54 protein-coding genes and 1 riboswitch (2 of these 55 running past the window's edge) are annotated in these 55,675 nt (G+C 70.0%); of the genes, 31 read left to right on the plus strand and 23 right to left on the minus strand.

Features of this window, described 5'->3' with window-relative positions; genetic code table 11:
- Window positions 1–2,330: the 5' portion of an endopeptidase La gene (gene lon, locus ACIRA5_RS40130; protein WP_403699513.1), read on the minus strand. The gene continues 88 nt to the left of window position 1, outside the view; the window shows 2,330 of its 2,418 coding nt (coding positions 1–2,330); its start codon is at window positions 2,328–2,330; the stop codon falls past the left edge of the window.
- Between the two features lie 373 nt (window positions 2,331–2,703).
- Here lon and ACIRA5_RS40135 point away from each other — a divergent pair, with 373 nt between their 5' ends.
- Window positions 2,704–3,111 (plus strand): hypothetical protein, encoded by a 408-nt coding sequence (locus ACIRA5_RS40135; protein WP_403699516.1) that lies wholly within the window; start codon window positions 2,704–2,706, stop codon window positions 3,109–3,111.
- Between the two features lie 67 nt (window positions 3,112–3,178).
- Here the strand turns inward: ACIRA5_RS40135 and ACIRA5_RS40140 are convergent, their stop codons facing one another.
- Entirely contained in the window at window positions 3,179–4,096 is a 918-nt protein-coding gene (locus ACIRA5_RS40140; protein ID WP_403699519.1) for a rhomboid-like protein, read from the minus strand.
- A gap of 54 nt (window positions 4,097–4,150) precedes the next feature.
- Window positions 4,151–4,405 (minus strand): hypothetical protein, encoded by a 255-nt coding sequence (locus tag ACIRA5_RS40145; RefSeq protein ID WP_403699522.1) that lies wholly within the window; start codon window positions 4,403–4,405, stop codon window positions 4,151–4,153.
- Between the two features lie 207 nt (window positions 4,406–4,612).
- Between ACIRA5_RS40145 and ACIRA5_RS40150 the strand changes: the two genes are divergently transcribed.
- The 5 genes from ACIRA5_RS40150 (at window position 4,613) to ACIRA5_RS40170 (ending at window position 11,816) form a co-directional block, all read left to right on the plus strand.
- Window positions 4,613–5,290, plus strand: coding sequence for a spermidine synthase (locus ACIRA5_RS40150; protein WP_403699654.1), 678 nt, complete (start codon window positions 4,613–4,615; stop codon window positions 5,288–5,290).
- Window positions 5,291–5,403: 113 nt separating this feature from the next.
- The gene (locus tag ACIRA5_RS40155) at window positions 5,404–6,141 is read left to right on the plus strand and encodes a response regulator transcription factor (protein ID WP_054236710.1); all 738 of its coding nucleotides are present in this window, start codon (window positions 5,404–5,406) and stop codon (window positions 6,139–6,141) included.
- Window positions 6,142–6,227: 86 nt separating this feature from the next.
- Window positions 6,228–7,331, plus strand: a complete 1,104-nt coding sequence (locus tag ACIRA5_RS40160) for an ATP-binding protein (RefSeq protein WP_403699657.1) — start codon at window positions 6,228–6,230, stop codon at window positions 7,329–7,331.
- Between the two features lie 282 nt (window positions 7,332–7,613).
- Window positions 7,614–11,456, plus strand: coding sequence for a multifunctional oxoglutarate decarboxylase/oxoglutarate dehydrogenase thiamine pyrophosphate-binding subunit/dihydrolipoyllysine-residue succinyltransferase subunit (locus ACIRA5_RS40165; protein WP_403699525.1), 3,843 nt, complete (start codon window positions 7,614–7,616; stop codon window positions 11,454–11,456).
- Between the two features lie 177 nt (window positions 11,457–11,633).
- Window positions 11,634–11,816: a DUF6104 family protein gene (locus tag ACIRA5_RS40170; protein WP_005312030.1), complete on the plus strand. Its 183-nt coding sequence runs from the start codon at window positions 11,634–11,636 to the stop codon at window positions 11,814–11,816.
- 27 nt (window positions 11,817–11,843) lie between these two features.
- Here ACIRA5_RS40170 and ACIRA5_RS40175 read toward each other — a convergent pair whose 3' ends face one another.
- On the minus strand, window positions 11,844–12,671 hold the full coding sequence (locus ACIRA5_RS40175) for a hypothetical protein (RefSeq protein WP_403699528.1): 828 nt from the start codon (window positions 12,669–12,671) through the stop codon (window positions 11,844–11,846).
- 233 nt (window positions 12,672–12,904) lie between these two features.
- On the opposite strand from ACIRA5_RS40175, the gene ACIRA5_RS40180 reads away from it, so the two are divergent.
- Both ACIRA5_RS40180 and ACIRA5_RS40185 read left to right on the plus strand, forming a co-directional pair.
- A complete protein-coding gene (locus ACIRA5_RS40180) occupies window positions 12,905–13,780 on the plus strand; it encodes a DUF4097 family beta strand repeat-containing protein (protein ID WP_403699530.1) in 876 nt (291 codons plus the stop codon).
- Between the two features lies 1 nt (window position 13,781).
- A complete protein-coding gene (locus tag ACIRA5_RS40185) occupies window positions 13,782–14,852 on the plus strand; it encodes a helix-turn-helix transcriptional regulator (protein WP_403699533.1) in 1,071 nt (356 codons plus the stop codon).
- Between the two features lie 105 nt (window positions 14,853–14,957).
- Here ACIRA5_RS40185 and ACIRA5_RS40190 read toward each other — a convergent pair whose 3' ends face one another.
- The 4 genes from ACIRA5_RS40190 to ACIRA5_RS40205 form a co-directional block, all read right to left on the minus strand.
- The gene (locus tag ACIRA5_RS40190) at window positions 14,958–15,524 is read right to left on the minus strand and encodes a Clp protease N-terminal domain-containing protein (RefSeq protein ID WP_403699535.1); all 567 of its coding nucleotides are present in this window, start codon (window positions 15,522–15,524) and stop codon (window positions 14,958–14,960) included.
- Window positions 15,524–15,733, minus strand: a complete 210-nt coding sequence (locus tag ACIRA5_RS40195; RefSeq protein ID WP_010984411.1) for a helix-turn-helix domain-containing protein — start codon at window positions 15,731–15,733, stop codon at window positions 15,524–15,526. The genes ACIRA5_RS40190 and ACIRA5_RS40195 overlap by 1 nt, the downstream gene beginning before the upstream one ends.
- A gap of 143 nt (window positions 15,734–15,876) precedes the next feature.
- Window positions 15,877–16,842 carry a zinc-binding dehydrogenase gene (locus ACIRA5_RS40200; RefSeq protein ID WP_403699540.1) on the minus strand — a complete coding sequence of 322 codons (966 nt, stop codon included), beginning with the start codon at window positions 16,840–16,842 and terminating at the stop codon, window positions 15,877–15,879.
- A 633-nt stretch (window positions 16,843–17,475) separates the two neighbouring features.
- Window positions 17,476–18,750 carry an NADP-dependent malic enzyme gene (locus tag ACIRA5_RS40205; protein WP_388305536.1) on the minus strand — a complete coding sequence of 425 codons (1,275 nt, stop codon included), beginning with the start codon at window positions 18,748–18,750 and terminating at the stop codon, window positions 17,476–17,478.
- Between the two features lie 543 nt (window positions 18,751–19,293).
- On the opposite strand from ACIRA5_RS40205, the gene ACIRA5_RS40210 reads away from it, so the two are divergent.
- Genes ACIRA5_RS40210 through ACIRA5_RS40220 form a run of 3 tightly spaced genes read left to right on the plus strand, consistent with a single transcriptional unit; the run spans window position 19,294 to window position 22,018 of the window.
- Entirely contained in the window at window positions 19,294–20,250 is a 957-nt protein-coding gene (locus tag ACIRA5_RS40210) for an ABC transporter substrate-binding protein (protein WP_403699544.1), read from the plus strand.
- 38 nt (window positions 20,251–20,288) lie between these two features.
- Complete coding sequence (locus ACIRA5_RS40215; protein WP_352046010.1) at window positions 20,289–21,227, plus strand: amino acid ABC transporter permease; 939 nt, start codon at window positions 20,289–20,291, stop codon at window positions 21,225–21,227.
- Window positions 21,224–22,018, plus strand: a complete 795-nt coding sequence (locus ACIRA5_RS40220; protein ID WP_403699547.1) for an amino acid ABC transporter ATP-binding protein — start codon at window positions 21,224–21,226, stop codon at window positions 22,016–22,018. The genes ACIRA5_RS40215 and ACIRA5_RS40220 overlap by 4 nt, the downstream gene beginning before the upstream one ends.
- Before the next feature lie 77 nt (window positions 22,019–22,095).
- Here ACIRA5_RS40220 and ACIRA5_RS40225 read toward each other — a convergent pair whose 3' ends face one another.
- Window positions 22,096–22,884: a class I SAM-dependent methyltransferase gene (locus ACIRA5_RS40225; RefSeq protein ID WP_403699549.1), complete on the minus strand. Its 789-nt coding sequence runs from the start codon at window positions 22,882–22,884 to the stop codon at window positions 22,096–22,098.
- Between the two features lie 110 nt (window positions 22,885–22,994).
- Between ACIRA5_RS40225 and ACIRA5_RS40230 the strand changes: the two genes are divergently transcribed.
- Window positions 22,995–23,624, plus strand: a complete 630-nt coding sequence (locus tag ACIRA5_RS40230; RefSeq protein WP_403699551.1) for a CGNR zinc finger domain-containing protein — start codon at window positions 22,995–22,997, stop codon at window positions 23,622–23,624.
- Here ACIRA5_RS40230 and sodX read toward each other — a convergent pair.
- On the minus strand, window positions 23,528–23,962 hold the full coding sequence (gene sodX / locus ACIRA5_RS40235; protein WP_099946637.1) for a nickel-type superoxide dismutase maturation protease: 435 nt from the start codon (window positions 23,960–23,962) through the stop codon (window positions 23,528–23,530). The two genes, ACIRA5_RS40230 and sodX, sit on opposite strands and share 97 nt — an antisense overlap.
- A gap of 145 nt (window positions 23,963–24,107) precedes the next feature.
- On the opposite strand from sodX, the gene sodN reads away from it, so the two are divergent.
- The 5 genes from sodN (at window position 24,108) to ACIRA5_RS40260 (ending at window position 27,457) form a co-directional block, all read left to right on the plus strand.
- Window positions 24,108–24,503, plus strand: coding sequence for a superoxide dismutase, Ni (sodN, locus tag ACIRA5_RS40240; protein ID WP_020136639.1), 396 nt, complete (start codon window positions 24,108–24,110; stop codon window positions 24,501–24,503).
- A gap of 355 nt (window positions 24,504–24,858) precedes the next feature.
- Window positions 24,859–25,284 (plus strand): helix-turn-helix transcriptional regulator, encoded by a 426-nt coding sequence (locus tag ACIRA5_RS40245; RefSeq protein WP_054228117.1) that lies wholly within the window; start codon window positions 24,859–24,861, stop codon window positions 25,282–25,284.
- 9 nt (window positions 25,285–25,293) lie between these two features.
- Window positions 25,294–25,710, plus strand: coding sequence for a VOC family protein (locus ACIRA5_RS40250; RefSeq protein ID WP_403699554.1), 417 nt, complete (start codon window positions 25,294–25,296; stop codon window positions 25,708–25,710).
- A 113-nt stretch (window positions 25,711–25,823) separates the two neighbouring features.
- Complete coding sequence (locus ACIRA5_RS40255) at window positions 25,824–26,678, plus strand: hypothetical protein (RefSeq protein WP_403699557.1); 855 nt, start codon at window positions 25,824–25,826, stop codon at window positions 26,676–26,678.
- 20 nt (window positions 26,679–26,698) lie between these two features.
- Window positions 26,699–27,457, plus strand: coding sequence for a VOC family protein (locus ACIRA5_RS40260; RefSeq protein WP_403699560.1), 759 nt, complete (start codon window positions 26,699–26,701; stop codon window positions 27,455–27,457).
- 28 nt (window positions 27,458–27,485) lie between these two features.
- On the opposite strand, the gene ACIRA5_RS40265 is transcribed toward ACIRA5_RS40260, so the two are convergent.
- From ACIRA5_RS40265 to ACIRA5_RS40285, 5 genes are all read right to left on the minus strand, one after another.
- Window positions 27,486–27,818, minus strand: a complete 333-nt coding sequence (locus tag ACIRA5_RS40265) for a DUF952 domain-containing protein (RefSeq protein WP_403699563.1) — start codon at window positions 27,816–27,818, stop codon at window positions 27,486–27,488.
- A gap of 86 nt (window positions 27,819–27,904) precedes the next feature.
- Entirely contained in the window at window positions 27,905–28,318 is a 414-nt protein-coding gene (locus ACIRA5_RS40270; protein ID WP_403699565.1) for a YciI family protein, read from the minus strand.
- Between the two features lie 402 nt (window positions 28,319–28,720).
- Window positions 28,721–29,332 (minus strand): GNAT family N-acetyltransferase, encoded by a 612-nt coding sequence (locus ACIRA5_RS40275; RefSeq protein ID WP_403699568.1) that lies wholly within the window; start codon window positions 29,330–29,332, stop codon window positions 28,721–28,723.
- A gap of 234 nt (window positions 29,333–29,566) precedes the next feature.
- Window positions 29,567–30,658 carry a family 2 encapsulin nanocompartment cargo protein polyprenyl transferase gene (locus ACIRA5_RS40280; RefSeq protein WP_403699660.1) on the minus strand — a complete coding sequence of 364 codons (1,092 nt, stop codon included), beginning with the start codon at window positions 30,656–30,658 and terminating at the stop codon, window positions 29,567–29,569.
- A 107-nt stretch (window positions 30,659–30,765) separates the two neighbouring features.
- Window positions 30,766–32,172, minus strand: coding sequence for a family 2B encapsulin nanocompartment shell protein (locus ACIRA5_RS40285; protein WP_403699571.1), 1,407 nt, complete (start codon window positions 32,170–32,172; stop codon window positions 30,766–30,768).
- 242 nt (window positions 32,173–32,414) lie between these two features.
- Here ACIRA5_RS40285 and ACIRA5_RS40290 point away from each other — a divergent pair, with 242 nt between their 5' ends.
- From ACIRA5_RS40290 to ACIRA5_RS40300, 3 genes are all read left to right on the plus strand, one after another.
- A complete protein-coding gene (locus tag ACIRA5_RS40290) occupies window positions 32,415–32,648 on the plus strand; it encodes a hypothetical protein (protein ID WP_054228125.1) in 234 nt (77 codons plus the stop codon).
- Between the two features lie 180 nt (window positions 32,649–32,828).
- The gene (locus ACIRA5_RS40295) at window positions 32,829–33,419 is read left to right on the plus strand and encodes an N-acetylmuramoyl-L-alanine amidase (RefSeq protein ID WP_403699574.1); all 591 of its coding nucleotides are present in this window, start codon (window positions 32,829–32,831) and stop codon (window positions 33,417–33,419) included.
- A gap of 133 nt (window positions 33,420–33,552) precedes the next feature.
- Window positions 33,553–34,431 carry a 1-aminocyclopropane-1-carboxylate deaminase/D-cysteine desulfhydrase gene (locus ACIRA5_RS40300; protein WP_403699663.1) on the plus strand — a complete coding sequence of 293 codons (879 nt, stop codon included), beginning with the start codon at window positions 33,553–33,555 and terminating at the stop codon, window positions 34,429–34,431.
- Between the two features lie 16 nt (window positions 34,432–34,447).
- On the opposite strand, the gene ACIRA5_RS40305 is transcribed toward ACIRA5_RS40300, so the two are convergent.
- The gene (locus ACIRA5_RS40305) at window positions 34,448–36,043 is read right to left on the minus strand and encodes a Na+/H+ antiporter (RefSeq protein WP_403699577.1); all 1,596 of its coding nucleotides are present in this window, start codon (window positions 36,041–36,043) and stop codon (window positions 34,448–34,450) included.
- Window positions 36,044–36,104: 61 nt separating this feature from the next.
- Here ACIRA5_RS40305 and ACIRA5_RS40310 point away from each other — a divergent pair, with 61 nt between their 5' ends.
- The 3 genes from ACIRA5_RS40310 to ACIRA5_RS40320 all read left to right on the plus strand — a co-directional run bounded on the left by ACIRA5_RS40310 (window position 36,105) and on the right by ACIRA5_RS40320 (window position 38,131).
- Window positions 36,105–36,365 (plus strand): UBP-type zinc finger domain-containing protein, encoded by a 261-nt coding sequence (locus ACIRA5_RS40310; RefSeq protein WP_403699580.1) that lies wholly within the window; start codon window positions 36,105–36,107, stop codon window positions 36,363–36,365.
- A gap of 261 nt (window positions 36,366–36,626) precedes the next feature.
- Entirely contained in the window at window positions 36,627–37,040 is a 414-nt protein-coding gene (locus ACIRA5_RS40315; RefSeq protein ID WP_351429616.1) for an anti-sigma regulatory factor, read from the plus strand.
- Window positions 37,037–38,131 (plus strand): RNA polymerase sigma factor SigF, encoded by a 1,095-nt coding sequence (locus tag ACIRA5_RS40320; protein ID WP_403699583.1) that lies wholly within the window; start codon window positions 37,037–37,039, stop codon window positions 38,129–38,131. The genes ACIRA5_RS40315 and ACIRA5_RS40320 overlap by 4 nt, the downstream gene beginning before the upstream one ends.
- 126 nt (window positions 38,132–38,257) lie before the next feature.
- On the opposite strand, the gene ACIRA5_RS40325 is transcribed toward ACIRA5_RS40320, so the two are convergent.
- Window positions 38,258–38,707 (minus strand): hypothetical protein, encoded by a 450-nt coding sequence (locus tag ACIRA5_RS40325; protein WP_403699586.1) that lies wholly within the window; start codon window positions 38,705–38,707, stop codon window positions 38,258–38,260.
- Window positions 38,708–38,865: 158 nt separating this feature from the next.
- On the opposite strand from ACIRA5_RS40325, the gene ACIRA5_RS40330 reads away from it, so the two are divergent.
- Together ACIRA5_RS40330 and ACIRA5_RS40335 are read left to right on the plus strand one after the other, a co-directional pair.
- A complete protein-coding gene (locus ACIRA5_RS40330; RefSeq protein ID WP_403699589.1) occupies window positions 38,866–39,834 on the plus strand; it encodes a diacylglycerol/lipid kinase family protein in 969 nt (322 codons plus the stop codon).
- Between the two features lie 319 nt (window positions 39,835–40,153).
- Complete coding sequence (locus ACIRA5_RS40335; protein ID WP_006380970.1) at window positions 40,154–40,411, plus strand: WhiB family transcriptional regulator; 258 nt, start codon at window positions 40,154–40,156, stop codon at window positions 40,409–40,411.
- A 221-nt stretch (window positions 40,412–40,632) separates the two neighbouring features.
- On the opposite strand, the gene ACIRA5_RS40340 is transcribed toward ACIRA5_RS40335, so the two are convergent.
- Both ACIRA5_RS40340 and ACIRA5_RS40345 read right to left on the minus strand, forming a co-directional pair.
- Complete coding sequence (locus ACIRA5_RS40340; protein ID WP_403699666.1) at window positions 40,633–42,099, minus strand: sensor histidine kinase; 1,467 nt, start codon at window positions 42,097–42,099, stop codon at window positions 40,633–40,635.
- 466 nt (window positions 42,100–42,565) lie between these two features.
- On the minus strand, window positions 42,566–43,642 hold the full coding sequence (locus ACIRA5_RS40345; RefSeq protein WP_403699592.1) for an SIS domain-containing protein: 1,077 nt from the start codon (window positions 43,640–43,642) through the stop codon (window positions 42,566–42,568).
- 287 nt (window positions 43,643–43,929) lie between these two features.
- Here ACIRA5_RS40345 and nagB point away from each other — a divergent pair, with 287 nt between their 5' ends.
- A complete protein-coding gene (nagB, locus tag ACIRA5_RS40350) occupies window positions 43,930–44,715 on the plus strand; it encodes a glucosamine-6-phosphate deaminase (protein WP_352045986.1) in 786 nt (261 codons plus the stop codon).
- Window positions 44,716–44,842: 127 nt separating this feature from the next.
- Here nagB and ACIRA5_RS40355 read toward each other — a convergent pair whose 3' ends face one another.
- From ACIRA5_RS40355 to ACIRA5_RS40370, 4 genes are all read right to left on the minus strand, one after another.
- A complete protein-coding gene (locus tag ACIRA5_RS40355) occupies window positions 44,843–46,354 on the minus strand; it encodes a glycoside hydrolase family 3 protein (protein WP_403699595.1) in 1,512 nt (503 codons plus the stop codon).
- 9 nt (window positions 46,355–46,363) lie between these two features.
- Window positions 46,364–47,212 (minus strand): carbohydrate ABC transporter permease, encoded by an 849-nt coding sequence (locus ACIRA5_RS40360; RefSeq protein ID WP_352045984.1) that lies wholly within the window; start codon window positions 47,210–47,212, stop codon window positions 46,364–46,366.
- Window positions 47,209–48,195: a carbohydrate ABC transporter permease gene (locus ACIRA5_RS40365; RefSeq protein ID WP_403699597.1), complete on the minus strand. Its 987-nt coding sequence runs from the start codon at window positions 48,193–48,195 to the stop codon at window positions 47,209–47,211. Before ACIRA5_RS40365 ends, ACIRA5_RS40360 begins: the two co-directional genes overlap by 4 nt.
- 1,000 nt (window positions 48,196–49,195) lie before the next feature.
- The gene (locus tag ACIRA5_RS40370) at window positions 49,196–50,482 is read right to left on the minus strand and encodes an extracellular solute-binding protein (protein WP_403699600.1); all 1,287 of its coding nucleotides are present in this window, start codon (window positions 50,480–50,482) and stop codon (window positions 49,196–49,198) included.
- Window positions 50,483–50,907: 425 nt separating this feature from the next.
- Here ACIRA5_RS40370 and ACIRA5_RS40375 point away from each other — a divergent pair, with 425 nt between their 5' ends.
- The 5 genes from ACIRA5_RS40375 to ACIRA5_RS40395 all read left to right on the plus strand — a co-directional run.
- Complete coding sequence (locus ACIRA5_RS40375; RefSeq protein WP_054228140.1) at window positions 50,908–51,672, plus strand: GntR family transcriptional regulator; 765 nt, start codon at window positions 50,908–50,910, stop codon at window positions 51,670–51,672.
- Window positions 51,673–51,788: 116 nt separating this feature from the next.
- A complete protein-coding gene (locus tag ACIRA5_RS40380) occupies window positions 51,789–52,070 on the plus strand; it encodes a DUF3311 domain-containing protein (protein ID WP_095852672.1) in 282 nt (93 codons plus the stop codon).
- On the plus strand, window positions 52,067–53,677 hold the full coding sequence (mctP, locus tag ACIRA5_RS40385; protein WP_403699604.1) for a monocarboxylate uptake permease MctP: 1,611 nt from the start codon (window positions 52,067–52,069) through the stop codon (window positions 53,675–53,677). Before ACIRA5_RS40380 ends, mctP begins: the two co-directional genes overlap by 4 nt.
- A 249-nt stretch (window positions 53,678–53,926) precedes the next feature.
- Window positions 53,927–54,445, plus strand: coding sequence for a GNAT family N-acetyltransferase (locus ACIRA5_RS40390; protein ID WP_403699607.1), 519 nt, complete (start codon window positions 53,927–53,929; stop codon window positions 54,443–54,445).
- A 77-nt stretch (window positions 54,446–54,522) separates the two neighbouring features.
- A riboswitch (cobalamin riboswitch) is annotated at window positions 54,523–54,615 on the plus strand.
- 141 nt (window positions 54,616–54,756) lie between these two features.
- Window positions 54,757–55,675, plus strand: the 5' portion of a protein-coding gene (locus ACIRA5_RS40395; RefSeq protein ID WP_403699610.1) for a ribonucleoside-diphosphate reductase subunit alpha. 1,481 nt of this gene lie beyond the right edge of the window; 919 of the gene's 2,400 nt are visible here — the first part of the coding sequence; the start codon lies at window positions 54,757–54,759; its stop codon lies off the right edge, out of view.

Consider the following 55,675-nt stretch of genomic DNA (forward strand, 5'->3'; position numbering starts at 1 on the left):
TGGACGTCCAGCTTCTCCAGCACCTCGGCCGGGACGTCGTCCAGGTCGGCCTCGTTGCGCTTCGGGATGATGACCGTGGTGACACCCGCCCGGTGCGCGGCGAGCAGCTTCTGCTTCACCCCGCCGATGGGCAGGACACGGCCGGTCAGTGAGACCTCACCCGTCATCGCCACGTCCGTGCGGACCAGCCGGCCGGACAGGAGCGAGGCCAGCGCCGTCGTCATGGTGACGCCCGCGCTCGGACCGTCCTTGGGGACCGCGCCCGCCGGGAAGTGGATGTGCACGCCCCGGTCCTTCAGGTCGCCGACCGGCAGTTCCAGCTCGGCGCCGTGCGAGCGGAGGAAGGAGAGCGCGATCTGCGCCGACTCCTTCATCACGTCACCCAGCTGACCGGTCAGGGTCAGACCGGCCGCGCCCGTCTCCGGGTCGGCCAGCGACGCCTCCACGAAGAGGACGTCACCGCCCGCGCCCGTCACGGCCAGACCGGTGGCGACACCGGGCACCGCGGTACGGCGCTCGGCCGGGTCCTGGGCGGACTCGGGCACGTGGTGCGGCCGTCCGATGAGCCCGCGCAGATCGGCGTCGGTCACCGTGAAGGGCAGCTCCCGCTCTCCGAGTTCGTGCTGCGCCGCGACCTTGCGGAGCAGGCGTGCGACGGCCCGCTCCAGGTTGCGTACGCCCGCTTCCCGGGTGTACTCCCCGGCGAGCTTGCGCAGCGCGCTCTCGTCGAGCGCGACCTCCTCCTTCTCCAGACCGGCCCGCTCCAGCTGACGCGGCAGCAGGTGGTCACGGGCGATGACGACCTTCTCGTCCTCGGTGTACCCGTCGAGCCGGACCAGTTCCATACGGTCGAGCAGCGCCTCCGGGATGGCTTCGAGCACGTTGGCCGTCGCCAGGAACACCACGTCGCTGAGGTCGAGCTCGACCTCCAGGTAGTGGTCCCGGAAGGTGTGGTTCTGGGCGGGGTCGAGGACTTCGAGCAGCGCCGCGGCGGGGTCGCCGCGGAAGTCGGAGCCGACCTTGTCGATCTCGTCCAGCAGGACCACCGGGTTCATGGACCCGGCCTCCTTGATGGCGCGGACGATGCGGCCGGGCAGCGCGCCGACGTACGTACGCCGGTGGCCGCGGATCTCGGCCTCGTCCCGTACGCCGCCGAGCGCGACCCGGACGAACTTGCGGCCCATGGCGTGCGCGACGGACTCGCCGAGCGAGGTCTTGCCGACACCGGGCGGACCGACGAGCGCGAGCACGGCACCGCCGCGCCGCCCGCCGACGACGCCGAGACCACGCTCGGAACGCCGCTTGCGCACGGCCAGGTACTCGGTGATGCGCTCCTTCACGTCCTCCAGACCGGCGTGCTCGGCGTCCAGGATGCTCTTGGCGCCCTGGATGTCGTACTCGTCCTCGGTGCGCTCGTTCCACGGCAGTTCCAGGACGGTGTCGAGCCAGGTCCGGATCCAGCCGCCCTCGGGCGACTGGTCGCTGGACCGCTCCAGCTTGTCGACTTCCTTGAGCGCGGCCTCGCGGACGTTCTCGGGGAGGTCGGCGGCCTCGACGCGGGTCCGGTAGTCGTCGGACTCCTCGCCCTCCTTGGCGTCGCCGTTCAGCTCGCGCAGCTCCTTGCGGACGGCTTCGAGCTGGCGCCGCAGCAGGAACTCGCGCTGCTGCTTGTCGACGCCTTCCTGGACGTCCTTCGCGATGGACTCGGCGACATCCTGCTCCGCCAGGTGCTCACGCAGCTGCTCGGTGGCGAGCTTCAGCCGGGCGACCGGGTCGGCGGTCTCCAGCAGCGTGACCTTCTGCTCGGTGCTCAGGAACGGGGAGTAACCGGAATTGTCGGCAAGGGCGGACACGTCGTCGATGGCCTGTACGCGGTCCACGACCTGCCAGGCGCCGCGCTTGCGCAGCCAACTGGTGGCGAGGGCCTTGTACTCCTTGACCAGTTCGGTGACGTGGCCGGGCAGCGGGTCGGGCACGGTCTCATCGACCCGGGTGCCCTCGACCCACAGGGCGGCACCAGGACCGGTCGTCCCGGCGCCGATCTTCACGCGCCCACGGCCGCGGATCAGCGCGCCCGGGTCGCCGTCGGCCAGTCGGCCGACCTGCTCGACGGTGCCGAGCACGCCCGTGCTCGGGTACGCCCCGTCGATGCGTGGCACCAGCAGCACCTTCGGCTTGCCGGGCTCCGACCGCGCGGCGGCCTGGGCGGCCTCCACCGCGGCGCGTACATCGGCGTCGTTCAGGTCCAGCGGAACCACCATCCCGGGCAGCACGACCTCATCATCGAGCGGCAACACGGGCAGGGTGAGCGGTGTGGACGTCGAAGCCATTATCTCTCCCTAGGCAGTCAAGTTGAGCTATGCCGACTCAATGCACGTGAGCCCCGGATTGTTCCCCAGGGTCTGTTCGCTGTGAGCGATCGCTCTCCACGGAGACATCCACGCAGGTCAGTGGGGTATCCGCCACGCTTCCCTCTTGGCCGGCGCCACTCCGCCGTAGATCCGCGGCGAACGCCTGTGGTGCGGTCAACGCCGTCGGCCAGCCGTCCCTTCCCGTGCGACCGCGCCCGGTCGACGCAGCCGACCCAGCCGCGAGAGTGCACGAGCCCCGCCGCACCACCGCAATCGCATTCGCAGCCGGCTCCTTCGCACTGCAGGCTCATCCACAGGCTGTGGAACCACGCACGGGGAGACGGGGCGCGACGTGGGCGAGGGGCAGGAACAGGGACGGGAACGGGGGTCGACCCGGCGCCGGGTGGTCGTGGGTGCCGGGGCCGCGGCCGTAGCAGCGCTCGGGGCGGCGGCGGTGCGGGCAGTGACGGAGGCGAACGGGTCCGAGCAGACGGCGCCGATCCACAGCTGGGCGACGTACATCGGCAAGACCGAGCGGTACACGGAGTACTATGGTCTCCGCCTGGACCGGCAGGGCCGGCTGCCCGGCGGGGTGAACGGCGGGGTGAACGGCGGCGAGGTCCTCTTCCGCGAGTACTACGACCTGCGCGCCGACCGTTACCAGCTCACCGACCAGCTCCACGGGGCGAGTGCGGAACGGGAGCGTCGCCTCGGCATCCCGGAGCCGGCTCGACGGCTGACGGCGGCCCGGGCCACCTGACCCGACCCGACTGGACTGGACTGGACTGGACTGATCCGGTCCGGACCCGGCCCGACCGCCCGGGATGTCAGACGGCGGCGGTGCCGGGCGACTGAGCGGTGTGTGCGGCGGCGGGGGCGGCGGGACTGGAGGCCGCCTCCGTACGGGCGCGGCGCCAGCCGCGGACCAGCGGCCAGGTCGACACCCCGATCGCCAGGGACATCACATGCCCCCAGTCCGTCATCGGGTCGGCGAATTCGAGCAGGTCCCCGACGACCATCGAGCCGAAGACGACCAGCATGGGCCAGCGCAGCCAGGGCCTCAGCAATCCGGCGAGCGCGCCGACGCTCGTGGCGACGCCGAAGCTGATGCCGTAGTCGAGACGGTGCAGGGAGCTGTCGGGGAGGTCTCCCACCAGCACGGAAAGGCCGACGGGCACCTCGGTGGCCAGGGTGGCCACGACGTGCCCGAGCAGAAAGACTCCGGCGGCCCGCAGGCCGCCTATCCGCCGCTCCAGCGCGGTCAGCACCAGCACGAACCCGATGGCGTACGGCGAGGTGATCCCGCCGGCCATCCACAGCGCACTGGCCAGCAGCACCAGCACCGGTTCGCGTACGAGGTGCGCGACATCGGTGCTGGACCCCTGCTGCAAGGCGTGCACGAGGGAGGGGTCCGCGTAGTCGGTGACCATCGCGGTGACGGTGAGCACGGCCGCGTAACCGAAGGTGAACGGCGTTCCGGTGGGGGTGGGCAGCAGCCGCCAGGGACGGAGCGACCGGAGCCGGGCGAGGACACGGGAGACGGGTGGAGCGGGAGGGGCGAGTACAGGGGGTGTCGTCGCCGGGCGGGGGGCGGGCGACACGGTCGTGGCACCGCGTTGTCGCGGCACCCCGTCCAGGAGAAGCGTGCCCGTCTGTGGGTCCTTGAGCGCGGCATCGGCCGAGGAGGCCGTCGGGGCCGTGGTCGTCGCCACTGCCCTCGCCGTCGCGGTCGTGCTCCGGTCCAAGGTGAGGGGCTCCTTCCGTCCCGCTCCACCCTTGGGGGCTCGCGGCGCCGCTGTCTATGACCGACGCCACGTGGGAGGCGATTCATAGCAACCTGATAAGCGCGTACGGCGTCCGGGGTCGCCGTGTCCGCACATGCGTCCGAGCCAGTCCGTGCGCGCGTCCGACGGCAGCCCCGTGCCCGAGACGGTGATCGAGCACAGCAGCCGGTCGAGGTGGGCCCGCATCCGGGCGGCCTTGTAGCGCTGCACGAAGAGCGCGTCGGCGAGGTGGCCGGGACCGCCCGCCTCGGCGAGCAGGACGTCGAACAAGAGAAGGAGGACCCGCCCCCACCCGCCCGGACCGCGTACCAGACACGTGCCGCCCGGCAGTGGAGCGAAGACGCGCGACCAGAACACCCCACACCGTTGGGGTTGTTCGGCTGAGCAGCGGTCCTGGCAACAGGACTCACTCCCGCTCAGCCCCTAGGAACGGTTAATTCGGCTACCCATCCCGGTGAAAATGCCAGGATGGGAGTCATGACTGCCTCGTACGACATCCCTGTAGTCATCGATCGCCGGGAAGGCCCGTACGGCGAGGTCGTGTTGCGGCGCCACGGCGCGCTGCTGCAGATCATCGCCAACGGGTGCTTCCTGATGGACACCTCCGACGGCCGCTCGGAACGGCTGCTCGTCGACGCCGCGCTGGACGCCCTGGACGGGCGGACGGAGCCCAAGGTGCTGATCGGGGGGCTCGGCGTCGGGTTCTCTCTGGCACACGCCGCCGCCGACCCGCGCTGGGGACACATCACCGTCGTCGAACGCGAAGGGGCCATCATCGACTGGCACCGTGACGGACCGCTGGCGGAACTCTCCGCGGCGGCGCTCACCGACCCCCGGACCGAGATCGTGAGATCGGATCTGCTCGCTCACGTCAATGAGACTTCCGACACGTACGACGCGCTGTGCCTCGACATCGACAACGGGCCCGACTGGACCGTCACCGAGGACAACACCGGGCTGTACGGACCCGCCGGACTGGCAAGCTGCGCAAGGGCGTTGAAGCCGGGCGGGGTACTCGCCGTATGGTCGGCGCAGCCCTCTCCGGAATTTGAAGGAACGCTGCGGAATGCCGGATTCCACCAGGTGCGTACCGAAGAGATCCCCGTTGCCCGGGGCGTTCCGGACGTCGTCCATCTCGCGGTCGGGCCTGGATAGCCGAGCGAAGGTGACTGCCCGTACCCTGCTTCCCTGGCGCAGATCATTCAAGCGTCAAGCGCAGTCATGGGATCACCCCACGGATTCCGGAAAGCACACCTCAGGGGCGGGCGATGGAGCAGACACACACCTCGCACAACGGCACGGCGGCCACGCCAGGCGCTCAGCGCCGGGTGCTGGTGGTCGAGGACGACCCGACGATCGTCGACGCCATCGCGGCCCGCCTGCGAGCCGAGGGATTCCTCGTGCAAACCGCGGGCGACGGACCGGCCGCCGTCGACACAGCGGAGGCCTGGCAGCCCGACCTGCTGATCCTCGACATCATGCTGCCCGGCTTCGACGGCCTGGAGGTCTGCCGGCGCGTGCAGGCCCAGCGCCCGGTGCCGGTGCTGATGCTCACCGCGCGCGACGACGAGACCGACATGCTGGTCGGGCTCGGCGTCGGCGCCGACGACTACATGACCAAGCCGTTCTCGATGCGCGAGCTGGCCGCGCGCGTCCACGTCCTGCTGCGCCGGGTCGAGCGGGCCGTGGTGGCCGCCTCGACGCCGCGCAGCGGGATCCTGCGCCTCGGCGAGCTGGAGATCGACCACGCGCAGCGCCGGGTGCGGGTGCGCTCGGAGGACGTGCACCTCACGCCCACCGAATTCGACCTCCTGGTATGCCTCGCCAACACTCCGCGCGCGGTACTCTCCCGCGAGCAGTTGCTGGCCGAGGTCTGGGACTGGGCGGACGCCTCGGGCACCCGGACCGTGGACAGCCACATCAAGGCGCTGCGCCGGAAGATCGGTGCCGAGCGGATCCGTACCGTCCACGGTGTGGGCTACGCCTTGGAGACCCCGACTCCGTGAGCCGGGTCTCCGCAGGGACCAGGAACCTCATGTAGGGGGCTGATGTCATGAGCGGGCTCGGTGAATCGGGCAGCACCACGGGCGTCATGAGCGGTCCCGGTGAGCCGGGCCGCGGCGAGGGGTTCTGGGGCTCCGTACGCCCCTTCTCGATCAAGACCAAGCTGGGCGCTCTGGTCGTCATCTCCGTGCTCATCACCACGGGTCTGTCGATGATCGCGGTGCACACCAAGACGGAGCTCCGCTTCATCACGGTCTTCTCGATGATCGCCACACTGCTGATAACGCAGTTCGTGGCCCATTCGCTCACCGCGCCGCTGGACGAGATGAACACGGTCGCCCGCTCCATCTCGCACGGCGACTACACCCGCCGGGTGCGTGACGACCGGCGGGACGAGCTGGGCGACCTGGCCCAGACGATCAACCTCATGGCCGACGAACTGGAGGCCCAGGACCGCCAGCGCAAGGAACTCGTGGCGAATGTCTCGCACGAGCTGCGCACCCCCATCGCGGGCCTGCGCGCGGTCCTGGAGAACGTCGTGGACGGTGTCTCGGCCGCCGACCCCGAGACGATGCGTACGGCCCTGAAGCAGACGGAGCGGCTGGGCCGGCTGGTCGAGACGCTGCTGGATCTCTCCAGGCTGGACAACGGCGTCGTACCGCTGCGCAGGCGCCGTTTCGAGGTGTGGCCGTACCTGTCCGGCGTGCTCAAGGAGGCCAACATGGTCGCCTCCGCGCGCGCGGGCATCGCCTCGGGCTCCGGCAGTCACACCCGCACCGACGTCCATCTGCACCTCGACGTGTCCCCGCCTGAGCTGTCCGCGCACGCGGACCCGGAGCGGATCCACCAGGTCGTGGCGAACCTCATCGACAACGCGGTCAAGCACAGCCCGCCGCACGGCCGGGTGACGGTCAAGGCGCGGCGCGGCGACTACCCGGAGTCACTTGCCCTGGAGGTCCTGGACGAGGGCCCCGGCATTCCGCAGTCGGAGTGGCACCGGGTCTTCGAGCGCTTCAACCGCGGCGGGGTGCCCTCACCGCACGGCCCGGGCAGCGACGGCGGTACGGGCCTCGGCCTCGCCATCGCCCGTTGGGCGGTCGATCTGCACGGCGGCCGGATCGGCGTGGCCGAATCCCAGCGGGGTTGCCGGATTCAGGTCATCCTTCCAGGGCTTCCTTCTCTGCCAAGTTGACGTAAAGTTCGAACCGGAGCCACAAGATCCACCGTCGTCCCGTGCTCGTGGACACGTGTGATCAGGCACAGGGCCGTGTGAGTCGTACCGCGACCCTGGATCGACGTACCCGTTCCGGACCGAAACCCCGCTTGTTTCCCGCCATTTCCTTCCCCGAAACACGCTTTCCGATGTGACTTACGCGACGTTGGACCGGCCCGGCCTGACCTTCTCGGCCATGGGGGCGTAGCCTTAATTCCCGCTGTCCATCACCTTGTGAAGCGGAAGAGGGCGGTTGCCGCCGTGTCGCCACAGTCCCCCAGTAACTCGAGCATCTCGACCGATGACCAAGCCGCCGGGAAGAACCCCGCGGCCGCGTTCGGTGCGAACGAATGGCTCGTCGACGAGATCTATCAGCAGTACCTCCAGGACCCGAATTCGGTAGACCGAGCCTGGTGGGACTTCTTCGCCGACTACAAGCCGGGGGCGCCTGCCGCCTCGGCTTCGGCGGGTACTGCGGCCGCGGGGGCCGCAGGGACCACCACCCCGTCAGCGACGCCTCAGGCCGCGCCTGCCGCGCCCGTGACGCCCGCAGCCCCGGCTCAGGCCGCTCCTGCGCCCGTCCAGGCCGCCGCTCCCGTGGCCGCTCCGGCGGCGCCGAAGCCCGCTGCCGCCGCCCCGGCCCCCGTGAAGGCCGCTCCGGCCCCCGCGAAGGCCGCTCCGGCCCCCGCGAAGGCCGCCGCGAAGCCGAAGGCCGAGCCCGCGACCGAGGGCCCCGAGGGTCCCGAGTACGTGACGCTGCGTGGTCCCGCCGGTGCCGTCGCGAAGAACATGAACGCCTCCCTGGAGCTGCCCACGGCCACGTCCGTGCGCGCGGTCCCGGTGAAGCTGCTCTTCGACAACCGCATCGTCATCAACAACCACCTGAAGCGCGCCCGGGGCGGGAAGATCTCCTTCACCCACCTCATCGGCTACGCGATGGTGCAGGCCATCAAGGCCATGCCGTCGATGAACTGGCACTACGCGGAGAAGGACGGGAAGCCCACCCTCGTCAAGCCCGCGCACGTCAACTTCGGCCTCGCCATCGACCTGGTGAAGCCGAACGGCGACCGCCAGCTCGTCGTCGCCGGCATCAAGAAGGCCGAGACGCTGAACTTCTTCGAGTTCTGGCAGGCCTACGAGGACATCGTCCGCCGCGCCCGCGACGGCAAGCTGACGATGGACGACTTCACCGGTGTCACGGTCTCCCTGACCAACCCCGGCGGCCTCGGCACCGTCCACTCCGTCCCGCGTCTGATGCCCGGCCAGTCGGTCATCATGGGCGTCGGCTCCATGGACTACCCGGCGGAGTTCCAGGGCACCTCCCAGGACACCCTGAACAAGCTCGGCATCTCGAAGGTCATGACGCTCACGTCGACCTACGACCACCGGGTGATCCAGGGCGCCGCCTCCGGCGAGTTCCTCCGGATCGTCGCGAACCTCCTCCTCGGCGAGAGCGGCTTCTTCGACGAGATCTTCGAGGCCCTGCGCATCCCCTACGAGCCGGTCCGCTGGCTCAAGGACATCGACGCCAGCCACGACGACGACGTCACGAAGGCCGCCCGCGTCTTCGAGCTGATCCACTCCTACCGGGTCCGCGGCCACGTCATGGCCGACACCGACCCGCTGGAGTACCGCCAGCGCAAGCACCCCGACCTCGACATCACCGAGCACGGCCTCACCCTGTGGGACCTGGAGCGTGAGTTCGCGGTCGGCGGCTTCTCCGGCAAGTCGATGATGAAGCTGCGCGACATCCTCGGCGTGCTGCGCGACTCGTACTGCCGCACCACCGGCATCGAGTTCATGCACATCCAGGACCCGAAGCAGCGCAAGTGGATCCAGGACCGCGTCGAGCGCCCGCACTCCAAGCCGGAGCGCGAGGAGCAGCTGCGCATCCTGCGCCGTCTGAACGCGGCGGAGGCCTTCGAGACCTTCCTGCAGACGAAGTACGTCGGCCAGAAGCGCTTCTCCCTGGAGGGCGGCGAGTCCGTCATCCCGCTCCTCGACGCCGTCATCGACAGCGCCGCGGAGTCCCGCCTGGACGAGGTCGTCATCGGCATGGCCCACCGCGGCCGCCTGAACGTCCTCGCCAACATCGTCGGCAAGTCGTACGCGCAGATCTTCCGCGAGTTCGAGGGCAACCTCGACCCGAAGTCGATGCACGGCTCCGGCGACGTGAAGTACCACCTGGGCGCCCAGGGCACCTTCACCGGCCTGGACGGCGAGCAGATCAAGGTCTCGCTGGCCGCGAACCCCTCCCACCTGGAGACGGTCGACCCGGTCATCGAGGGCATCGCCCGCGCCAAGCAGGACATCATCAACAAGGGCGGCACGGACTTCACCGTCCTGCCGGTCGCCCTGCACGGTGACGCGGCCTTCGCGGGCCAGGGTGTGGTCGCCGAGACGCTGAACATGTCGCAGCTGCGTGGCTACCGCACCGGCGGCACGGTCCACATCGTCATCAACAACCAGGTCGGCTTCACCGCCGCCCCGGAGTCCTCGCGCTCCTCCATGTACGCCACCGACGTGGCCCGCATGATCGAGGCGCCGATCTTCCACGTGAACGGCGACGACCCCGAGGCCGTCGTCCGCGTCGCTCGCCTGGCCTTCGAGTTCCGCCAGGCGTTCAACAAGGACGTCGTCATCGACCTCATCTGCTACCGCCGTCGCGGGCACAACGAGTCGGACAACCCGGCGTTCACGCAGCCGCTGATGTACGACCTGATCGACAAGAAGCGCTCGGTGCGCAAGCTCTACACCGAGTCCCTGATCGGCCGCGGCGACATCACCCTCGAAGAGGCCGAGCAGGCGCTGCAGGACTTCCAGGGCCAGCTGGAGAAGGTCTTCACCGAGGTCCGCGAGGCCGTCTCGCAGGGGGCCGAGGTGCAGATCTCGGACCCGCAGGCGCAGTTCCCGGTGGCCGTGCAGACCGCGGTCTCCCAGGAGGTCGTCAAGCGGATCGCCGAGTCCCAGGTCAACATCCCCGACAACGTCACCGTCCACCCGCGTCTGCTGCCGCAGCTGCAGCGCCGGGCGGCGATGATCGAGGACGGCACGATCGACTGGGGCATGGGCGAGACCCTCGCCATCGGCTCCCTCCTCCTGGAGGGCACCCCGGTCCGGCTGTCGGGCCAGGACTCCCGCCGCGGCACCTTCGGCCAGCGCCACGCGGTCCTGATCGACCGGGTCACGGGCGAGGACTTCACCCCGCTCCAGTACCTCTCCGACGACCAGGCCCGCTACAACGTCTACGACTCCCTGCTCTCCGAGTACGCGGTCATGGGCTTCGAGTACGGCTACTCGCTGGCCCGCCCGGACGCCCTCGTGATGTGGGAGGCGCAGTTCGGCGACTTCGTCAACGGCGCGCAGACGGTCGTCGACGAGTACATCTCGGCCGCGGAGCAGAAGTGGGGCCAGACGTCCGGCGTCACCCTCCTCCTCCCCCACGGCTACGAGGGCCAGGGCCCCGACCACTCCTCGGCCCGCATCGAGCGCTTCCTCCAGCTGTGCGCGCAGAACAACATGACGGTCGCCCAGCCGACGCTCCCGTCGAACTACTTCCACCTCCTGCGGTGGCAGGTGCACAACCCGCACCACAAGCCGCTGGTCGTCTTCACCCCGAAGTCGATGCTGCGCCTCAAGGCCGCCGCGTCGAAGACGGAGGAGTTCACCACGGGCGCCTTCCGCCCCGTCATCGGCGACGACTCGGTCGACGCCCAGGCGGTCCGCAAGGTCGTCTTCTGCGCCGGCAAGCTGTACTACGACCTCGAGGCCGAGCGGCAGAAGCGCGGCGTCACGGACACGGCGATCATCCGCATCGAGCGCCTGTACCCGCTCGCGGGTGCCGAGCTCCAGGCGGAGATCGCCAAGTACCCGAACGCCGAGAAGTACCTGTGGGCCCAGGAGGAGCCGGCGAACCAGGGCGCGTGGCCGTTCATCGCGCTCAACCTGATCGACCACCTGGACCTGGCCGTCGGCGCCGACATCCCGGGCGCCGAGCGGCTGCGCCGCATCTCCCGCCCGGCCGGCTCGTCCCCGGCCGTGGGCTCGGCGAAGCGGCACCAGGCCGAGCAGGAGCAGCTGGTGCGTGAGGTGTTCGAGGCGTAGCCCTCGACCCGCTCACGTCCGGTGAAGGGCCCGGCCTCCGAGAACACCGGAGGCCGGGCCCTTCCCCGTGCCACCGTTCCGGCGGTGATACGGGGTCCGAGTCCCTCCGGGCGCCCCGTGCGCCCACTTATCCTTTTCTCAGCGTTTCCCTTCACTTTCAGCGACGGAGCACCATCCATGTACTTCACCGACCGTGGCATCGAGGAACTGGAGAAGCGGCGCGGCGAGGAGGAGGTCACCTTCGAGTGGCTCGCCGAGCAGCTGCGTACGTTCGTCGACCTCAATCCGGACTTCGAGGTGCCGGTGGAGCGGCTGGCGACGTGGCTGGCGCGGCTGGACGACGAGGACGACGAGGAGTAGGCCCCCGACGTCGGGAGCGGGTGGGCGTCAGTCGAAGGCGCGCAGCCGGTCGTACGCGAGACCGAGCGCCCCGTGGAGCATCAGGAGTGTCCCCGCGACGATCCAGCCTGCGCTGTGGCGCCGTACGCCCCACACGGTGAGCGGCAGCCCGGCGGCCAGCTGCCCGGTCGCGACGACACGGGCCCGGCGCCCGCGCAGCCAGGAACCCCCGCCGGCGCCTTCCACCGCCTCCAGCTCCGCCCGGACCGCCGCACGCCACCCGTTCCACTCGATCTGCTCGGCACCGGGCTGGATCCGGGCCACCTCGAGGAGCCGGTCGGCCGGCTCCCCGGGGCCGAGCCCGGCCGGCAGCAGCACCCCCGCGCGCGTGAGGACGGCGAGCAGTCCCCGCAGGCGTGCGCGGGCGTCCGCCCCGGACACCGGCCTGGTCAGCGGGTCGAGCGCCTGCATGTCGAGGACCGGGTCGAGGCCGAGCCGCGCGGCGAAGGTGCGCATCGCCTCGTCCTCACCGACCGGGGTGCCGTTCGCCAGCCATTCGTAGCCCACGCTGCGCCGGAAGCCCGCCGCGAGGGTGAGCCCGCTGCGGTCCGCGTCCCACCACAGGGCCAGTACGGGCCAGGGGGCGCTGACGGCCAGGGCGGTGGCCCACCCCGTGACCACGCGGTCGACGGGCTCGGCGCCGTGCAGCCAGGGCTCCCCCTCGGGAACGAGCACGCTCCACTCGGGGCCCGCCCCGGTGAGCAGCATCCGCTCCCGCAACAGCTGGGCGGCCAGACCGACGGACTCGTGCCCTGCCCGGCAGAGCAGCAGGGCGCCGGCGGCCTTGGCCTGGAACGAGTCGGGCGTCGTGGACATGGGCACACCGTAGATCGATGACGACCAGAAATACCCGTTTTGCCCGTCAAGTCCCCAGCGCTCACCCGCAAGCCCCGATCGCGAGGGCGTCACTTCCCCCAAACGAGTGCCTTGACTTTCCGCATCCGCGATATATCGTGAATGACGGAAGACGCGATATGGCGCGTCGGGTCAAGATTACGTCGAGTCCAGACGCGTGCTCGGTCTGGTCGGGTCGTTGGGAGGTCTGCACCATGTCCGAGTGGTCCGTCGCAGAGCCGAGGAAGCTCACCTTCGACGACCCCGTGACGGCACTTCATGTGCGCGTCGTCAACGGAACAGTGAACGTCGTGGGGACCGACGAGGGTTCCGCCCGCCTGGAAGTCTCCGAGCTGGAGGGCCCGCCGCTGTTCGTGACCCAGCAGGACGGCACACTCACCGTGGCGTACGAGGACCTGCCCTGGAAGGGCTTCCTCAAGTGGCTCGACCGCAAGGGCTGGCGCCGCAGCGTCGTCGTCACGCTGGCCGTCCCGGTCGGCACCCCCGTCGAGGTGGGCGTCGTCGGCGCCGCCGCCGTGGTCTCCGGCATGGAGAACCGGGTGGCGGTCAAGGGCGTCACGGGCGACACGACCCTCGTACGGATCGCCGGCCCCGTCCGCGTGGAGACCGTCTCCGGGAGCCTGGAGGCCCAGGCCGTCACCGGTGACCTCCGCTTCAACTCCGTCTCCGGCGACCTGACCGTGGTCGAGGCCTCGGGCTGCTCCGTGCGTGCCGAATCGGTGAGCGGCTCGATGATCGTGGACCTCGACCCCAGGGGCACCCCCACCGACGTCCAGCTGTCGAACGTCTCGGGGGAGATCGCCATCCGCCTCCCGCACCCCGCCGACGCCGAGGTGGAGGCCAACACCGCCAGCGGCACGGTCTCCAGTGCCTTCGAGGACCTCCGGGTCAGCGGCCAGTGGGGCGCCAAGAAGATCACCGGCCGACTGGGCGCGGGCAACGGCAAGTTGAAGGCGATGACCGTCTCCGGCTCCATCGCCATGCTCCGCAGGCCGACGACGGAGGACGAGCCCCACGAGGACGGGTCGTCCGCTTCTCCGGAGACCCCGACCGACAAGAAGGTGCTCTGACATGCCTCCCGTCTTCGCCCACGGCCGCCTGCGCCTCTACCTGCTGAAGCTGCTGGACGAGGCTCCCCGCCACGGGTACGAGGTGATCCGGCTCCTGGAGGAGCGCTTCCAGGGGCTGTACGCACCCTCGGCAGGCACCGTCTACCCCCGGCTGGCGAAGCTGGAGGCGGAAGGGCTGGTCACCCACACCACCGAGGGCGGCCGCAAGGTGTACGCGATCACGGACGCGGGCCGCGCCGAACTGGCCGACCGCAGTGGCGAACTGGCCGACCTGGAGCTGGAGATCCGCGAGTCGGTCGCGGAGCTCGCCGCGGAGATCCGCGCCGATGTGCGGGGCGCGGCGGGCGATCTGCGCCGAGAGATGCGGGCCGCGGCCACCGAGGCGAGGCGCGGCGGCAAGAGCGGCACCGGCACCGGCGCCGGCACCGGAGAACACGAAGGTCCCGCGGGCGAGTTCGGGGACTTCGCAGACTCCCGTGACAAGGAGTCGTGGCGGGTCGCCAAGGAGGAGATGCGGCGGGTCAAGCAGGAGTGGAAGGAACAGAACCGGCGCGCGAAGGACGAGAGCCGCCGGGCCCGCGACGAGGCGCAGCGCGCGCGGCGCCAGGCCAAGGAGGCGCAGGAGGAGATGCAGCGCATGGCCAAGCGGGTCCAGGAGCAGGTGCAGGACCGCTTCGCGCGCGGCGACTGGCCGAACGGGGTCCGCGAGGGCCTGAGCGAACTGGCCAAGGAATTCGGCGACTTCGGGAAGACCTTCGGCAAGGACTTCGGTAAGGACTTCGGCTTCGGCCGCGCGGGTGCGGCGGCCGGCGGGTCGGCGAAGCCCGAGTACGCCGAGTACACGGACACTCCGGAGGACTTCCCCGCCGACTACGCACCCTCCTGGGCCCACGAGGACTCCACCGGCGACCCGGCCCGTGACCTCGAACGCCTCCTGGACCGCTTCCGCGACGACATCCGCGACGCCGCCCGCGACCACGGGGTGACGGAGGACCAACTCCGCTCGGCCCGGCGTCACTTGTCGACGGCTGCGGCGCGCATAGGGGCCGCATTGCGCACGCCGAAGAGCTGACGCCCATCGCCGCCCGGGGCTTTCCGAGGCCCGAGGGGATCCCCCGGGCTCCGGCCGGGGACCTCGGAGAAGCCCCCGGCGAAACCCCCGGTTCCGGCCGCTCACTCACCCCGCCTTGGCCTCCCCGCCGCCGTACAGCACGCGTGTGACCGCCTCATAGGTGACTCCGTGGTCGGCGAGCACCTCCGCCGGCACACCGGGCCGAGCGGTCAGGGCCAACAGCAGATGTTCGTCGCCGATGTGCCGGTCATGACGGGCGAGCGCGGCACGAAGGGACCGCGTCAGCACGTCCTTGGCGCCCGGGGCGAACGGCCGACGCCTGGAACGGCGCCCGCCGCCACCCCCGTTCCCCGATCCCAGCACCCCGACCCCGTGGGCCTCCTCCACCCGGGAGACGATCTCCGAGAGGTCGATCCCGAGCCCGGAGAGCGCCTCCGTGTCGGCGCGGGAGAGCCCACCCCGCCGCCGCGCCTCGGCAAGCGACCGTTCCATGGAGTCGCGACGACCGGCCGCCCCGAGCGAGGCCAGCGCGAACGAGCCACGGCTGCCCTCCCGATCGAGCAGGGCGAGAAGCATGTGCTCCTCGTCCACCGCCTCGGCACCCGTGCGTTCGGCGTGCCCGACCGCTCCCGCGACCACGGCCCGGGCGTCCTTCGTGAACCGCTCGAACATCACTGCCTCCCGTATTTCTTGTGCACGGCCTGCCTGCTCACTCCGAGTTCCGCGGCGATCTCCTGCCACGACCATCCCTGATTGCGCGCGCTGCGCACCTGTACCGCTTCCAACTGCTCCAGCAGCCTCCGCAGCGCGGAGACCGCCCGCAGTCCGATCCGCGGATCGCGATCACCCGCACGCTCGGCGAGATCCGTTGCTTCGGTCATGATGTCAATCTAAGTTGACAGAAGAGGGGTGTCAACCCCAGTTGACAAGCGGTACGCAAAACGGCGGGCCCGAATCCTCCCGAGCCCGCCGCGACCACCCCGCACTGCACCTCGGCCCGAACGGCCGAGGATCTCTCAATCCCTCACCCCACCGTAAGAACGATCTTCCCGAACTGGTCGCCCGCCGCCAGCCGCTCGAACCCTTCCCGGGCCCGGTCCAGTGGAAGCACCTCGTCGATGACGGGGCGCACCCCCGTGGTGGCACAGAAGGAGAGCAGATCCTCCAGCTCGTCCTTGGTGCCCATCGTGGAACCGACGACCTTGAGTTCCAGGAAGAAGATGCGGGTGAGTTCGGCGTGCGAGGGGCGGTCACCGCTCGTCGCGCCCGAGATGACCAGCGTGCCGCCGGGCCGCAGCGACTTGATGCTGTGCGACCAGGTGGCCGCGCCGACCGTCTCGATGACCGCGTCCACGCGCTGCGGCAGCCGTGCGCCGGACTCCAGCGCCTCCACGGCACCCAACTCGACCGCCCGCTTGCGCTTGGCCTCGTCGCGACTGGTGGCGAAGACCCGAAGTCCTGCGGCCTTGCCGAGCACGATCGCGGCGGTCGCCACGCCGCCGCCGGCGCCCTGGACGAGGACGGAGTCGCCGGGCCGCACTCCGGCGTTGGTGAAGAGCATGCGGTACGCCGTCAGCCATGCGGTCGGCAGACAGGCGGCCTCCTCGAAGGAGAGTTCCTTGGGCTTGGGGATGACGTTCCACGTCGGGACGGAGACCTGTTCGGCGAACGTGCCCTGGTAACGCTCGGTGAGGATGGAGCGGGGCTCCTTCGGGCCGACCCCGTGCCCCGTCTGTCCGATGACCGAGTGCAGTACGACTTCGTTGCCGTCCTCGTCGACGCCGGCCGCGTCGCATCCGAGGATCATCGGCAGCTTGTCCTCGGAGAGACCGACGCCGCGCAGGGACCAGAGGTCATGGTGGTTCAGGGACGCGGCCCTGACGTTCACGGTGGTCCAGCCCAACCTCTGCTCGGGGGCCGGGCGCTCCCCCAACTCCAGGCCGGTGAGCGGCTGGTCACGGTCAATGCGGGCGGCGTAGGCAGCGAACATGACCTTGACGATAGGCTCCGCCCCCGCCCGGCGGAACCACGTCCCCCTGTGACACACGTCCCGCCACCCTCACGCTCCACGTCACACCGGTCCGCACCGACCACGAGCGAACCCAACCGCCGCCCCCACCCGGGACTCCACCCCGATTCCCCACCCGCCCGCACGCATTCGACCGCGGGCAGGTGGGGGTTGGTCGCACTGTTCCCCTCAGACGGGGCTCCGCCGGATCCCTCATCCGCCCGCACGCCTTGGACTGCGGGCGGGCGGGGGCCAGCCGCACAGTTCCCCGCACCCCGCAGACGGGGCTCCGCCCGATCCCTCGCCCGTCCGCACGCCTTGGACTGCGGGCGGGCGGGAGCCAGCCGCACAGTTCCCCGCACCCCCTCAGACGGGGCTCCGCCCCGATCCCCACCCGCCCGCGGGCATCCGGCCGCGGGCAAGCGGGGGCCGACCGCACGGCTCCCCGCGCCCCTGAAGCCCCGCCCCGGCGGGGTCGAAGGGGCGGAGCCCCTGGGGATGGGATGGGTAGGGGCGGCGGGGGCGGACAAAGGTACCCGTACAAACCAAGACGGGACAGAAAGCAGGGCCCCGCCGGGAGCAACCCCGGCGAGGCCCTGAATTCACGCAGCCGCGTCAGCGGCGGGCAACGCCCTCGGCCCGAGCAGCCGCAGCCACCGCCGCGGTCACCGCAGGAGCCACCCGCTCATCGAACGGCGACGGAATCACATAGTCCGCGGCAAGGTCGTCCCCGACGACCGCAGCCAACGCCTCCGCCGCCGCGATCTTCATCCCCTCGGTGATCCGAGACGCCCGCACCTGCAACGCCCCCGCGAAGATCCCGGGAAACGCCAGCACGTTGTTGATCTGGTTCGGGAAGTCCGACCGCCCGGTCGCGACCACGGCCGCGTACTTGTGGGCGATCTCGGGGTGCACCTCGGGATTCGGGTTGGCCATGGCGAAGACGAAGGCCCCCTCGGCCATCGACGCCACCGCCGGCTCCGGCACCGTACCCCCGGACACGCCGATGAAGACGTCCGCGCCCGCGAGCGCCGACTCCAGCGACCCCGTGAGCCCCGCCTTGTTGGTGATCCCGGCGAGCTCCCGCTTGACGTCGGTCAGGTCGTCCCGGTCCGCGGAGACGATGCCCTTGCGGTCCGCGACGGCGACGTCACCGATCCCCGCCTCCAGCAGGAACTTGGCGATGGCAACCCCGGCCGCCCCCGCCCCCGAGATCACCGCACGCAGATCACCCAGCGTCCGCCCGGTCAGCTTCGCCGCGTTCCGCAGCGCCGCCAGCGTCACGATCGCGGTCCCGTGCTGGTCGTCGTGGAAGACGGGAATGTCCAGCCGCTCCTGGAGCTTGCGCTCGATCTCGAAGCACCGCGGCGCCGAGATGTCCTCCAGGTTGACACCCCCGAACGAGGGAGCGAGCCGGACCACGGTCTCCACGATCTCGTCGACGCCCGTGCAGTCCAGCGCGATCGGCACGGCATCCACCCCGCCGAACTGCTTGAACAGGATGGCCTTGCCCTCCATCACGGGAAGGGAGGCCTCCGGGCCGATGTCACCGAGTCCCAGCACGGCCGTACCGTCCGTCACCACAGCGACGACGGACGACTTCCACGTGTAGTCGTGGACGAGCTCGGGCTGCTCGGCGATGGCGCTGCACACCTTCGCCACGCCGGGCGTGTACGCCAGGGACAGGTCGTCCTTGTCACGGACGGGCACGGTGGCCTGCACGGCCATCTTGCCGCCACGGTGCAGCGCGAAGGCAGGGTCGAAGTCGAGGGAGTCGACGGAACCGTCGGAACCGTCGGTGTCGACGGAGCCGGCGGAATTGACCGGCTCCACGTCGCCTTCAAGACCCGTACTGCTGTCGCTGCGAGGATTGACGATCTCCGCTGCCACTTTGTTTTACCCCTTAAGTCTTCATTGATTTGAGGGTGACCACTCCTGGTTGAGGGGTGGGCGGGCACCGCGTAACCCTGCCGCCGTGGTGGTGCGTACGGGCGGATACGCGACGGACGCGCCGCACACGCGCCCTGAGCCCCGGATGAGGGGTGTAGAGAACCTTCTTACCGGACGGACCAGGTCGGCGACGAGTCCATACCGCGAAGCTCACACGCCGGTGACATGACTCATACCTGGATATGTGGACAAGTCCAAGACATGACCTCAAGACACTACAAGTGCGGAGTAATGGCGGCCCGCATCGTGAGATGCGCCGAAGATCTTCCGGCCGGAAGGAGGGATTCCCGCACAAGGTCCGGCTCTGATGGAGCCGTCCGTGGCGGTTCGGGGGTCACCCGTTATCCGATTTTGACATAGCGAGTCCCCTGAAGCGCGCAGTCCGAATGGCAAGATGCCGTCATCACACGAGGTCGCGACACCCAAAGGTGTGTGTTCTCGTCGACCCATCGGCAACTCCCTCATCCGCCGGAGGAACCCACCATGACCGCAAGCTCCACCCGTCGTACGACCGCCGCGCAGTCCCGTATAGCAGCGGTCGGTGCGATCGCGGTCGCCGGGGCCCTGGTTCTCACCGGCTGCGGTGACCAGACCAAGAAGGACTCCAACAGCTCTTCCTCGAGCGCCGCCTCAGCTCCGCTGGCCTCCAAGCTGCCCGCGTCGATCCGTGACGCGGGTGTCATCAAGGTCGGCTCGGACATCGCGTACGCCCCCGTCGAGTTCAAGGACAGCTCCGGCAAGACCGTGGGTATCGACCCCGATCTGGCGGACGCGATGGGCAAGCAGCTCGGAGTGAAGTTCGAGTTCCAGAACGGCACCTTCGACACCCTGATCACGGGTCTGCGCTCCAAGCGGTACGACATGGCGATGTCCGCGATGACGGACACCGCGGACCGCCAGAACGGTGTCGACGCCGACACCGGCAAGAAGGTCGGCGAGGGCGTCGACTTCGTCGACTACTTCACCGCGGGTGTCTCGATCTACACCCCCAAGGGCAAGACCCAGAACATCAAGACCTGGGCCGACCTCTGCGGCAAGAAGATCGCGGTGCAGCGCGGCACTGTCTCGGAGGACCTCGCCAAGTCCGAGTCGAAGAAGTGCACGGGTGGCAAGAAGATCGCCATCGAGTCCTACGACAACGACCAGCAGGCCCAGACCCGGGTGCGCGCCGGTGGCGCCGACGCCGGTTCCTCGGACTTCCCGGTCGCCGCGTACGCGGTGAAGACCTCGGGCGGCGGCAAGGACTTCGAGCTCGTCGGCGAGCAGGTCGAGGCGGCGCCGTACGGCATCGCGGTCGCCAAGTCCAACACGCAGCTTCGCGACGCACTGCAGGCCGCGCTCGACGCGATCATCAAGAACGGCGAGTACGACAAGGTGATAGCGAAGTGGGGCGTCGAGGCCGGCGCCGTCAAGACGGCCGCGGTCAACGGAGGAAAGTGACCGCGGGCGCGAGCGGGCACTGAAAGGCAACAACACCCGTGACTGTTGACATCGACAAGACGGCAGGGCCGGAGGACACTCCTCCGGCCGGGCCGGAGGCCATCAAGGCCATCCCCGTCCGGCACTACGGACGGTACCTCTCGGCCGTCATCGCGATCGCCGTGCTCGTCGCGATCATCTACGCGTTCGGCCAGGGCAAGATCAACTGGAATGCCGTACCGGACTACTTCTTCGACCAGCGCATCATCAAGGGCGTCGGCCAGACTCTGCTGCTGACGGTGCTCTCCATGGTGATCGGCATCGTGGGCGGCATCCTGCTCGCGGTGATGCGCCTGTCGAAGAACCCTGTGACCTCGTCCATCGCGTGGTTCTACATCTGGTTCTTCCGCGGCACCCCGGTCCTCGTCCAGCTGTTCGTCTGGTTCAACCTGGGTCTGGTCTTCGAGTACATCAACCTCGGGCCGATCTACAAGGACTACTGGTCCAGCTTCATGACGCCGTTCCTGACGGCGCTGCTCGGCCTGGGTCTGAACGAGGCCGCGTACATGGCCGAGATCTGCCGTGCCGGTCTGCTGTCGGTCGACGAGGGCCAGACCGAGGCGTCGCACGCGCTGGGCATGAGCCACGGCAAGACGCTGCGGCGGATCATCATCCCGCAGGCGATGCGCGTGATCGTGCCGCCCACGGGCAACGAGGTCATCAACATGCTGAAGACGACCTCCCTCGTGTCGGCAGTGCAGTACTACGAGCTCCTGCGGTACGCCCAGGACATCGGACAGACCTCCGGCGCCCCGGTGGAGATGCTGTTCCTGGCCGCCGCCTGGTACCTGATCATGACCTCGGTCCTGAGCGTGGGCCAGTACTACGTCGAGCGGTACTACGCCCGCGGTTCGAGCCGTCAGCTGCCGCCCACCCCGTGGCAGAAGATCAAGGCCAATCTGACGTCCCTGTCGAGCCGGAAGGGGGCGACGGCATGACCGAGAAGGAAACCGGCAAAGACATTTCCGGCGCGCCGATGGTGAAGTCCGAAGGCGTCCACAAGTCCTTCGGCGCGGTCGAGGTCCTCAAGGGCATCGACCTGGAGGTCAGGTCCGGCGAGGTCTTCTGCCTCATCGGCCCCTCCGGCTCCGGCAAGTCGACCTTCCTGAGGTGCATCAACCACCTTGAGAAGATCAACGCCGGCCGGCTGTCCGTCGACGGTGAGCTGGTCGGCTACCGCCAGAAGGGCGACAAGCTGTACGAGCTCAAGGACAGCGAGGTCGCGCTGAAGCGCCGGGACATCGGCATGGTCTTCCAGCGCTTCAACCTGTTCCCGCACATGACCGCGCTCGAGAACGTCATGGAAGCCCCGGTCCAGGTCAAGGGCATCAGCAAGACTCAGGCCCGGGTGCGTGCGGAGCAGCTCCTGGAACGCGTCGGCCTGGCCGACAAGGCGGCCAACTACCCCTCGCAGCTCTCCGGCGGTCAGCAGCAGCGTGTCGCCATCGCCCGAGCGCTGGCGATGGACCCGAAGCTGATGCTCTTCGACGAGCCGACCTCGGCGCTCGACCCGGAGCTGGTCGGTGACGTCCTCGACGTCATGCGCGACCTCGCCGAGTCCGGCATGACGATGATCGTCGTCACCCACGAGATGGGCTTCGCCCGCGAGGTGGGCGACTCGCTGGTCTTCATGGACGGCGGTGTGGTGGTCGAATCCGGCCACCCGCGTGACGTACTGACGAACCCGCAGCACGAGCGGACGCAGTCGTTCCTGTCCAAGGTGCTCTGAACCACGGACAAGAGCGAAGGAGGGGCGGTACGGGAATCCCGTACCGCCCCTCCTTCGTCCGGCCCCCCGTGGCCTGTCTACTTCACTGCCAGCACCAGCGCGTCGGACGGCGACCGCCACACCGCCCGCGCCTCCCCGAAGCCCCTTTCGCGCAGCACACGCGTGTGCCAGTCGGCGGACGGCATGTCACCGTCGGCGTGCTCCCCGTAGATCTCGAAGCGGCGGGCGGTCGGCGCGGCGAGGACGGGGTCCTGAGCCGCCAGCTCCCACCAGGCGGCCCAGTCGAGCACCCCGCGCGCCCTGGCCTCGTCCATCCGGGCGTGCCGCTGGGCGCGCTCGGCCTCGTTGATCCGGGGCGTGGACTCGTCGATCATGTGGTCGGCGTTCATGAAGACGCCGCCGTCGCGGACGAGCTCCGCGACCTGGCCGTAAAGAACCGCGAGGGGTTCGCTGTGCAGCCAGTGGAGGGCGGTGGCGGTCAGGACGGCGTCGTACGCGTCGTACGGCAGCCGGGTCGCCCAGTGCGGGTCCTTGAGGTCGGCCGTGACGAAGGAGACCCTCTCGTCGCCCGCGAAGGTGCCCTCGGCGATGGTGAGCAGCGCCGGGTCGAGGTCGACGCCGGTACTGGTGGCCTTCGGGAAGCGGTCGAGGAGCCGGGCCGTGATGGTGCCGGTGCCGCAGGCCAGGTCGAGGACGCGCGGCTCCGGGCCGCACAGGGCCTCGACCATGTCGAGCATCACCCGGAAGCGTTCCTCCCGGTCCGGCATGTACCACTCCTGTTGCCGGTCCCAGCTCTCCTGCCAGGCATGCCAGTCGGTGCCGTTGCCATGGATCTCGTCGCTGTCGATTCCGGTGCCGACGGTCATGGAAGCCCCTTCTCCGTTCGCCTTCACTCGCCCGCGTAATACCCTGGAAGCGCGATCAGCCGTTACCCGACCGCACGCATGACGATAGAGCGCCTCCGTAAGGACTACAAGTGGAACTGGCCTATTACTCGGATTACGCGGTACGCCTCGTCAACACCGAGGAGCCGACCCGGGGCAAGGACTCGCTCACCTCGGTCGAAGCGGTCCGGGACCTCTTCGAGGGGAACTCCTCCGCGGCCCGCCGCGCCACGGACGCGGACGTCACCCGCTTCCGGTCGGTCCGCGCCCGGCTGCGCGCCGTCTTCGAGGCAGCCGACGGCGGCGACGAGACCCTGTCCGTGGACCTGCTGAACTCACTCCTCCTGGAGTTCCCCGTCAGTCCGCAGATCTCCGGGCACGACCACCGGGACGACGACGGGCGCCCGCTGTGGCACATGCACCTCGCGGACCACCCGTCGAACGCGACCGCGGGCTACGCGGCGATCGCCGCCATGGGACTCGCCTTCCACCTCACCGAGTACGGCGTGGACCGCCTCGGCCTGTGCGAGGCGACCCCCTGCCGCAACGCGTACCTGGACACGTCGACGAACCGCTCCCGGCGCTATTGCTCGGACCGCTGCGCGACGCGCGCCAACGTGGCGGCCTACCGAGCGCGCAAACGCCTGGAGGCCGACCGGTCGGAGAGCACCGGCCTGGCGGCGCCGAGTGCCCAGCGGACGACGGCGAACGGCGAGCGCTGACCCGGTAGATGGGGCCGGTAGCGGAAGCGCACCTTCCCGAGGACGAGGTCCTCGGGCACGGTTCCGTAGTCGGTGCTGTCCCCACCCGCGTAGGCGTTGTCCCCGAGCACCCACCAACCCCCCTCGCGCCGCTCCGCGATCCGCTTCACGACCAGCAGGTCCTGCTGGAACGGATGGCGCAGAACGACCACGTCACCGGGCCCGACCCGGGCCCCGTACTGCACGACGAGCCGATCTCCGTGCTGGAGCGTTGGCACCATGGAGGGCCCCGTCACCTCGGCCGCCCCGAACGGCAGCACGGCCCTCCCACGCTCGGTCTCCTGCGACAGCTCCGGCATCACCGGCACCTCCCCGGTCCCATCCTCCACCAGTCCCAGTCTCACCCTGGACTTTTGTCCTAAGCCCATGGGGGCACTCGAGAAAAGACGTCTCCTACGGAGTAATGTCCCACCTGAGAAGACGATCACGAGGAAGGACAGCTCAATGCTCTCCCGCCTGTTTGCCCCCAAGGTCAAGGTCAGCGCGCACTGCGACCTGCCCTGCGGCGTGTACGACCCGGCCCAGGCCCGCATCGAGGCGGAGTCGGTGAAGGCCGTCCAGGAAAAGATGGCCGCCAACGACGACCCGCACTTCCAGGCTCGCGCCACCGTCATCAAGGAGCAGCGCGCCGAGCTCGCCAAGCACCACGTGTCGGTGCTCTGGAGCGACTACTTCAAGCCCCCGCACTTCGAGAAGTACCCGGAGCTGCACCAGCTGGTCAACGACACCCTGAAGGCCCTCTCGGCCGCCAAGGCGTCCACGGACCCGGCCACGGGCCAGAAGGCGCTGGACTACATCGCCCAGATCGACAAGATCTTCTGGGAGACCAAGAAGGCCTGACCTTTGGTCATACGGCTCGACCCGCGACCTGTTCGGTTCTCCGGTCACGCGGTCCCTCAGCCCGCACCCGGCCCGCGGGACGCCCGACACGGCGTCCCTGACGGTCCGGGTGCGGTCTTCTTTCATCGCCGCGTTCGAAGGCCGGGGCGAGCTGGTGGGTGAACTCGACGTCCGCAGTGACGAGTTCGCGGGCCTGTGGGCGCGTCACGACGTGACGGAGACCACGCGCGGCCGGATGCGCCGCCTCCAGCTGCTCGGCTCGCCGGCCCGCTCGTCGCCCGCGGCCCGGTGGCCGCGTCCCGTCCGTGGCCTTGACCCACCGGCCTCTGTCAGTGGCGCGTGCCATCCTGAAGAAATGACTCTGGAGGATCTGGTCCGGCTGCGCCGGGCACGCGACCGGATGGACCGCGAGTACGCGGAGCCGCTGGACGTCGCCGCGCTCGCGCGCACCGCGCTGATGTCACCCGGGCACTTCCAGCGGAGCTTCCGGGCGGCGTACGGGGAGACGCCCTACAGCTATCTCATGACCCGCCGAATAGAGCGGGCCAAGGCCCTGCTGCGGCGGGGCGACCTGACAGTCACGGAGGTCTGCCTCGCCGTGGGCTGTACGTCGCTCGGTTCGTTCAGCTCCCGCTTCACGGAGCTGGTCGGCGAGACCCCGAGCGCGTACCGGGCCCGGCCGCACGACCACGGCGCCCCCATCCCGCCGTGCGTGGCCCAGCGCCTGACCCGCCCGACCCGCCACCGCAACCCGGAAGCGGAACCGGGTACGCGCCTCTAGCGTGGGGCCATGGACCTGAAACTCTCACAGTGCTTCATCGCCGTGGACGACCATGACAAAGCGCTCGCCTTCTACCGGGACGTCCTCGGCCTGGAGGTCCGGGGTGACGTCGCTTTCGAGGGGATGCGCTGGGTGACGGTCGGCTCCCCGCTCCAGCCGGACGTCCAGATCGTCCTGGAGCCGCCCGCCGCGAGCCCGGACATCTCCCCCGCCGACAAACAGGCCATGGCCGAGCTCCTCGCCAAGGGCGTCCTGCGCGGTGTCATCTTCTCCACCGCCGACTGCGACGCCCTCTACGAACGCGTCCGCGCCTCCGGCGCCGATGTCCTCCAGGAGCCGATGGACCAGCCGTACGGCGTCCGCGACTGCGCCTTCCGCGACCCGGCGGGCAACCTCCTGCGCTTCACCGAACGCCCCGCTGCCTGACCCCGGCCACCCCCGCATCGGCCGGCGGGAGGCAGACTACGTCCGTGTGTTCCGTGGGAGCGGGTCGCCCATGGAACGGATCGTCTGAAGTCCCGTAGTCCGAGGAGTCATCGATGCCGTCCGCGCGCCCCCGCGTCCTCTACGTCAGTGACCTGGCCTACCCGGCCAAGGGGCGGCGGTACTGCGACGAGGACATCTTCCTCACCTCCCGGCTGCGCGAGGAGTTCGACCTCGCCGTGTGTCACCCCCTGGACGCGGCCGCGCTGATGACCGGCTTCGACGCCGTCGTCGTACGGAACAGCGGGCCCGTGCTGCACTACCAGGCGCAGTACGACGCGTTCCGGAAGCAGGCGGTCACGGAAGGTGTCCGCGTGTACAACCAGCTGTCCGGCAAGGGGGACATGGCGGGGAAGGGGTACCTGCTGGACCTCACCGCGGCGGGGTTCCCGGTCATCCCGACCATCGACCGCGCGGACGACCTCGACCGGCTTCCGGACGTCGACACCTACGTCGTGAAGCCCAAGCTGGGAGCGGACTCCATCGGCCTGGAGTTCGTACCGCGCGACCGGCTGCCCGAACTGTCGTACGGCAACATCCTCGTCCAGCCACGCATCGACTTCCGCTACGAGGTGTCCTTCTACTTCGTCGACCACACCTTCCAGTACGCCCTGTACACGCCCCGCCCGGACGAGCGCTGGGCCCTGGAACCGTACGAGCCGACCGAGCGGGACCGGGAGTTCGCGCAGCGGTTCGTCGACTGGAACGACATCGCGTACGGCATCCAGCGCGTCGACGCCTGCCGGGCCCCCGGCGGCGAACTGCTCCTTGTGGAGCTGGAGGATCTGAACCCGTATCTGTCCCTGGACGTCCTCTCCCCCGACGCGCGGGATGCCTTCGTCTCACGGGTGAAAACGTCGTTGCGCGGGCTGATCGGACAGGAGACGGTACGAGCCGCACACGGCGTCTGAGAGGGAGCGGGAAACGACCCATGGCTGATCCCATTCGATGGACCTACGCCTTCGTCGACCGGCCCATGAAGGACTTCGCTCGCGCCTGCGGCTTCTGGACCGCGGTCACGGCGACGAAGCTGTCCGAACCGCGCGGTGAGCAGGGCGAGTTCGTGACCCTGCTGCCCGACGGCACCGACGCCTGCGTCAAGGCGCAGGGCGTCGACGCGGGCGACGGCGGCGCCCATCTGGACCTCGCCGTCGAGGACGTACCGGCGCTGGCGGAGTCGGCCCGGCAGCTCGGCGCCGAGATCGTCACCACCGAAGAGGACCTGGTCGTCCTGCGCTCCCCCGGTGGTCAGCCGTTCTGTGCGGTCCGTTGGCACGGCGAGTCGGCGCGGCCTGCGGTCGTCCCGGGCCCCACCGGCGCCACCAGCCGCCTCGACCAGGTGTGCCTGGACGTGGCGCCCACCCGCTTCGAGGCCGAAGTCGCCTTCTGGAGCGCCCTGACCGGATGGGAGTCGCACCCCGGCGCGCTCCCGGAGTTCCACCTGCTCAGGCCGCCCGCCGGGCTCCCCTTCCGCATCCTCCTGCAACGCCTCGACACCGCCCGCCCCGCCGCCGCCCACCTCGACATCGCCTGCTCGGACATCGAGGCGGTACGCGCCCACCACGAGCGGCTCGGTGCCGTGCTCGTCGGTCACGGCGCCCGCTGGGCCGTCATGCGGGACCCGGTCGGCGGCACGTACTGCCTGACCGGCCGGGACCCGGCGACGGGCAGCCTCCCGGCCCCGGCCTGACCCGAGGAACGACCCGAAGCGGACAGGCCTACGCGGGCTCCCACACCTCCACGTCCACCACGGCAGCCACCGGAATCGGCCCGTAGATGTGCGGGAACTCCTCGCCCCCGGGCTTGACCGCCTCGTAGCGCACCGGCACGTCCAGCCCTTCGGGATCGATGACCAGGAGCACCAGTTCGTCGGGGCCGTCGTACCCGCCGTACAGGAAGGAGGCGACCCCGGGGACCTGGTGCCGCAGCGAACAGTGGATGAAGCCCTCCTCCTGGAGGGTGCGGCCACGGGTGGACATCTCGTACGCGCCGGACGCGCGCGCCGCGTCCCACAGGGAGCGCTCGGTGAGGTGCAACAAGGGTTCGGACATGCCGCCACGCTACGGCCTCAGCCGGGCCGCCCTCGTCTCCCGTGGCGTCGCTCGGGGAGACCGGAGGTGCCGCGGGCGCATCCCGCTCAGATGTCTCCGGTGCCGTCCAGGATGGGGCGGATGACCACCGGGTAGTTCGTGGCGCCCTCGGGGCCGGGGCAGCGGGTGACGCGCTCGGCGATCTCGGTGACCCGCTCCAGGCTCTCGCACTCCAGTACCCAGTAGCCGGCGATCAGCTCCCTGGTCTCGCTGTACGGCCCGTCGGTGATGACGGCCTTCCCGTCCTGCCCGGCCGTGACCAGGCGGGTCTGTGCCGGTTCGACCAGCCCCTGCCCGTCGACGAGCTCACCGGACTTCGAGAGGTCGTCGTTGATCGCGCCCATGTACGCGTACATCGCCTGCAGCTCCTGCTCGCTCCAGGCCGGGGCGTGTGCGGAGCCCTTGCCCCGCATGCCCTCGTAGTCCGCCTGCGTGCCCTGCACCATCACCAGGTACTTCACGAGTCGGCTCCCTCGGCTTCCTCATTTTTCCGCGACGGACTCCCCGGGTTGCTCCCGGGGCTCTCCGGTGTCCCTGCCGGGTTCGGATCCGGTCCCGGGCACGGACCGGGACCGCGCGCCGCCTCCAGATCCCGCACCGCCGGACCCGACTCCGGCTCCGGGCTCGCCGACGTACCTCTCGCACTCCGGGTTGTGGCAGGGGCCGGGACCCCATACGGGAACGAACGCGCCCAGCGTCTTGTGGCGCCGCACGACGGTGGTGACCGGCTGCCGGCAGGCGGGGCAGACATGCTCATCGGTGCCCATGCATTCAGGGTAGGGCGGGTGACGCTTCAGCGCTTCCTGCTGTACGTCCGCCACGAAGACGCCGTTCTTGCACTCGCCGTCCCGCGCGTTGCCCGATCAGGCTCCCCGCCCGGGCTGCGGCTCGCGCCACATCGGCCACATCCGCGGACCGTCCGGCAGGTCGAGAGGGCGCCCCGTGAGCTCGAAGCCGAGACGCTCGTAGAGCCGACGGCTGTCGGCGTTGCTCGCCTCCAGATAGGCGGGCAGACCCTCGCGGTCGCAGCGGTCGAGGACCGACCGGACGAGCGCGGTGCCGAGGCCCTCGCCCTGGCGCTGGGGCGCCACGCCGATCATCCACAGGTACTCGTGGGCGCGGCCCGCGGGGTGGATCCCGGCCGTCAGGCGGCCTATCAGCTCGACCCGCTCGTTGTCGGGGTCGACGGCCTCACGCAGCCGTGCGGGACCGTCGTCCTCGTCGTCGGCGTGGCCGGCGTCGGCGGGCACGGACAGCCACAGCGCGCACGCCGTGCCGTCCTCCGTGACGTCGATGCGGCCCTCGGCGAGCACGACCTCGGTGAACATCCCCATCAGCCCGGGGTGCTTCGCGCGGCGGTGCGCCGGGTCCGGAAAGACCCAGCCACTCACCGGGTCGTCCTGGAACGCCTCGTCGAGCAGCCGGGTGACCAGCTCCCGGTCGCCCACGTCCGCCGTCCGGATCACCACGCCCATGTCCCACCCTCTCGCCTCAACCGCCGCTGATCGTACGGCTGTTGCAGCCTAGGGCCTGTCGGGCCCGTCCGGGCCCGAGAGAGACAGGCCCCGCGCACCGTGGGGATGCGCGGGACCCGCTCCGGCCGGAGCCCGGTGCCGTACGGAGGTCAGGTGCCGTACGGTCCCGGAGGCCCCGGGGTCTTCAACCGCCCTTCTGAAGGGTCGAACGGGTCATCCGAAGGTTCGAACGGGTCAGTTGCTGCGCCGCGTCACGAACTCCGCGAGCGCGAGGAGGCCGCCCGCCGCCTCCGGGTCGGGGATCGCCCGGGACAGCTCGTGCATCGCCCGGGACATCCGGTCGGCCGCCTGGAGCTGCGCCCAGTCACGGCCGCCCGCCCGCTCGACGGCCTGCACCGTGCGCTCCAACTCCCCTTCCTCGTAGGGAACTCCGTACAGCTCGGCGAGTTCCGTCGCCGCCGGGGTGCCGGAGGCGAGCGCGGCGACCACGGGCAGGGACTTCTTGCGGGCGATGAGGTCCGCCCCGGCCGGCTTGCCGGTTCGGCTCGGGTCCCCCCAGATCCCGATCACGTCGTCGATCAGCTGGAAGGCGAGCCCGGCCTCCCGGCCGAACGCGTCCAGCGCGTCGACGTCCTCCTCGTCCGCCCCCGCGTACAGCCCGCCGAGCGCGCATGCGCAGCCGAGCAGCGCGCCGGTCTTGGCCTCGGCCATGGCGAGCACTTCGTCGAGGGTGACCTCGGCGGGTCCGCGCCTCTCCATGGCCGTGTCCGCGTGCTGCCCCTCGCACAGCTCCACGACGCAGGACGCGAGCCGGGCGGCGGCGGCCTGGGACGCCGGGTGCGCGTCCTCGGCGAGCAGCCGCTGGGCGAGCGCCTGCATGGCGTCCCCGGCGAGGATCGCGTCGGCATCGCCGAACACGGTCCACGCGGTGGGGCGGTGTCTGCGGGTGGTGTCCCGGTCCATGACGTCGTCGTGCAACAGCGTGAAGTTGTGGATCAACTCCACGGCGGCCGCCGCCTGTACGGCGGCCGCGTGCTGACCGCCGAGCGCTCCCGTGGCGGTCAGCACCAGGGCCGGGCGGATCGCCTTGCCCGCGTTGCCCGCCGCCGGGGTGCCGTCCGCGTGCTCCCAGCCGAAGTGGTAGAGCGCGATCCGGCGCATGGATCCAGGCAGCGAGTCGACGGCCCTGCGCAGCTCGGGGTCGACGGACGCACGGGCGTACTCCAGGATGCCCGCCGCCTCCTGCCCGTCCAGCGGGCCGGGCGCGACCTGCCGATCCATGGGCCTCCCGTCCGCGGACCCGCCGTCCGAGGGCCTGCCCTCCATGGGCTTGCCGATGAGGCCCCGCCTGTCCAGGGTCTCGGCCGGACTCCGCCTCGTCCCCGGTGTTCCCGCCTGATCGGGCGGGAACACGGCGGCCGGCGTCGGGAAGGTCACCGCCAGCGGCCGATCTCGACGTTCTCCAGGATGCCGAGGGCGTCCGGCACGAGAACCGCCGCCGAGTAGTACGCCGTCACCAGGTAGGAGATGATCGCCTGTTCGTTGATGCCCATGAAGCGCACCGACAGGCTCGGCTCGATCTCGTCCGGGATGCCCGCCTGCTGGAGGCCGATGACACCCTGCTCGGCCTCGCCGGTACGCATGGCGATGATCGAGGTCGTCCGGGTGTCGCTGACGGGGATCTTGTTGCACGGGAACAGCGGCACACCGCGCCAGGTCGGGACTCGGTTGCCCGCGATCTCGACGCTCTCGGGGACCAGTCCGCGCTTGTTGCACTCGCGGCCGAACGCGGAGATCGCGCGCGGGTGGGCGAGGAACAGCTTGGTGCCACGCCGGCGGCTGAGCAGCTCGTCCAGGTCATCGGGGCTGGGCACGCCGTCGTGCGGCTGGAGCCGCTGGTCGTACTCGCAGTTGTTGAGCAGTCCGAACTCCCGGTTGTTGATGAGCTCGTGCTCCTGGCGCTCCTTCAGCGCCTCGACGGTCAGGCGGAGCTGCTGCTCCGTCTGGTTCATCGGCTGGTTGTAGAGATCGGCCACACGCGTGTGCAGGCGCAGCACGGTCTGGGCGATGCTCAGTTCGTACTCGCGCGGCGCGGCCTCGTAGTCCACGAAGGTGCCGGGGATGTCCTGCTCCCCGGTGTGGCCGGCCGCGAGGTCGATCTCCTTCTCGCCGTACTTGTTGGTGCGCTGCTCCGGAATCGCGCGCAGCGACGTGAGGTGTTCGCGCAGGGAGTCGGAGCGCTCGGCGACCTGCTCGAGGTCCTGGCGCGGCAGTGCGAGCACGGTGACCGCGGTGACGGCGCGGGCCGTGTACTCCCAGATGGCGTCCGGGTCGATGAGCGCCTGCTCGCCGAAGTACGCGCCGTCGGCGAGGACGCCGAGGACCGCGTCGTCGCCGTACGGGCCGGTGCCGATCTTCTCCACCTTGCCGTGCGCGAGCAGGAACACCTCGTCGGACGGGCTGCCGAACGAGGCGAGCACTTCGCCCGGTACGAACTCCCGCTGCTGGCACCGCTGGGCGAGCTCGCCGAGCACCTCCTGATCCTCGAACGAGCGGAGCACGGACAGCTCGCCGAGCTCCGCGGGGATGACCTGCACACGGTCACCGGTCTTCACGAACGTCACGCGGCCGTCGCCCACGGAGTAGCTGAGCCGCCGGTTCACGCGGTACGTGCCACCCTGCACGTTCACCCACGGAAGCATGCGCAGCAGCCACCGTGAGCTGATCTCCTGCATCTGGGGTGCGGACTTGGTGGTGGTGGCCAGGTTCCGCGCGGCCGATGTGCCGAGACTCTGCTGCGGCTTGCCCTGACCCGCACGGACCTCTTCGCCTACCGACATGAAAATTGCCCTCCCGGTCATGCGCTGATCTGCGCCGACCAGCCTTCCATCACGGAGCGTGCCGGTGCTATTACACGAATGAGCGGGAATGGATCACGGCGGATTGGGCAGAGGGTCCGCTTTTGTCGATCGATCGAACAGCCGGCGCCGTCGTCCTCGAACAGCGCGGAGCCGTTGCGAGCGGGAACTCCGAGATCAGGCCAACCGTTTGACGCGGTGACGGACGACGACAGGAGACGGCAATGGCAGGCTTCCTGGACCGCGCCAAGGAACAGGCGCAGCGAGGGCTCACGCAGGGCAAGCAGAAGCTCGACGAGGTGCAGGCACAGCGTGCGGGCGGCGACCTCCTCAAGAAACTGGGCGCGGCGTACTACGCGGAGCGGCGCGGCAGCGGCTCCCCCGAGGCGACCCAGCAGGCCCTGCAGGCGCTGGAGAGCCACATCGCTGTGAACGGGGACGCGTTCCTGCGCTCCTGACGGGCCTCGCGGACGCACCGCGAACGCGCCGTGAACGCGCTGGTCAGACGCGCCCGCGCCCCTGACCGGATCAACTCGCACGCCGTACGAACGGCTGGGCCGGAGCCCCGGGTTCCGGGTACAGCTGCGGTACGAGACGGCCGCGACCGGTGGCCGCCGCGGAGTGCGAAGGAGGCGGTCATGGCCCCACCCATGTCCGCGGGCGGTTTCCTGGACCAGCTCAGGGAGGAAGGCGTCACCGTCGTCGAGGTCGGCGACTGGGAGCATCACAGCCGCAATCACAAAGGGCCCTGGGGTCCGGTGTACGGCGTGATGATCCACCACTCGGTGACCTCGGGCAGCGAGCACACCGTCGGGCTCTGTCGTGCGGGCCGCCCTGATCTGCCCGGCCCGCTGTGCCACGGTGTCATCACCAAGGACGGTGTCCTGCACCTCGTGGGCTACGGCCGGGCCAACCACGCGGGCCTGGGCGACGACGACGTGCTGCGCGCCGTGATCGCGGAGAAGGCGCTCCCGCCGGACAACGAGGCGAACACCGACGGCAACCGCCACTTCTACGGCTTCGAGTGCGAGAACCTCGGGGACGGAAAGGATCCGTGGCCCGAGGTGCAGCTGGAGGCCATCGAGAAGGTCGCGGCCGCGATCTGCCGCCACCACGGCTGGACGGAGCGTTCGGTCATCGGCCACCTGGAGTGGCAGCCGGGCAAGGTCGACCCGCGCGGCTTCACGATGGCCTCGATGAGAGAGCGCGTCCGCGACCGCCTCAAGTGATGGACGGGCACGGGGCGGCCGCCCGCATACCGGACAGGTGTCCGACAATGGTGGGGTGCCCAGCCCCGCAACCCCGGACGACCCGACCACCCCGGCCGCTCCGGCCGTCCCCGAAGCGCTCGACCCGACCGTTCTGCGGCCGAGGCTGCCCTCGCCGCTGTGCCAGGTCACGGACGAGCGCTTCACGCGCCAGGGCGTGCGGCTGCTGCTCAAGCGGGACGATCTGATCCACCCGGAGCTGATCGGCAACAAGTGGCGCAAGCTCGCCCCGAACATCCGCGCGGCGGCGGGCCGCACGGTGGTCACGTTCGGCGGCGCGTACTCCAATCATCTGCGCGCCACCGCCGCCGCGGGCCGCCTCCTCGGGCTGACGACCGTGGGGGTGGTCCGCGGCCAGGAGCTGGCCGACCGGCCCCTCAACCCCTCACTGACGCGCTGCGCGGCCGACGGCATGCGACTGCACTTCGTCGACAGGTCGACGTATCGCCGCAAGAGCGAACCGGAGACGATGGCCGCCCTGCTGCGCTCGGTGGACGCCGAGGACGCGTACGTCGTCCCGGAGGGTGGCAGCAACTCCCTTGCCGTACGCGGCTGCCGGGAGCTCGGCGCGGAGCTGCGGGGCCATGGCGGTGTCGACGTGGCCGCCCTGGCCTGCGGCACCGGCGGCACCCTCGCCGGCCTGGCCGCCGGCCTCGCCCCCGACCAGCGGGCCCTGGGGATCCCTGTCCTCAAGGGCGGCTTCCTGGGCAGTGACATAAGAGCCCTCCAGGAAGCCGCCTTCGGCGGCCCGTGCGGGACCTGGTCACTCGACGACCGCTTCCACTTCGGCGGCTATGCCCGCGCCACGCCCGAACTCGACACCTTCGCCGCGGACTTCGAACAGCGCCACGGCCTGCCCGTGGAGCGTCTCTATGTCGCCAAGATGCTCTACGGACTCGTCACCCTGGTGGAGGAGGGGGCGTTCCCACGGGGGACGACGGTGGCGGCGGTGATCACGGGGGCACCGTTCTGAGCCCTCGTCCGGCGCTTCACGCCGCTTCTCGGTAGGCCGCCGCCTCCTCCAGGTCGAGTCTGCGCAGGAGGGTGCGGAGCATTTCGTCGTCGATGTAGCGGTGGTCGCGGAGTTTCACGAACACCTCGCGTTCCGCACTGATCATCTCGCGGGACAGGCGGCGGTAGGTGTCGTCGGCGGTCTCCCCGGTCACCGGGTTGACGGCGCCGAGCCGTTCCCAGACGGCGTTGCGGCGGCGTTCCAGGACCGAGCGGAGCCGGTCGGCGAGCGGCGGGGGCAGGGCGTTGCGGTCGTCGGTGAGGAGTTCGTCGAGGCGCTCCTCGGCGACCCGGGACGCCTGCGCCTGGGCGTTCGCCTCGGCGAGCGTCTCGGCCTGGACGTCGCGTCCCGGCAGCTTCAGCAGGCGGATGAGAGGGGGCAGGGTCAGTCCCTGGACGACCAGGGTCCCGATCACGGTGGTGAAGGTGAGGAAGAGGAGCAGGTTGCGATCGGGGAAGGAGGCACCGCCGTCCACGGTGAGCGGGATGGAGAAGGCGATGGCGAGCGAGACCACCCCGCGCATGCCGGCCCAGCCGATGATGAACGGGCCCTTCCAGGTGGGGGACCCCTCGCGCTCCCGGACGCGCGCCGACAGGATCCGGGGCAGGAAGGTGGCGGGATAGATCCATACGAACCGGGCGGCGACCACGACCAGGAAGACGGCCACCGCGTACCAGGCGGCCTGGGCTCCCTGGTACTGGCCGAGGCCCTTGAGGACGACCGGCAGTTGGAGTCCGATCAGGGCGAACACCGCCGACTCCAGGACGAACGCGACCATCTTCCACACCGCCTCCTCCTGGAGCCGGGTCGCGAAGTCCACCTCCCAGGCACGGTGCCCGAGGTAGAGCGCGACGACGACCACCGCGAGCACTCCGGAGGCGTGCACCTTCTCGGCGATCCCGTAGGCGACGAAGGGGATCAACAAGGAGAGGGTGTTCTGGAGAAGTGCCTCATCCAGGTGCGTGCGCAACCAGTGGATCGGAACCATCAGGACGAGACCGACGACCACACCTCCGACCGCCGCGAGGAGGAACTCACGGACACCGCCGGCCCAGGTCGCGCCCGCGCCGACCGCGGCGGCGAGGGCCACCTTGTAGGCGGTGATCGCGGTCGCGTCGTTCACCAGGGACTCGCCCTGAAGGATCGTGGTGATCCTCGAGGGCAGCCCCACCCGGCGCGCCACCGCCGTGGCCGCCACCGCGTCCGGCGGCGCCACCACCGCTCCGAAGACCAGCGCCGCGGGCAGCGGCAGGCTCGGCACGATCAGATAGGCGGCCCAGCCGACGGCCAGCGTCGCGAAGAGCACGTACCCCACCGACAGCAGCGCGATGGGCCGCATATGCGCCCGAAGATCGAGGTACGAGCTGTCGGTGGCCGCCGTGTACAGCAGCGGGGGCAGCACCAGCGGGAGCACGATCTCCGGGTCGAGTTCGTATCCGGGCACCCCAGGGACGTACGAGACGGCCAGGCCTGCCGCGACGAGCAACAGCGGCGCCGGCACCGGGGTGCGACGGGCGAGCCCGGCGACCGCGGCGCTCCCCGCGACCAGCAACAGCAGTGGCAATACGTCCATCGTCTTCCGCCCGCCCTCGTTTTCGCGCGACATCCCGCACGCCCGACGTAACCTGGCAATCATGAAACAGTGCACGCACGCCGACGAGCTGCCGCACCCCGAACCCGGGCCGCTGAGCGAGACCTGCCTGGAGTGCCAGGCCGCCGGTACACATCCGGTGCAGTTGCGGCTGTGTCTGAGCTGCGGGCACCTCGGCTGCTGCGACTCATCGCCGCTGCGGCACGCGGCGGGGCATTTCAAGGAGACCGGACATCCCGTGATGCGGACCTTCGAGCCCGGTGAGAGCTGGCGCTGGTGCTTCGTCGACCACGTACTGGCGTGACCCACGGCCCGGACGGTTCGACCGTCTGACGCCTGGGTACGTCAACCCGGCGCGCGCTCTTCCTATTTGGGCCCGCAGACCCCTAGCCACTGTGCGTACTCATAGGCTTACTATGAGTGACAGCAAGGGGCGGGGTCCCCAGGACAGAAAAGTCGGGAGCGCGGTAGCGTCACCGCTGAACCACCTAGCGCGTTACCCCGGGGGGCGACCCTCGGCCCCCGAAAAGAGCTCGAAAGAGCTTGTACCACCTTGGAGGTGAGGGTGTCCCAGATCGCAGGCGAGCCCGCGACGAAGGACTTCGTGGAAGTCCGGCTGCCGGCCGCGGGTGCCTACCTGTCGGTGCTGCGTACGGCTACGGCCGGTCTCGCGGCCCGTTTGGACTTCACCCTCGACGAGATCGAGGACCTCCGCATCGCGGTGGACGAGGCCTGCGCGATCCTGTTGCAGCAGGCCGTCCCCGGATCGGTGCTCAGCTGTGTCTTCCGGCTCATCGAGGACTCGCTCGAGGTGACGGTCTCCGCTCCGACCACCGACGGTCACGCTCCGTCACGGGACACGTTCGCGTGGACCGTCCTGTCGGCGCTCGCGGGCAAGGTCGACTCCACCGTCGCCGAGGACAAGACCGTTTCGATCAGCCTCTACAAACAGCGCGGCGCGGGACCCGGGCCGGCGTGAGGAACGGGGACGGGCCGGTGCGGGACGAAGAGCGCGGCACACGGGAGCTTCCCGCCGGACGTGTCGACGGCCTCGACGGGCCGCGGGGCACGGTGGAAGGCGTCGACGGCATCCCCGAACAGGCCCGGCCGCACCCGGAGGACGCACAGGAGAGCCTCTCCGGCCAGGACGACGGGCAACGGGATCCGGAGGGTGCCGCGCCGAGCACGTCCTCGGAAGGGCGGCGGCTGGTGACGGGCGGGACTATGAGCGAGCACGAGCGACACGACAAGCCAGGGGTGCAGAGCGTGCAGGGCACGCAGCACGGGCCGAGCGCCCAGCACATCCAGCACGACCCGCAGGACCGCAGCGGCGCGCGGGCGATGTTCATCGAGCTGCGCAAGCTGCAGGACGGCAGCGCGGAGTACGCGGAGCTGCGCAATCAGCTGGTCCGCATGCACCTCCCGCTCGTCGAGCACCTGGCGCGCCGCTTCCGCAACCGCGGTGAGCCGCTGGACGACCTCACCCAGGTCGCGACCATCGGCCTGATCAAGTCGGTCGACCGCTTCGACCCGGAGCGCGGCGTCGAGTTCTCGACGTACGCGACCCCGACGGTCGTCGGCGAGATCAAGCGACACTTCCGCGACAAGGGCTGGGCGGTGCGGGTGCCGCGCCGCCTGCAGGAACTGCGCCTGGCCCTGACCACGGCGACGGCCGAGCTGTCGCAACAGCACGGCCGCTCCCCCACGGTGCATGAGCTGGCCGAGAAGCTGGCCATCTCGGAGGAGGAGGTCCTGGAGGGCCTGGAGTCCGCCAACGCGTACTCCACGCTGTCGCTGGACGTCCCCGACACGGACGACGAGTCCCCGGCGGTCGCGGACACGCTGGGTGCGGAGGACGAGGCCCTGGAGGGCGTCGAGTACCGGGAGTCGTTGAAGCCCCTGCTCGAGGACCTCCCCCCGAGAGAGAAGCGGATCCTGCTCCTTCGCTTCTTCGGCAACATGACCCAGTCGCAGATCGCACAGGAGGTCGGCATCTCCCAGATGCACGTCTCCCGCCTGCTGGCCCGCACCCTCGCGCAGCTCCGCGAAAAGCTCCTGGTCGAGGAGTAACCGGGCAGCCGCCGGGCGGGGGCACCGCAGCGGAGTCCCCGTAGGCGCGGAGCCCGACCCCCCGGGCGCGGATCCCGCCTTTTCAGCGGGCGCGCAACCGGTACGGACCCCGCCGGCAGGTCGGAGCTACTCGGTTTCCTCCGCGGCACCGGGGCCACGGATGCCCAGCGCCCGGGTGGTCTCGGAACTGACGAGCAGGACCAGCGCCGTGATCGCAACCACCGCGAGGGCGATTCCGGCGGGGATCGCCACGCTGTCGGCCTGGAGCAGGCTGTAGGCGACGGGCAGCGCCATGATCTGGGTGATGACCGCGGGCCCCCGGCTCCAGCTGCGGCGTAGCAGCAGGCCGCGGGCGGCCAGCAGGGGCAGCAGCGCGAGCACGATCAGCGTCACGCCCAGAGTCACGCCCTGCTTCCCGTCTCCCGAGCCACCCGTGGCCCCCAGGACCAGCATCCACACGCCCCCCACGGCGAGGACCAGCCCCTCCAGCGCGGCCAGCGCGGCCGCGGCGGTCAGCCGTCCGGGACGGGGCTCTGCGGAAGGGGCGTCAGGGGTGGGGATCTGCTCAGCGCTCACCCCCGAAGGGTATCCCTCGGGCCCCGGCGCACGGCCCGGCCCCGACCGCCACCCCACCGCCTCCCGCACCTCACCGTGTCGAGACTCACGCCCCTATCTCTTACCGGATCCCTAACTCTGTCTGGGACCAGTACCCCTCGGTAGGTACGCTGCATCGCATGCGTGCACTTCTCGTGGTCAATCCGGCAGCTACCACCACAAGTGCGCGCACGCGCGATGTCTTGATCCACGCACTGGCGAGCGAGATGAAGCTCGAGGTGGTCACGACCGAGTACCGCGGGCACGCCCGGGACCTCGGCCGGCAGGCCGCGGAGAGCGACGACATAGAACTGGTGGTCGCGCTCGGCGGCGACGGCACCGTCAACGAAGTCGTGAACGGTCTCCTGCACAACGGCCCCGACCTGGACCGTCTGCCCCGCCTCGCGGTGGTCCCCGGCGGCTCCACCAATGTCTTCGCCCGCGCCCTGGGCCTGCCCAACGACGCCGTGGAGGCCACCGGCGCCCTGCTGGACGCGCTCAGAGAGGACCGCGAGCGCGCGATCGGCCTCGGTCTCGCCGCGGGCACCCCCGGCACCGAGGACGAAGCCGTCCCCTCCCGCTGGTTCACCTTCTGCGCGGGGCTCGGCTTCGACGCGGGGGTGATCGGCCGGGTCGAGCAGCAGCGCGAGCGCGGCAAGCGCTCCACTCACGCCCTCTATTTGCGCCAAGTGGCACGTCAGTTTTTGGACGAACCTCACCGCAGGCACGGAACGATCACACTGGAGCGCCCCGGCCAGGACCCGGTCACCGATCTTGTGATGTCCATAATCTGCAACACCTCGCCCTGGACGTTTCTCGGCAATCGTCCGGTGTACGCGTCGCCTAAGGCTTCGTTCGATACCGGGCTCGACGTACTCGCTCTCAACCGCATGTCGACGGGTGCGGCTGCCCGGTATGCCACCCAGTTGCTCACTTCGTCCCCCGAGCGCGGACCCCATGGCAAGCACGCCCTGACTCTCCATGACCTGACCGACTTCACCTTGCATTCGAAGGCGCCGCTCCCCCTCCAGATGGACGGTGACCACCTGGGACTGCGCACCAGCGTGACGTTCACAGGCGTACGCCGTGCACTGCGTGTGATTGTGTGAGCGGAAGGGCCCAAAGTCCTTTCACTCGAACGTTTAGACCAGGGTCCACCCCATGGAAGTACGGCTGTGACCTAGTCGACACCGAGGAATCAAAAAAAACTTTCCAGAAGGGGTTGTATCCGCCGCTGAGGTTTGCGAGTCTCTACGTGGCGATCGGGACGGCCCGCAACATCGGCCCCACAGAGAGCCAGAACCCCTCCTCAAATCACAGGACCACGTCAGGGAATCCTGGCAGTCGGCCCTTCACTTGTTGAGGGATTCGTGAAAGCGTTCACATTCACAAGCAACGTGCATGTAATACCAAGGAGAGGTAGCAGCCATGGACTGGCGTCACAACGCCGTTTGCCGCGAGGAAGACCCCGAGCTCTTCTTCCCCATCGGCAACACCGGTCCTGCGCTGCTGCAGATCGAGGAAGCCAAGGCCGTCTGCCGTCGCTGCCCCGTCATGGAGCAGTGCCTGCAGTGGGCGCTCGAGTCCGGCCAGGACTCCGGCGTCTGGGGTGGCCTCAGCGAGGACGAGCGTCGCGCGATGAAGCGCCGTGCCGCCCGCAACCGGGCCCGTCAGGCCACCGCCTGACACCCCACCCCGTAACGAGCCTGAGCCCGGCGGCGCGTACAGCGAGTACGCATCTCCCGCCCCCGAGCCGCAGCGCGCAGTACCCCCGATGCGCATAGCAACGTAAGCAGTGGCCCCGGACCTTCTGGTCCGGGGCCACTGTCATGCGCGACTTGTGGGGGCGTCAGATACTTCCGCTTGTACTTCTGCCGGCAGTTCTGCTCGCGCTCCTACATGCACTCCTACTTGTGCGCTCGCACCGGAATGTCCAGGATGACCTGCGTACCGCGCTCCGGGGCCGCCACCATGTCGAAGCTGCCCCCCAACTCGCCCTCCACCAGCGTCCGTACGATTTGCAGCCCGAGGTTGCCCGAGCGGTGCGGGTCGAAGCCCTCCGGGAGACCGACCCCGTCGTCCTGGACGGTGACCAGCAGGCGGGCCTCCTTGCTGGTGCCGCCGCGCACCGCCGAGACCTCGACCGTGCCCCGATCACCCTCGCGGAAGCCGTGCTCCAGCGCGTTCTGAAGAATCTCGGTGAGGACCATGGAGAGCGGGGTGGCGACCTCGGCGTCGAGTATGCCGAAGCGGCCGGTTCGGCGGCCGGTGACTTTGCCGGGCGAGATCTCGGCGACCATGGCGAGCACCCGGTCGGCGATCTCGTCGAACTCGACCCGCTCGTCCAGGTTCTGAGACAGCGTCTCATGCACGATGGCGATCGAGCCGACCCGTCGTACGGCCTCCTCCAGGGCCTCACGGCCGCGCTCCGACTCGATGCGCCGGGCCTGGAGCCGCAGCAGCGCCGCCACCGTCTGGAGGTTGTTCTTGACCCGGTGGTGGATCTCCCGGATGGTCGCGTCCTTGGTGATCAACTCGCGTTCGCGGCGGCGCAGTTCGGTCACGTCACGCAGCAGGACGAGCGAACCGACCCGAGTGCCCTTGGGCTTGAGCGGGATCGCGCGCAGCTGGATCACCCCGTCGCCGCTCTCGATCTCGAACTCGCGGGGTGCCCAGCCGCTGGCGACCTTGGACAGGGCCTCGTCCACCGGACCGCGGGACGGGGCGAGTTCCGCGGTGGTCACACCGAGGTGGTGGCCCACCAGGTCGGAGGCGAGGCCGAGGCGGTGATACGCGGACAGCGCGTTCGGAGACGCGTACTGGACGATGCCCTCGGCGTCGAGGCGGATCAGTCCGTCGCCGACCCGAGGGGAGGCGTCCATGTCGACCTGCTGGCCGGAGAACGGGAAGGAGCCGGCGGCGATCATCTGGGCGAGGTCGGACGCGCTCTGGAGGTACGTCAGCTCCAGCCGGCTCGGAGTGCGCACGGTGAGGAGATTGGTGTTGCGCGCGATGACACCGAGGACGCGCCCCTCCCGCCGTACCGGAATGGACTCGACCCGTACCGGCACCTCCTCGCGCCACTCGGGATCGCCCTCGCGCACGATCCGGCCCTCGTCCAGCGCGGCGTCCAGCAGCGGGCGGCGGCCGCGTGGGACGAGGTGGCCGACCATGTCGTCCTGGTACGAGGTCGGGCCGGTGTTGGGCCGCATCTGCGCGACGGAGACATAGCGGGTGCCGTCGCGGGTGGGAACCCACAGCACGAGGTCGGCGAAGGAGAGGTCGGAGAGCAACTGCCACTCCGAGACCAGCAGATGCAACCACTCGAGATCGGTGTCACCGAGAGCGGTGTGCTGGCGGACGAGGTCGTTCATGGAGGGCACATCTGCGAGCGTACCTGGGGGTTTGGCCCGGCTCCGAAAACACCCGCGGGCCGCGGCGCCTGAGAGGGACCCTCAACCCTCCCGGCACCGCAGCCCGGAGCAGCAACGGCCACGGGGTGTGCGGTCCCGGTCGGCCGAAGGAGAGGACCCGGAGCAGTCAGGGCAGAGAGCGCCGGTTCCTCGGTCCGCCTTCCTGTGCGGGGAAGACGGATGCTTGTGTGGATCAACGCCTCGCCGTAAGCGACGCCGCGTCGATCGAAGGCTTTACCTGCACATTGTGGACTAGACCACGTGCCGCGTCCATGCGCCGGCGGATGTTTGTTGTTGTCTCTTTATCGAACTTCCAACAGCATCCACCACGCAGACTAGCCGGGTTCGGCCCCCGGTGGGGGCCGGATCGGCTCATGAACGGGGCCGGATCACCTTGGCCCGTCCACCCGCCCGGGGGGCGCGTCGGTCAGCGGGTCTCCGTCACCTTCGCCAGGGCGCGCGGCGCGTCCGGGTCCTGGCCGCGGGCGATGGTGACCTCGTAGGCCAGGAGCTGGAGCGGAAGGATCTCGAGGATCGGCTGGAGCTCCTCGGTCACCCCCTCGGTGGGCAGGACGAACCCGGCCGAGGCCTGCTGCACCTGGGCACGGGGGCCGATGACGACCAGGTCGGCGCCGCGCCCGCGCAGCCGGTCGAGCACGGGCTGGAGCGCCTCGCCGCCCTTGCCGTCGGTGACGACCGCGATGACCGGGGAGATGTTGTCGACCATGGCGAGGGGGCCGTGCAGCAGATCGGCGCCGGAGTACGAGAGGGCGGGGATGTAGCTGGTCTCCATCAGCTTCAGGGCGGCTTCCTTGGCCGTGGGGTAGCCGTAGCCGCGCGAGGTGATCACCATGCGCTCGGCGAAGCGGTAGCGGGAGGCGAGCGTACGGATCTCGTCCTGGCGGGTGAGGAGGTGCGCGGCGAGATCGGGCAGCGCCTTGGCCGCGGCGCCGTCGCCGCCGCGCAGTCCTTCGACGAAGAGATAGAGGGTGAGGAGGGAGGCCGTGTAGGTCTTGGTGGCGGGCAGGGCCCTCTCGGGTCCGGCCATGATGTCGAGGTGGTACTCGGAGACGGCCGCCAGCGGTGAGTCCGGGTTGTTGGTCACCGCGAGCGTGATGGCGCCGGCCTCACGGGCGGCCCGGGTCGAGGCGACCAGATCCGGGGAGCCGCCGGACTGACTGACGGTGACGACCAGGACGTCGGTGAGATCGGGCCGCGCGCCGTACGCCGTGGTCGTCGACATCGAGGTGAGCCCGCACGGCAGGCCCAGCTGGATCTCCAACAGGTACTTCGCGTACAGGGCGGCGTTGTCGGAGGTGCCGCGGGCGGTGAGCAGTACGAAGCGGGGCGCGCGGGCCGCGATCTGCCGGGCCACTTCCTGGATCCGCGGTGCGCCCGCCTCCAGGATCCGGCGCAGCACGTCGGGCTGCTCGGCCATCTCGCGGGCCATGATCCGACCCGGGCGGTCGTCGTCGGTCCGGGGGTCCGGGGTAGGGGCGGACATGGGGCCTCCTGGGGACGTTCCGGTCGTACGCGTCGACCGTGGCCGATACGGGGTGGTGCGCGCGGTGCGGATCGCGAGGATCGGTATCAGCATCTCATCGCCTGTGGGCAGGGCTTTGCCGGGTGTGCCGCTCCGCACCGGGTGGCGAGCGGGCGTCCGGGCGGCGGGCCCGGATGCGCCGAGAAGCCGTGCCGGGCCGTGGGGGAACTCCTTTGCTAGATTGGTCTACACCACATGTGTTCCCTCACGGTTCCCGGCGAGCCACTCTCCAGATCGGCAGGCCCAGCGTGGAAGTTGTCATCGTTCCCGACGCCAAGGCGGGCGGCGAGCTGATCGCCGAGGCCATGGCGGAGCTGCTCCGGCGCAAGCCCGACGCTCTGCTCGGCGTGGCCACCGGCTCGACGCCGCTGCCCGTCTACCAGGCGCTGGCGGCGAAGGTCGGCTCCGGTGCCGTGGACGCCTCGCGGGCGCGGGTCGCCCAGCTCGACGAGTACGTGGGACTGCCGGCCGAGCACCCCGAGTCGTACCGGTCGGTGCTGCGGCGCGAGGTGCTCGAACCGCTGGGGTTGGGCATGGACGCGTTCATGGGCCCGGACGGCACCGCCGAGGACGTGCAGGCCGCGTGCCGGGCGTACGACAAGGCGCTGGCCACGGCCGGTGGCGTCGACCTCCAGCTGCTCGGGATCGGCACCGACGGGCACATCGGGTTCAACGAGCCCTGCTCCTCGCTCGCCTCGCGGACCCGGATCAAGACGCTGACCGAGCAGACCAGGGTCGACAACGCACGGTTCTTCGAGGGCGACATCGAGCAGGTGCCGCACCACGTCATCACCCAGGGCATCGGCACGATCCTGGAGGCGCGGCATCTCGTCCTGCTGGCCACGGGTGAGGGCAAGGCGGACGCGGTCGCGGCGACCGTGGAGGGGCCGGTGGCCGCGGTGTGCCCCGCCTCGGCGCTCCAGCTCCACCCGCACGCCACGGTCGTCGTGGACGAGGCCGCCGCGTCCAAGCTGAAGCTGGCGGACTACTTCCGGCACACGTTCGCGAACAAGCCGGACTGGCAGGGGATCTGACCCCGAGGGCGCGAAGAAGCGCACGACGGGAAGAAGGAGAACGAGGAAGGTGCCGGGCCCCTGGGGTCCGGCACCTTCCTCGTTCTCCTTCTCGCAGGCCGTCACTCCCCCGCGATCTCGCAGGCCGTCACTCCCCCGCGATGACCTCCGCCGCCGCCCGGCCGCACACCCTCGCCGCGCCGTGCGTGGCGATGTGGAGGGCGCCCCGGGGCGGGGCCTGGGGGATGCCCATCTCGACCACGATCGTGTCGGGGCGTTCCCCCAACAGTGTGTCCAGGGCGGCCGCCATCCAGGGGTGGCGGTGTTCGTCGCGGACGACGGCGACGACGCGGCGGCTGCCCGCGGCGGCCAGGGCCGCCGTTGCCGCCCCCTCCCCCGTGAAGCTGCCCGTCTCCGTGCCGGGCAGCAGCCGGGCCAGTTCCGCGGCCACCCCCCAGGGGGTCTCGTCACCGACGGCGATGTTCGCCACGGGGGTGAAGGCGGCGACGAACGGCGCCACGTCCACCGGCTCGTACGACGGCGCGCGTGTCACCGTCAGCGCGCGTCGGGCGGCGACGAGCCCCACGTCGGCCGGTTCCCGCTCGGCGGCCGGCGATGCCGCGGAGGCCGCCGCCGTCCAACGGGCCAGCGCCCGTACCCGCTCCGCCGCGTCCGCGAGGCGCTCCTCGGGGAGTTCACCGGTGCGCACCGCCGTGACGAGGGCGTCGCGCAGGCGCCGTACCGTCTCGTCGTCCGCGAGCCCGCCGCCCACGCAGATCGCGTCCGCGCCGGCCGCGATGGCGAGGACGCTGCCCCGCTCGATGCCGTACGTCCCGGCGATGGCCTGCATCTCCATGCCGTCGGTGACGATGAGGCCGTCGTAGCCGAGTTCCTCGCGGAGCAGGCCGGTGAGGATGCGGCGGGAGAGGGTGGCCGGGCGGTCCGGGTCCAGCGCCGGGACCAGGATGTGCGCGCTCATCACGGCGCGTGTGCCCGCGGCGATCGCGGCACGGAACGGAGCGAGTTCGCGGGCCTCGATGACCGACAGGTCGGCGTCGATGCGCGGCAGCGCGTGGTGCGAGTCGACCGCCGTGTCGCCGTGACCGGGGAAGTGCTTGGTGCAGGCCGCGACGCCCGCGGACTGGAGCCCGGTGACGTAGGCGGCGGTGTGCCGGGCCACCAGGTCGGTGTCGGCGCCGAAGGACCGTACGCCGATGACCGGGTTGTCGGGATTGGAGTTCACGTCCGCGGAGGGGGCCCAGTTCAGGTTCACCCCGCAGGCCGCGAGGCGGTGGCCGAGTGCCGAGGCCACCGCCCGCGTCAGCTCCACGTCGTCGACCGCGCCCAGCGCGTGGTTGCCGGGGTAGGAGGAGCCGGCGCGGACCTCGAGGCGGGTGACATCGCCGCCCTCCTCGTCGATGGCGACCAGGACGTCGTCGCGCTCCGCGCGCAACTGGGCGGTCAGGACGGCGAGTTGTTCGGGAGAGGCGATGTTCCGGCCGAACAGGCCGACGGCGGCCAGCCCTTCGCCGAGGCGGCGCAGCAGCCAGTCGGGGGCGGTGGTTCCGGTGAAGCCGGGCTGGAGGACGGTGAGCGCGTCGCGTGCCAAGCCGTTCCGGTCGGAAGAGGACGCGGTCGTACCACTGGCGAGTGTCGTCATCGGGTGGCGTTATCCCTTCACGGCGCCCGCGGTCAGCCCCGCGGCCATCTTGCGCTGGACGATGAGGAAGAGCACGACGATCGGCACGGCCATCATCGTGGCGCCGGCCATCATCGGGGCGTACTCGGTGCCGTGCTTGGTGGTGAAGTTGCCGAGCCAGACGGTGGCGGTCTGGTGCTCCTGGCTCATGAGCATCAGGGCGTAGAGGTACTCGTTCCAGGCCTGGATGAACGCGTACACGGACGTGGCGACCATGCCGGGCGCGAGCAGCGGGAAGACCACCCGTATGAAGGCTCCGGTGCGCGAGCAGCCGTCGACCATGGCCGCCTCCTCCAGCTCCTTCGGGATGTTGACGATGAAGCCGCGCAGCGTCCACACCGTGAAGGGGAGGATGAAGGTCAGGTACGTGATGATCAGGCCGGAGAGCTTGTCGTACTGGTTCAGGTCGTTGAGCAGCAGGAAGACCGGGATGATCATGGCGACCAGCGGGATCATCTGGACCGCGAGGATGCCGACGATCACGACCTTGCGGCCGCGGAAGGCGAAGCGGGAGATGGCCAGCGCGGCCAGCATCCCCACGACGACGCCGATCACGACGACCGACAGGGAGACGATCAGGCTGCGGCCGACGGGGCCCCAGAAGTCCGCGATGTCCAGCGCGCGACGGAAGTTGTCGAGCGTGAGGCCCGTGGGGAACAGGCTCGGGTCCGGGTCGATGGCGTCCTTCGCCGGCTTGAACGCCGTGTTCAGCATCCAGTAGACGGGGAAGCCCGCGGTGACGAAGACGAGCAGGCCGAGGAGGTTCCAGCCGAGCTTGGACTTCCCCCGGCGCCGGCCCGCCGTGGCGAGGGTGCTCATTCGACCTCTCCGATCTGCAGCATCTGACGCATGTACACGGCGACCACGCCCAGCAGCAACAGCACGGTCAGCAGGGCGATCGCCGACCCCTGCGCGTAGTCGTTGACGACGAAGGCGCGGTCGTAGGAGTACGTGGTGAGCAGTTGGAACTCCGCCTCCGGGTGGCCGCCGCGCATCACGAAGACCTGTGGGAAGACGCCCATGTCCCAGATGACGGAGAGCGTCGTGAGCATCACGACGATCGGCTTGAGGATCGGGAGCGTGACGTAACGGAAGACGCCCCAGGCGCCGGCGCCGTCCAGCCGGGCCGCCTCCTCCAGTTCGCTCGGCACCTGGGTGAGCCCCGCGCTGAGCGTGATGACGACGAAGGGCACCGCGCCCCACACCACCAGGAGCATGATCACGGCCAGTCCCTGGGGGCCGCTGGCGAACCAGTTGTGGCCGATCATGTCGACGCCCGGCAGCTTGCTCAGCAGCGCGTTGAAGACGCCGTAGTCGGAGTCGAAGAGCCACTTGAAGACGGTGGTGGCCACGATGATGGGCATGCCCCAGCTGGCCACCAGCACGATGTTGATCAGCATCTTCACCCAGCCCGAGACGCGCTGGAGGAGCAGCGCGATCAGCATGCCGATGACCATGGTGAAGACGACGGACCCGACGGCGAAGACGATCGTGCGGACGACGACCGTCCAGAACTCGCTGTCGCCCAGCACCTTGCCGAAGTTGTCGAAGCCGACCGACTCGGCCGGCTGGAAGCCCCACAGCTGGGACTGTCCGAACTTCTGGAAGGAGAGGGTGACCAGGCGGACCAGGGGATAGCCCATGACCAGCGCGAGGATCAGCAGACAGGGCGCGAGCAGGGCCCAGGGGACCGCCGCTCCGCCCGAGGTCCGCCCTCTGCGTGGCGCCTTGGGGACGGCCGGTGGCGGTGCCTGCCGCGGCGGCGGCACCTTGGCGGGGGTGGTCGTGTCTGCGGCACTCATCGCGCGCTCCTCAGCGGTCCCTCAGGTCGTACGTGGTCGAAGCCCCGCACGGGGTCGTACGCGGGGCAGGCCCCACACGGTCGAACACAGGCGAAACACGCCCGGGCCGTACGTGGCCGGCGCCTCGCACGGTCGTACGCGGCCCGGCTCCGCACGGTCTGCGCGGGGACGGACCCTCGCGATCCCACACGGGCGGACCCTCGCGGTCGTACAGGGCCCAAACCCGGTGCGGTCGCATCCGGGCGAAAGCCGCCCAGATCACACCCGGCCCGAACCCCGCACGGTGGTGCACGGTCCGAGCCCCGCGCGGTCGTACGCAGTTCGAACCCCGTACGGTCGTACGCAGTTCGAACCCCACGCGGGTCGCGCACGCCCCGCCCCGAGCAGGTCGCCCACCGGAGCCCACCCGCTCGGTCGCACACGGCCCGAACCCCGCACGGTCGTACGCAGTCCGAGCCCCACGCGGGTCGTGCACCGGGGCAGACCCCCGCGGTCGTACACCGGCCGGGCCCGCGCAGGTCATGCACGGGGGCGGGCCCCCGCGGTCGTACGCGGGGCGCTCGCCGGGGCAGGTCCTCTCGGTCGTGCGTGAGACGGCCCGCCGGTCCTGGCCCGTGCTGGCCCGTCCTGCTCGGTCCGGGTCCGGTGCGGGTCGTGCGTGGTCCGAACCTGGTGCGGGCGGTTGCGGTCGGGGTCCGCCCGGGTCGTGGACCGGCCGGACCCAACCGGCCGTACGCGGCCCGGCCTCGCACGGTCGTACGGGGCCGGGGCCCCGCGCGGTCGAACGTCGCCGGGTCCCGCTCGGTCGTGCGGGAAGCGGGAGGAACCCGGGCCCGAAGAGGGCCCCGGCAGGCGTGCCCGGGAGCATCCCGGGATCGCCCCGGACGCGCTCGGACGTACCCCCGCAGACGCGCCCCGGGCGGACCCGGGGCGGACCCTGGACGCACCCCGGGTGAAGCCCCGGAGGTGCCCCGGGATCCCACCACGCCCCGCGCTCACGTCACTTGGTGTTGATGACCTTGTCGATCGCGGCGTCCGCGTCCTTCGCGGCGGCCTCGACCGACTTCTTGCCGGTGCCGATGTTCTGCAGCATGGTCTGCAGGACCTGGGCCTTCTCGACCTGGCCCCAGCCGGGAGCCATCGGCACGAACCAGTTGGACTCGGCCGCGGTGGCCGGAACCACGGTCGCCGGGTCGTTCTTGAGGGTGGCGAGGTCGGTCTTGTTGTTGGGCAGGTTGCCCTTGGCCATCAGACCCTTCTGACCGGCGGAGCCCGTGAAGGCGTTGATCCACTCGGCGGCGAGCGCCTGCGCCTTGGACTTCACCGGGACGGCGAGGTCGGAACCGCCGAGGAAGACGGGGATGTTCTTGCCGGACGGGCCGGGCATCACGAAGTTCTCGAGGTTGCCCTTGAGCTTGCCGGTCTTGTCGTTCTTCGGGTCCTCGGAGGTCGCACCCTCCCACGCGGCGCCGAAGATCATGGCTGACTTGCCCTGGCCGTAGACGATGTAACGGTCGGACTCGTCCTTGGTCTTGTCGCCGTGCATGTACTTGTCGACGATGGTCTTCCAGTCGTTGAGTCCCTTGATGGACTCCGGAGACGACAGGTTGGCCTTCCACTGGCCGCCGTCCTCCTTGGCGATGGAGCCGCCGGCGTCGTAGACGAAGGACATCGCGGCGTACCAGTCACGCGTCGGCTGGTACCAGGCGCTGAACTTGCTCCCCTCCTTCTTCTGGATCTTGTCCAGGTCGGAGATGAGCTCCGTGTACGTCTTCGGGGGCGCCTTGACACCGACCGAAGCCGCCACGTCCTTGCGCCAGTTGCCGACGCGGCCACCGGCGTAGTACGGCACGCCGTAGGTCTTGCCGTCGTAGGTGACGGAGGCCTTCAGGCCGTCCAGCCACGCGGCCGAGTTGTCGAGCTTCGACGCGTCGATGGGGGCGAAGGCTCCCTTGACCATGTAGCCGAGCATCTCGGTGTTGCCCATCTCGACCACGTCGGGCGCCTTGTCGGTGGCGAGGACCGCGTCGAGCTTGGTGTTCTTGTCCGGCCAGCCGTAGTACTCGTGGTTGATCTTGACGCCGGGGTGCGCCTTCTGCACCGCCGCGTCGGCGGCCTTCACCAGCTCGGGCCAGTTGTTCTGCGCGTCCACCGTGAGCCAGACGGTCAGTGCTTTCGCGTCCGCGCCCTTGTCCGACCCCCCGGACTTGTTGTCGCTGCTCCCGCACGCCGCGATGGAGACCATCATGCCCGCGATACCGATCGCGGCTGCCAGCTTCCGCTTCACGCCACCCTCCTCAGGGATGCCATAAACCCCCCTGCCCACCGCGGTGACACATGCCGAAGCGCTGCCGAGTACGGCCCGTGGGACTGGGACTGGACCAATGGTGTAGACCAGTACGGGGAGCTTGGCCTAGACCTAGAGGGGTGTCAAGGGTGTGTAAGCCCGACTGGTCGTCCGTTATGGGACCTACATATGCAAGGACCTTTAAGTAGGTAAGTGGCATAAACGGCGGGGCCGTTCAGCGGCCTCACATGCCTCTCGGTCGGCCCGAGTCCACACTATGGACTAGACCAACGGGTACGCCGACGGTATATAGAGGGGATCACGGAGCGTGCGGGGGGACACTCGCACACGAAGCCGTGCCACGATGTGAGCCGTGGCCGACGGGATGTCGGTCGCTTCGGCACCCGGAGCCGGGAAGGCAGAGCATGAGCACCGACGTCAGCAGTGCGGAGAACGAGGGTGGGGCCCCCATCCGTACCGCGCGCGTGCCCAAGTACTACCGCCTCAAGAAGCACCTGCTCGACATGACGGAGACACTGCCGCCCGGCACGCCCGTACCGCCCGAGCGCACCCTCGCCGCCGAGTTCGACACCTCACGCACGACCGTGCGCCAGGCCCTCCAGGAACTGGTCGTCGAGGGCCGCCTCGAACGCATCCAGGGCAAGGGCACGTTCGTCGCGAAGCCCAAGGTCTCCCAGGCGCTCCAGCTCACCTCGTACACCGAGGACATGCGCGCCCAGGGCCTTGAACCCACCTCGCAGCTCCTGGACATCGGCTACATCACCGCCGACGACACCCTCGCCGAGCTGCTCGACATCTCGGCCGGCGGCCGGGTGCTGCGCATCGAGCGGCTGCGCCTCGCGAGCGGCGAGCCGATGGCCATCGAGACGACCCACCTCTCCGCGAAGCGCTTCCCCGCCCTGCGCCGCAGCCTGGTGAAGTACACGTCCCTCTACACCGCGCTCGCCGAGGTGTACGACGTCCATCTCGCCGAGGCCGAGGAGACCATCGAGACCTCGCTGGCCACCCCGCGCGAGGCCGGCCTGCTCGGCACCGACGTCGGTCTGCCCATGCTGATGCTCTCCCGGCACTCGCTGGACCGGCAGGGCGAGCCGGTGGAGTGGGTGCGGTCGGTGTACCGGGGCGACCGGTACAAGTTCGTGGCACGGCTCAAGCGCCCGCAGGAGTAGCGCACCTGTCGTGCTGCCCCGACCGAGATACGGACTAGGGGTTCCGTATGGCTGACGCCGTCGCCTAGATTGCCTGCGCATTGCACAGGTGAACAGCGAGGGGACGGAGTCGCCGTATGTCAGACGTGTCAGACGTTTCAGACGCGCCGAAGGTCGAACCGCCGGTGGTGACACCGATCCGGGTGGTCATCGCCCTGTGTCTGATCGCCCCGTTCGTGGCGATGCTGTGGGTCGGCTCCTACGCCAAGACCGACCCGGCGTTCATCGGCATCCCGTTCTTCTACTGGTACCAGATGCTGTGGGTGCTCGTGTCCACCGCGCTCACCGTGACCGCGTACCAGCTGTGGCAGCGTGACCAGCGCGCCCGCGCGTCCCAGGGCGGGGGTGCGGCGAAGTGAAGGACGGTGTGAACGGCGTCGCGCTCGGCGTCTTCATCTTCTTCTTCCTGGCCGTCACGGTCATGGGCTTCCTGGCCGCGCGCTGGCGCAGGGCGGACGACGAGCACAGTCTCGACGAATGGGGCCTGGGCGGACGGTCGTTCGGCACCTGGGTCACCTGGTTCCTGCTCGGCGGCGACCTCTACACGGCGTACACCTTCGTCGCCGTACCGGCGGCGATCTACGCGGCGGGCGCGGCCGGCTTCTTCGCCGTTCCGTACACGATCCTCGTCTACCCGCTGATCTTCACGTTCCTCCCCCGCCTGTGGTCGGTCTCCCACAAGCACGGGTACGTGACGACCTCGGACTTCGTGCGCGGGCGCTTCGGTTCGAAGGGCCTGTCCCTCGCCGTGGCCGTGACCGGCATCCTCGCGACCATGCCGTACATCGCGCTCCAGCTGGTCGGCATCCAGGCCGTCCTGGACGTGATGGGCGTGGGCGGCGGCGAGAACACGAACTGGTTCGTGAAGGACCTTCCGCTCCTCATCGCGTTCGGCGTGCTGGCCGCGTACACCTACTCCTCGGGGCTGCGCGCCCCCGCCCTGATCGCGTTCGTGAAGGACACCCTGATCTACATCGTGATCGCGGTGGCCATCATCTACATCCCGATCAAGCTGGGCGGGTTCGACGAGATCTTCAAGGCGGCGAGCGACAAGTACACGGCGGCGGGGGCGGGCGGGCTCGTGCCCGCCGAAGCGGGCCAGTGGACATACGCCACGCTCGCGCTCGGATCGGCGCTCGCGCTGTTCATGTACCCGCACTCGATCACGGCGACGCTCTCCAGCCGCAGCCGTGAGGTGATCCGCCGCAACACCACGATCCTTCCTCTCTACTCCCTGATGCTGGGGCTGCTCGCCCTGCTCGGGTTCATGGCGATCGCGGCCGGGGTCAAGGTCACCAACGGCCAGCTCGCCATCCCTCAGCTCTTCGAGAACATGTTCCCGGACTGGTTCGCGGGGGTGGCCTTCGCGGCGATCGGCATCGGAGCGCTCGTGCCGGCGGCCATCATGTCCATCGCGGCCGCGAACCTCTTCACCCGCAACATCTACAAGGACTTCATCAAGCCGGACGCGACCCCGCAGCAGGAGACCAGGGTCTCCAAGCTGGTGTCGCTGCTTGTGAAGGTGGGCGCGCTGGTCTTCGTCCTGACGATGGACAAGACGGTCGCGATCAACTTCCAGCTCCTGGGCGGCATCTGGATCCTCCAGACCTTCCCGGCGCTGGTCGGTGGCCTGTTCACCCGCTGGTTCCACCGCTGGGCGCTGCTCGGGGGCTGGGCGGTGGGCATGCTGTACGGCACGCTCGCCGCGTACGGGGTCGCCTCGCCGACCCAGAAGCACTTCGGCGGCAGTTCGAAGGAGATCCCGGGCATCGGGGAGATCGGCTACATCGGTCTGACGGCCTTCGTCCTGAACGTCGTGGTCAGCGTCGTCCTCACCTTCGCCCTCCGCGCCTTCAACGCGCCGGACGGCGTCGACGAGACGTCTCCGGAGGACTACACGGCGGATGCGGGTGACGCGGGCGTCGAGGCGGAACTGCCCCCGGCCACGGCCGGTTCCACCCACTAAGCCCTGGGGCTCCGCCCCCAGGCCCCCGGGTGCGTGCGTTGGCTGCGGGCGGGTGGGGGCTGATCGCGCAGTTCCCCGCGCCCCCAAAGGCCTGGGGCGTCGGGGCGCAGCCCCGTGCCCCAGGGGCGCGGGGAACTGCGTGCCAAGCCCCCACCCGCCCGCAGCCGAAGAACCGCGCGTACAACCCCCACGGGCCGTCGGACGAAAATCCGGCGGCCCGTTCCCGTGCCCTGTTGCACACTCACCGGCATGGACATCCGCATCAGACACGCCCACCCCCACGAATACGACCGCATCGGCGAGATCACCGCACAGGCCTACCTCGGCGACGGCCTGCTCGACTTCGGGGAGAGCGACGAGTACCTCGGCGAACTGCGAGACGTGGCACAACGAGCCACCGCCGCGGAGGTCCTCGTCGCCGTGGATCACGACCACGACCACGACCACATCCTCGGCGCCGTCACCTTCGTACCGCGTGGCGGCCCCATGGCCGACATAGCCCGCCCCGGCGAAGCCGAGATCCGTATGCTCGCCGTCGCACGCGAGTCCCGTGGCCGAGGCGCCGGCGAGACCCTCGTCCGCGCCTGCGTCGACCACGCACGCGCCACCGCGGGCTGCGTACGCGTCGTGCTCTCCACCCAGCGCACCATGCACGCCGCCCACCGCATCTACGAACGCCTGGGCTTCACCCGCACCCCCGACCGCGACTGGAACCCGCTCCCGGAGCTCGACGACATCACTCTCCTCACCTACGAGTTGACACTCTGACACCGGCACGACACAACATCTGGTGGTGTCACCGCAGCCCGACACAAGATGTATGCTCATGCTCGCTGTCGCCGCAGGGGAATCCGGTGCAAATCCGGAACTGTCCCGCAACGGTGTACTTGTACGTGTTCGCACACCCGCGCCCATGTACTCGCGTCAGTCCGAGGACCTGCCGACAGCGCGCCCGGCCATCCGGCCCGGGTGCATGACGTCCGGGCCTCGCGGAATGGGCCGGTGGACGCGACGCCGTGTGCGCTCGTGAGCTGCCCTGCCCTCCGCCAGGCCCCGTGCCGAGCGAGGGAGAGCCCCAAGTGACCATCGCGCCAGCCGACCCGGCTTCAGCTACCGCTTTCGCACAGCAGGAGCGGAAGCAGGTCCCGGTGGAGACGGACGGTCCCGGTACCACGCTGCTGCGTACCCTGACCGACCTCACCGCCGACCTCCCCGGCGCCGACCCCGGCCGGGTCGCCGCCGCCACGCTGCGCGGCCGGTCCGCGCACGCGGACGACACGGAGCTGCGCGAACTGGCCACCGAGGCGGCCGCGGGCCTCATCTCCGAGGACCCCGTCTACTCCCGGCTGGCGGCCAGGCTGCTGACGATCAGCATCGCGGCGGAGGCCGCCTCGCAGGGCGTCACGTCCTTCTGCGAGTCGATCGCCGCGGGTCACCGCGAGGGCCTGATCGCCGACCGGACGGCGGAGTTCGTCCGGCTGCACACGGCCCGGCTGGACGCGCTGATCGACACCGACGGCGACGACCGCTTCGGCTACTTCGGCCTGCGCACCCTGCACAGCCGCTATCTGCTCCGGCACCCGATCACCCGCAAGGTCATCGAGACGCCCCAGCACTTCATGCTGCGCGTGGCGTCGGGCATGGCCGAGGACGACACGAACCGGGCCCTGGACGAGGTCGCGGCGCTCTACGGGCTCATGAGCCGTCTCGACTACCTCCCCTCCTCCCCCACGCTGTTCAACTCCGGTACGCGGCACCCGCAGATGTCGTCCTGCTACCTCCTCGACTCCCCGCTGGACGAGCTGGACTCCCTCTACGACCGCTACCACCAGGTGGCCCGCCTCTCGAAGCACGCGGGCGGCATCGGTCTTTCGTACTCCCGGATCCGTTCGCGCGGTTCGCTGATCCGCGGTACGAACGGGCACTCCAACGGAATCGTCCCGTTCCTGAAGACCCTCGACGCCTCGGTCGCCGCGGTGAACCAGGGCGGCCGACGCA

This window comes from Streptomyces sp. NPDC096311 (assembly GCF_044763085.1).
Lineage (GTDB): Bacteria > Actinomycetota > Actinomycetes > Streptomycetales > Streptomycetaceae > Streptomyces.

What these genes read in the sequence shown, in the direction of transcription:
- ACIRA5_RS40305 (WP_403699577.1), bottom strand. Translation starts at nt 36,043, where the DNA reads ATGGACGTATTGCCACTGCTGTTGCTGGTCGCGGGGAGCGCCGCGGTC.
- ACIRA5_RS40185 (WP_403699533.1), top strand. Translation starts at nt 13,782, where the DNA reads ATGCCTCCCGTCTTCGCCCACGGCCGCCTGCGCCTCTACCTGCTGAAG.
- ACIRA5_RS40210 (WP_403699544.1), top strand. Translation starts at nt 19,294, where the DNA reads ATGACCGCAAGCTCCACCCGTCGTACGACCGCCGCGCAGTCCCGTATA.
- ACIRA5_RS40290 (WP_054228125.1), top strand. Translation starts at nt 32,415, where the DNA reads ATGGCAGGCTTCCTGGACCGCGCCAAGGAACAGGCGCAGCGAGGGCTC.
- ACIRA5_RS40155 (WP_054236710.1), top strand. Translation starts at nt 5,404, where the DNA reads ATGGAGCAGACACACACCTCGCACAACGGCACGGCGGCCACGCCAGGC.
- ACIRA5_RS40200 (WP_403699540.1), bottom strand. Translation starts at nt 16,842, where the DNA reads ATGTTCGCTGCCTACGCCGCCCGCATTGACCGTGACCAGCCGCTCACC.
- ACIRA5_RS40285 (WP_403699571.1), bottom strand. Translation starts at nt 32,172, where the DNA reads ATGTCGGTAGGCGAAGAGGTCCGTGCGGGTCAGGGCAAGCCGCAGCAG.
- ACIRA5_RS40275 (WP_403699568.1), bottom strand. Translation starts at nt 29,332, where the DNA reads ATGGGCGTGGTGATCCGGACGGCGGACGTGGGCGACCGGGAGCTGGTC.
- ACIRA5_RS40355 (WP_403699595.1), bottom strand. Translation starts at nt 46,354, where the DNA reads ATGACGACACTCGCCAGTGGTACGACCGCGTCCTCTTCCGACCGGAAC.
- ACIRA5_RS40255 (WP_403699557.1), top strand. Translation starts at nt 25,824, where the DNA reads ATGCCGTCCGCGCGCCCCCGCGTCCTCTACGTCAGTGACCTGGCCTAC.
- ACIRA5_RS40225 (WP_403699549.1), bottom strand. Translation starts at nt 22,884, where the DNA reads ATGACCGTCGGCACCGGAATCGACAGCGACGAGATCCATGGCAACGGC.
- ACIRA5_RS40180 (WP_403699530.1), top strand. Translation starts at nt 12,905, where the DNA reads ATGTCCGAGTGGTCCGTCGCAGAGCCGAGGAAGCTCACCTTCGACGAC.
- ACIRA5_RS40330 (WP_403699589.1), top strand. Translation starts at nt 38,866, where the DNA reads ATGCGTGCACTTCTCGTGGTCAATCCGGCAGCTACCACCACAAGTGCG.
- ACIRA5_RS40335 (WP_006380970.1), top strand. Translation starts at nt 40,154, where the DNA reads ATGGACTGGCGTCACAACGCCGTTTGCCGCGAGGAAGACCCCGAGCTC.
- ACIRA5_RS40375 (WP_054228140.1), top strand. Translation starts at nt 50,908, where the DNA reads ATGAGCACCGACGTCAGCAGTGCGGAGAACGAGGGTGGGGCCCCCATC.
- ACIRA5_RS40195 (WP_010984411.1), bottom strand. Translation starts at nt 15,733, where the DNA reads ATGACCGAAGCAACGGATCTCGCCGAGCGTGCGGGTGATCGCGATCCG.
- ACIRA5_RS40380 (WP_095852672.1), top strand. Translation starts at nt 51,789, where the DNA reads ATGTCAGACGTGTCAGACGTTTCAGACGCGCCGAAGGTCGAACCGCCG.
- ACIRA5_RS40150 (WP_403699654.1), top strand. Translation starts at nt 4,613, where the DNA reads ATGACTGCCTCGTACGACATCCCTGTAGTCATCGATCGCCGGGAAGGC.
- ACIRA5_RS40220 (WP_403699547.1), top strand. Translation starts at nt 21,224, where the DNA reads ATGACCGAGAAGGAAACCGGCAAAGACATTTCCGGCGCGCCGATGGTG.
- ACIRA5_RS40365 (WP_403699597.1), bottom strand. Translation starts at nt 48,195, where the DNA reads ATGAGTGCCGCAGACACGACCACCCCCGCCAAGGTGCCGCCGCCGCGG.
- sodN (WP_020136639.1), top strand. Translation starts at nt 24,108, where the DNA reads ATGCTCTCCCGCCTGTTTGCCCCCAAGGTCAAGGTCAGCGCGCACTGC.
- ACIRA5_RS40250 (WP_403699554.1), top strand. Translation starts at nt 25,294, where the DNA reads ATGGACCTGAAACTCTCACAGTGCTTCATCGCCGTGGACGACCATGAC.
- ACIRA5_RS40295 (WP_403699574.1), top strand. Translation starts at nt 32,829, where the DNA reads ATGGCCCCACCCATGTCCGCGGGCGGTTTCCTGGACCAGCTCAGGGAG.
- ACIRA5_RS40340 (WP_403699666.1), bottom strand. Translation starts at nt 42,099, where the DNA reads ATGAACGACCTCGTCCGCCAGCACACCGCTCTCGGTGACACCGATCTC.
- ACIRA5_RS40190 (WP_403699535.1), bottom strand. Translation starts at nt 15,524, where the DNA reads ATGTTCGAGCGGTTCACGAAGGACGCCCGGGCCGTGGTCGCGGGAGCG.
- sodX (WP_099946637.1), bottom strand. Translation starts at nt 23,962, where the DNA reads ATGCCGGAGCTGTCGCAGGAGACCGAGCGTGGGAGGGCCGTGCTGCCG.
- ACIRA5_RS40360 (WP_352045984.1), bottom strand. Translation starts at nt 47,212, where the DNA reads ATGAGCACCCTCGCCACGGCGGGCCGGCGCCGGGGGAAGTCCAAGCTC.
- ACIRA5_RS40175 (WP_403699528.1), bottom strand. Translation starts at nt 12,671, where the DNA reads ATGTCCACGACGCCCGACTCGTTCCAGGCCAAGGCCGCCGGCGCCCTG.
- ACIRA5_RS40390 (WP_403699607.1), top strand. Translation starts at nt 53,927, where the DNA reads ATGGACATCCGCATCAGACACGCCCACCCCCACGAATACGACCGCATC.
- ACIRA5_RS40345 (WP_403699592.1), bottom strand. Translation starts at nt 43,642, where the DNA reads ATGTCCGCCCCTACCCCGGACCCCCGGACCGACGACGACCGCCCGGGT.
- ACIRA5_RS40160 (WP_403699657.1), top strand. Translation starts at nt 6,228, where the DNA reads ATGAGCGGTCCCGGTGAGCCGGGCCGCGGCGAGGGGTTCTGGGGCTCC.
- ACIRA5_RS40260 (WP_403699560.1), top strand. Translation starts at nt 26,699, where the DNA reads ATGGCTGATCCCATTCGATGGACCTACGCCTTCGTCGACCGGCCCATG.
- ACIRA5_RS40310 (WP_403699580.1), top strand. Translation starts at nt 36,105, where the DNA reads ATGAAACAGTGCACGCACGCCGACGAGCTGCCGCACCCCGAACCCGGG.
- ACIRA5_RS40170 (WP_005312030.1), top strand. Translation starts at nt 11,634, where the DNA reads ATGTACTTCACCGACCGTGGCATCGAGGAACTGGAGAAGCGGCGCGGC.
- ACIRA5_RS40245 (WP_054228117.1), top strand. Translation starts at nt 24,859, where the DNA reads ATGACTCTGGAGGATCTGGTCCGGCTGCGCCGGGCACGCGACCGGATG.
- ACIRA5_RS40280 (WP_403699660.1), bottom strand. Translation starts at nt 30,658, where the DNA reads ATGGAGGGCAGGCCCTCGGACGGCGGGTCCGCGGACGGGAGGCCCATG.
- ACIRA5_RS40265 (WP_403699563.1), bottom strand. Translation starts at nt 27,818, where the DNA reads ATGTCCGAACCCTTGTTGCACCTCACCGAGCGCTCCCTGTGGGACGCG.